This is a genomic window from Actinoallomurus acanthiterrae (assembly GCF_054775715.1).
Genome location: NZ_BAAHCO010000001.1, coordinates 6856011 through 6913681 on the forward strand (window position 1 = coordinate 6856011; position 57671 = coordinate 6913681).

A 57671-nucleotide genomic window follows, 5' to 3' on the forward strand; every position below is an offset into this window, starting at 1 on the left:
GCTCGTCCGGCTCGACCAGTGCCAGCAGCGCAGGCAGCAACTGCGGATCCTGTTCCTCCGCGCTCTTGCGTCCCCCGCCCACGCATCTGACACGACCGTCCGGCAGCGGATCCTCGCCGTCCTCGAGCTCGAACACTCCCTTGCGGACGGTCGTTTCGCTGACCCGGGCAATCGTCGCGACGGCGCGCACGCCGCCGTGCCCCAGCAGCCGGGCCTCGGCCGCCAACAGCAACCGCCGCTGACGCTCGTTCAGATGCGGCAACAGCACCTCGAACTTCCGCGCGAGCTGTTCGCGGACCTCGCTGGAGACGGCCATACCATCCCAACGAGCCCAAGATCACAAAGCAACGCCTTATTTCTTGACAGCTTCAATGCGTGCGGCAACGTTGCCAGGCCGCCCCGGGCAGCGTCGCGGCGATCGCCTCGACCAGGCCGCGGTGGGCATCGGAGATGACCAGCTGGACCCCGGACAGACCGCGGGCGACCAGACCCCGGCAGAACGCCAGCCAGCCGGCGCCGTCCTCGGCGGAGGTGACCTCGACCCCGAGGATCTCCCGGTGCCCATCGGCGTTGACGCCGGTGGCGACCAGGACATGGACGTTGACGGTGCGGCCGCCTTCGCGGACCTTTTGCGTGAGGGCGTCCATCCAGACGAAGGAGTACGGGCCGGCGTCCAACGCCCGGTTACGGAACGCGGTGACTTGGTCATCCAGGACCTTGGCCATCTGACTGACCTGGCTCTTGGAGATGTGCTTGATACCCAGCTGATCGACCAGCTTGTCGACCCGACGGGTCGAGACCCCCAGCACATAAGAGGTGGCGATGACCGAGACCAGGGCCTGTTCGGCACGGCGACGACGTTCCAGCAACCACTCGGGGAAGTACGAACCGCTGCGCAGCTTCGGGATCGCCAGTTCGATCGTGTGGCTGTTGCTTTATCTCCCGGCGGCCTGACCCCGAGGCCGGCTGGGACGCTCGGGAGGCGGATCCGGGCGAATGGGCAGCCTGGCGATCATAGACGTGGTCGCGGCGGCCGGGACGCGGATACGTCCGCTGGGGTGCTGACCAGGTCAGGTGGCGAGTGCTGCTGCGCGTCGGGCTGAGTCCAGGCGGCAGAGCTTGCCGAGGTTGAGGACCATGGCGGCGAAGGTGAGTTCGGCTTGGCAGGCGCGCAGGCCCCGGCGCGCGAAGCGACGTAGAGCGGTGCGGTCTTTAAGGTGACCGTTGACGGGCTCCACGGTGGCGCCTCGTCGTTTGTAGAGGGCCGCACCTTCTTCGGTGGCCAGGCGGTGGACCATGACGGTGGCCGGGTCGGCGTCCTCGGGTGGTGGGTCGTGGTGCTCGCCGGACTGGGGCAGCTCTCCGTTCTTGCCGGGCGCGATGAGCCGGTCAGGGCCGGGAGCGGTGAGGTTGTCCTGGGTCCAGTAGCCGGCATCGAACAGCAAGGCGCCGATCCAGTCGGCCCGGCAGGGGCAGTCCGTATCCGTGCAGCCCCACGGGTGACCGCCGTCGTCGCGTTCGGCGGACGCGTCGATGCAGCACCGGCCCAGGGACGGGCATTGCCGCGAACATCGTGCGCGGTGAATCAGCAGCGCTGCGGTGACGGCTGCTTGGACCATCGGCTGCAGCTGCCGCCGATCGTTGGCGTCCTGGACGAGGTGGGGGTTGAGGATCAAGCCGTCGTCGCTGACCGCGAGCTGGGCGTTATAGCCCTGGATCATGCCTCCGTTGCGGTCTTGCATCAGGCGGCTGTCGAGGTCGGTGACATTGCGCCGTGCGACCGGGCGCTCATCTTTGGTCTTGATTCCGCGCGGCCCGTGCCTGCCACCACCGGGCACCGGAGTCAGGTCGGGCTGTTCGCGTGCTGAAGGCTGCGAGGCCGTCTGCGCCCGGGCGGCCACCAGTTCCCGCTCGGCTCGCGCCACCCACCGCTTGGCGCGCGCGACCTGCTGGCCGCGATTCTCATCGAAACTGAACGGCCCGAGATTCGGCTTGGGTCCTTCGCCGGCCTCGAACCGCCGGATCCGCTCGCGCATCACCGCGATCTGTTCTCGTTTGGCGGCGACTTCCTTGGCCAGCCGGTTTTGGGCTGCCTGCAGCCGGGCTTCGGCGATCGCCACGGGGTCGGCTCCGACCGGACGAGACCCCACATCGTTGCGGCCGGAACGGGTGGCCTCCAGGAACGCGTGCTCCTTCGCTGCGGCGGCCTCATCGTCCAGGCCGCGTTCGGCTTCCTCCGCGATCACATCGGCCAGTGCCCGCTTGAGCCGCTCTTCCCGGTCACGCCGTCCCCGCAGCTGCTGGGGTGTCTCATCACCGCGTTCGCCCGGTCCGAACGCGGCGTCTTCGGCAGCGTCCTCCGTTGCGGCCCGCGTGAGGATCTCATCGACCTGCTGTTGCAACCACTGCCGACGGCACGTGGCCTTCTTCGATGCGTCCGCCGCGATCTTCGTCCCGTCCACCGCGATGGCGCCCAGCCGCCCCATGCCGGCCTTCGCGCAAATCATCAGTACCTGAGTGAACAGCGCCCGCACCGAGTCTTGATGCCGTTGCCTGAACCGGGCGATCACCGTGTGATCAGGCACCTGCAGCCCGCAGATCACCCGCATCGCTACATCCGTCCGGCACAGCCGCTCGATCTGCCGCGAGGAACGGATTCCAGCCGAGTACGCATAAATCAGCAGCGCCAGCAGCATCCGCGGATCGTAAGCACGGCGACCAGGACCGCCTTGGGCATACCGGGCCTCCAACTCCGCGACGTCCAGGTGCTCGACCACCTCGAGAAGCACCCACACCACATGATCGCCGGGAAGCCACTCACGCATATCCACCGGCAACAGAAACTGCTGATCCCGATCAACCCGCCGGAAACCTCTCGCCACCCGCCCATCCAACGATCACCCAGACCATCAGACCTGCCCCTCCAGGAGATCGTGCCTAAAAAGCAACAGCCACCGTGCCGGCCCGGGTGTCCCAGTCCCGCTCCCGATAGCCGTTGCGGCGGTTGACCCGCTCACCCGAGCGCTGCCCGTACTCGGCCCCGCAAAAGGCATCGGCCTCGGCGCTCATCAGCGCTTCGGCCATGGTCTTGACCATCTTGGCCAGCAGATCCGGTTCACACGCCCCGATCTGCTCGGCGAACCAGCCCGCAGGGTCCACACTGTTGTCCACGGCCATCGCGTTGGTCTCCTTCGATCTTGACTTCGCATCTCGAAGGATCACGCGATGGCCGTCTCAGTTCACGACGCCACGCCTCTGATCAGCGGAAACTCGTACACCACGTCCGTGGACGCAACCGGGGTTTCCTGTTCGGCAGGCGGGTGATGTCTGAGGCGTGCAGGATCGGGGCTTGTGGTGCCACGACTGCTCTATCTGATCTTCATCCGTCTTCTCAGCTGGCTTGCCCTGCTGGCGCGGTCGGGCGCCTTCAAGCAGGCGGAGAGTTTGGTCCTGCGGCATCACTTGGCGGTGCTGCGCCGTCAGGTCGCACGTCCGCGGCCGTTGTGGGCCGATAGGGCGATGATCGCAGCGCTGGCGCGGTTGCTGCCCCGGTGTCAGCGGATCGGTTTGTTCGTCACACCTGGCGCGGTGCTTCGCTGGCACGCCGATCTGGTGAAACGACGCTGGACCCACAAACGCACAACTACCCGGACGCCCGCCGACGCGCCCCACGATCCGCGAACTGGTATTGCGGATGGCTGTTTGACAACGCCAGATGGGGCTTGCGGAGGATCGCCGGGAAACTGGCCTGGTTGGGCCGCACGATCGCACCGTCGACGGTGTGGGCGATCTTGAAGAAGGCCGGTATCGACCCGGCACCGCGACGATCCGGCCCCACATGGCGCGAGTTCCTCAAAGGCCAGGCTGCGGGGATCTTGGCATGTGACTTCTTCAGCGTCGAGACGATCATGTTGGTCCGGTTGTATTGCTTCGCGGTCGTGGAGCACACGACTCGCAGGGTCCATGTCCTGGGTGTGACTGCCCATCCGACCGCTGCCTGGATCACTCAGCAGGCCAGCAACCTGTTACTTGACCTCGGCGATCGCGCGGACCGGTTCGCGTTCATGATTGGTGAGAGGAACATCAAGTTCCCGGTCGGCCTCGATGCGGTTTTCCAGGCGGAGGGCATCCGAATCATCAAGACACCGGCCCAGGCGCCTCGAGCGAACGCGACCATGGAACGCGGGGTGGGCAGCGTACGCCGCGAGATCCTCGACCGGATCCTGATCATCAACGCCGCGCACCCGCGGAAGGTGCTCACCGAATACGAGACCCACTTCAACGCCCACCGGCCCCATCTGCGTTTGAACCAGGCCAGCCCATTTCGGGTGCATCCCGACCCGGCCGATGCTGATATCGAGGCCATCCGACGTGATCGGCTCGGTGGTCTGCTCCATGAATATTCGCAGGTCGCATAGGGCGGCCGAGTTTTCGGCACAAACAACGTCCGGACACGGTGCTGCGCTGGCACCGCGACCTGATCAAAGGTGGGCTCGCTGCCCGGTCCAAGCCGAAGCGGCCGGGCCGGCCACCGGCGGTGCGTTCGATCCGTGTTCTGGTGCTGCGGATGGTCCGGGAGAATCCCGGGTGGGGGTACCGGCGTGTGCACGGTGAACTGCTCGTGCTTGGGGTGAAGGTGGCCGCCTCGACTGTGTGGGAGATTCTTATGGACGCTGGTATCGACCCCGCGCCCGTACGCGCCTCCACCACGCGGGCCGACTTTTCACAAGCGGAGGTCATGCTGGCGCGCGACTTCCTGGAGACCGTCTCCCTGTCGGGGACACGGATGCTCGTGCTGGCGGTGATCGAGCACCATTCGCGGCGGATCCGGGTACTGAGCGCCATCGCGCATCCGACCGCATCCTGGGTGACCCAAGCCGCCTAGAACAGGACGGCAGGCCGAGCGGACGCTATTTCCCGTTGCATTTTGGGATGTACACTCGCTTGACCGGCTTGAACCGGTAGCGCTCGTGACGCATCGCATCAATGATGTGCCCTATCTTGGTCATTGTCATGCCGTCTGCGGTTTCCCCGTCGGCTCCCGGCGTCATCGCCCCGTGGTTCGAGTAGATACGCCCGTGAGCCATGAGATACATCTGCGGGTTGAACAGTTGCCGGTATAGCTCATCGCATTGCAGGCCACGCTCACACAAGACGCCAAGTACCGCTTCAGCGCTCTGCATTTAGCATGCCTCTCAGTCTTTCACCTGTGCCCCTTCGCTCTGCGGACGGTTTTCTCGTCCTCCTTGGCAGGCCGTTACCTTTGCGACTAATACGGGCACTCAGTCACCTTAAGGCTTTCGCCCCTTAGGTGATCCCGCGTTCGTCCCTGATGTGCGTAATAGCGTGACTTAGGCGTCCCACTCATCTCCTTTAATGCCCTCGCTGGGCATCGCCCTGCGCTCCGGGGGTGTGCTGGCAGGACCTCCATACCTGCACAGGGCACAGCGCCGGTTTCGGGCGTCTTCCCGACGGACTAGCCTTTACGTCGACTGGAGATTAGGATTCAGGCAATCAAGCTTTCGCCATATCGCGCGGGTCCCCCAGCAGCTCACCTTCGACGCTTTCGCGGTGCCCGCTGGTTTTCTGGCATGCGCTTGTCCCCTTCACCTTTCGGATTCAGGTAAGCCATCAGACCCAGGAATATACCTTCGAATTCCTCCCGGCTAAACCGGGAATACATCAGGGCGCCTCGCGGCGCACATGTCCCACGCTTCGGCGGTGACGGTGATCCTGTCGTACGGGGCACCAGCCGAGTGTCCGGCGGCGCCGTCCCCGCAGACCACCTCGACGTTGCGGCAACCCGCCCGCGTCAGGGCGGCGCGGACACCAGCGTCAGGTCCTCGTCGATCTCGATGGTGACGACTCGGTCGCTCTCGTCGGCGACTTCGGAGCAGGGCGGCGTTGATGCCGGTGGCCGTACCGATCTCCAGGACACGGTGGCCAGGGCGGACGTCCAGGTTCTCCAGCTGAGTGGCGACCAGGTTCGGATGGGACGCGGAAGAGACCGCGGCGCCGTCGGGAGCGCGTTTGGTGACGACGACCTGCGGCGCGTAGGCGGTCGCCAGGTCGATGCCCTCAGTGGTACTTGCATGATACGAGTAAACGCTGCTAGCTTCATGCAAGTAACTTGTTGAGTGATCCAGAGATGGGACGGAGCATTGGCAACGTCGTTGTCGTCACTGACGCAGCGGGCTCAGAGCTGTGAATGAAGTGGCTGCTATGGGCGATGCTTACCGCGGGTGCGAGGAGTCCGATCTCCGGCTGGCCGCGGGGATCCGCTCGCTGTCGGCGGCGGCTTGCTCGGCCGTTCGTGGACGGACTGCGGGCGGGTCATGAGGTGGGGAGCACCTGTCCAGAGTCGGTCGCCGTCCCTCGCTGAAATCGACGCGGAGATCCGCGCTCTGCTGAAGCGATACGCCGAGGTGGCCGATCAATTGGCGCGGACCTGTCCTGGTTGCACTCTGTGTTCCGGAAAGAAGAAATGGTCACACTGACTGCGGAGAACTTCGACGGGCAGGTTACTCACGGCGACAGGTGGTCCTGGTATCTTTCAGGCGGCGGCAAGGTCGTACGGCAGATCCTGGGTGCCAAGGCCAAAGCGGACCCTGATGGCCGATCTGGATAGCTATATCTGAGCGCCCGCATGCGAAGGCGGGTACAAGTTAGGGACATCTAACGATGTGAGTGGAGGTGAATTGACATGTCCAAGCGCCCAAATTGGTGGCCTGGCTACTAGCCAGCAAAGGTGATTGCCGCGGGCTTCCCGAGTGACCCGCTCCCGTTGGCGACAGATGAGGTGGCGAAGGCTATTATCGCTACCTCATCTGTCATTAATCATGGGCAGAGTGTGGTGGCCTTTCAGAATTCTGGAGGCGCTCGGAAGCGTTCCTATAGAAGGAGTCTACGGCTTATGCCTCGACAGACAGCCTATGCGGGCGATTCGTCGGCCGCCCCTGGTCGGGGGCGCCAGCATTTCCATCATCCCAGACTCGCCCTTGCCATCATCGTCGCGTGCCAGCTGATGGTGGTACTCGATGGGAGCGCTGTCTTCGTCGCTCTCCCGCGAATAGGGCACAACCTTCATTTCTCGGCGACCGGCCTGTCATGGGTGACCAACGCCTATTCGCTCGCCTTTGGCGGCCTGCTCCTGCTGGGCGCCCGAATCGGCGATCTCCTCGGCCGCCGCCGGGCCTTCACCGGCGGCATCGCGTGGTTCACTCTCGCCTCTCTGCTCGGCGGGTGTGCGACCTCCGCCACCTGGCTGCTGGCGGCCCGCGTCGTCCAGGGGGCGGGCGCCGCCCTTGCCGCGCCCAGTGCGCTGGCCCTCGTCGCCACCAACTTCGCCGAAGGACATCAACGGAACCGCGCGATGAGCGTCTTCTCGGCCGTAGCATCAGCGGGATCCTCGATCGGCCTCCTCCTCGGCGGCGTCGTCACCGGTTGGGGCTCCTGGCGCTGGGTCTTCCTCATCAACGTTCCGATCGGCGCGATGCTCCTGCTGCTCGCGCCGGTGCATCTCCAAGAGACCGAGCGGAATCGGGGACGCCTCGACGCCTCCGGCGCTGTCACAGGCGTCACCGGGATGGTCGCCCTGGCATACGGTTTCATCCGCGCCGCCGACGCGGGCTGGGCCGATCGCGGCACGTCGGCGTCTTTCGCCGCTGGTGTTCTACTCCTCGCGGCATTCCTGGTGATCGAAGCACGGACGGATCACCCCATGGTGCCACCACGTCTGTTCGCCGACCGTGCCCGCGCCGGCGCCTACCTCAATATGCTGCTCTTGGCAGCAGCGACCTTCGGGATGCTCTTCTTCCTCGGCCAGTTCCTGCAAAACGTCCTCGGCTTCGGCCCGCTGACGGCGGGGGCGGCATTCCTGCCGATGTCCGGACTCCTGTTCGCCTTTGCGCGTCTCACACCCCGCCTGATCCCCCGATTCGGGATGCGGCGGCTCACGCTGACCGGCCTGCCGCTGATCGCGGCTGGCATGGTCTGGCTGACGCGCACGTCCCCTCATTGCGGATACGTCCTCGGCGCGCTGATGCCCATGACATTGTTCGGCCTAGGGGCGGGCCTGAGCTTCCTGCCGCTGACGCTCACCATCCTCTCCGGTGTGCAGCGAGAGGATTCAGGTGCCGCATCCGGGATACTCCAGACCACGCAGCAGGTCGGCGGAGCACTTGGGATGGCCGTACTCGTGTCCGTCTCCGGCACGGCTGGCCGCCACGGGAGCCTGACACGCGGAATGAACACGGCCTTCACCGTCGCGACCGTCTTCGTTCTGGTCGCCCTGCTGGTGAGCGTTACCTTCATCAGCCCCCGCACCGAGCCGGCTCAACAGCCGGGAGCGTGAGATCGCACAACTCGCACGCCCGCATAGCGCGCGAGTCGCACCCTGATCACACCGATCCCGCTCGAGGGACGAGACGACCGCGCGGGAGCGGTTCTCCGTCACCACCGCCGGGGTCAGAGTGCTGGGCAAGAGCCAGGTGGCCCCTCCCGAGTCGGCCCGCCCGCCGGCGACATCGTGTGGGTATCGGGTGTGCTGCCCGGCAGCACCCACCATCTGACGGCCGCCCGGATCTGGGGCATCGTCCGGGAGCGTCCGGGTTGATCGTGCTGGCCGACAAGGGATACCAGGGTTGCGGGCGATCCGCTGATCACTCCGTACAAGGGCAGGGACAAGCCCGCTTCGCAGAAGGATGCCAACCGGTCCCATGCGCGTCTGCGCGGTTCCGGCGAACGCGCCAACGCTCAGCTGAAAACCTGGCGCATCCTGCGAAAACTCCGCTGCTGCCCGCACAAGGCCGGTCGGCTCGCAAAGGCCATCCATCTCCTGCAAAAACGGGGTGTCGGTTAAGAGCGCTGTTCACCAGGTACACGCGATTACATCTGGCCCGTTCAGCAGGGTCGTCGGCGACTTTTTGGGTCTTCGGTGACCTTCTGGGGATCTTCCGTCGATCGCCAGACGTATCTGATCAGGTGCGGCCAGTATTGCCCCGGATTCATCGGGTTTGCGGTTGTGTGCGCTGGTGCCTGCCGCATGCGAGAGAGCCAGATGCCTCGTGGCGCGTGTGCTGAATGATGACGAGCTGATCGGGAACTGGACGCTGGTCGGTGATGAGCGGGCGCTGCTGTCTGGTCGTCGGGGAGCGACCAGGCTCGGGTTCGCGTTGCTGCTGCGGTTCTATGCGGTGCATGGCCGGTTTCCGACGGGCCGCGGTGAGATCCCAGACCAGGCTGTCGCCTACGTCGCACGGCTGGTGGACGTGTCCGCGTCTGAGTTGGCGTTGTACGAGTGGGATGGCCGGACGATCAAGGCGCACCGTGCACACGTCCGCGGGTATTTCGGGTTTCGTGAATGCTCGGTCCCCGATGCCGCCAAGGCGGCGGAATGGCTTGCCACGAACGTGTGTGAGAAGGAGCGGCGAGTCGACCGGGTGCGTGAGTATCTGCTGGCGAACCTAAGAGAGGAACGCCGACCTGGCGGATCATCGGGACGGCGCTTCGGCAGGCCGAGCAGACGCAGACCCTGCGGATCTCAAGCCGGGTCTCGGCCGAGTCGATCGCGCGGATGCTGGCATTGATCGCCCAGTCCGCTGATCCCGGAGAGGAGGAGGTGGGTCGGCGGCGGACGACGGCGCGCTGTTCGGTACGGCCGAGGCGGCCGGGGTGGATGTGTTTGCGACGATCCGGGAAGAGTCGGGCAAGGTGAGTGTGAAGACGATCGAGCGCGAGATGTTCAAGCTGAACGCGATCCGCGCCATTGGGCCTGACCGAGGACCTGTTCGCCGACGTCGCGCCGAGGGTGCTGGCGTCGTGGCGGGCACGGGTCGGCTCCGAGGCGCCGTCGCATCTGTGCACACACCCTTACGAGATCAAGGTGACGCTGCTGGCCGCCTACCTGTCCTGCCGGGGCCGGGAGATCACCGACACCCTCGTCGATCTGCTGATCTCGACGGTGCAGCGGATCAACGCCCGCGCCGACACCAAGGTCACCAATGATTTCCTGATGATGAAGTATGCCACCGCGATCCGCTTCGGCACCGCCTCCGATGAGGCGCTGCTGCGCCGGTTCACCTCCGAGACCACCCATCCGGCGTACGCCGGATGCTGGAGCTCGGGCGGGCTCAGCGGTCGATCTTCCTGGCCCGCTGGCTCCGAGACCGCGACCTGCAGCGGGAGACCGAGTCAGGGCTGAACGTGGTGGAGAACTACAACGGCGTCAACGACTACATCCGCTCCCTGTTGACTGCACTTCTGTCCTGCCCTTCACCGGGGCAGCAGGAGAGGAGAGCAGTCCTTGGACGAGGTACGTACGGCGCTGTCGGAGGGGCGGATCGACTTGCCGCGCACCGGCGAGGTTCGAACCGGGGATCGTCCGTCCCTGCCCTACGTGGTGATCGACGCCAACGGTGCCGAGGTCGAGGCGATCAGCAAGTACCTGCGAGATCTGGCGCTCGGCGACGCGAGCCCGCTGACCTGCCGGTCCTATGCGCATGATCTGTTGCGCTGGTGGAGGCTGCTGGATGTCGTGGCGGTGAGCTGGGAAGAGGCGACGAACGGTGAGGTGGCGCTTCTGGTCGGCTGGCTGCGTACGGCACGGAACCCGCAGCGGCGGCGTTCGTCGGGCGTACGGCCAGGCACGGTCAACCTGCGCACCGGCAAGGCGGCACTTCCCGAGGGGTACGCGCCCTCGACGATCAACCACACTCTGTCAGCCCTGGCCGGCTTCTATGCCTTCCACGCCCACTACGGGCGCGACCCGGCGGTGAACCCGGTGCCCGGCCAGCAGGGTCGGCGGGCGCTGCTGGCCCACCGCAGTCCCCTGGAACCGCACCGGCTCGCACCGCGTGCGCGGCTGCGTCAAAAGGTCGCCGACCAGGCTCCCCGCTCCATTCCCGACCAGTTGTGGGGCGAACTGTTCGACGCGATGACCTGCAACCGAGACCGGGCGTTGCTGTCCCTCTACGTCTCCAGCGGGGCCCGCGCCAGCGAGCTGCTGGAGCTGCGGCTGGAGCACGTGGACTGGGCGGGCAAGCGGATCTGGGTCGTCTCGAAGGGGTCCCGGCTGCTGCAGGAGGTCCTGGCGTCGCCGGAGGCCTTCGCCTACCTTGCTCTCTACCTCGACGAGCACGGGCTCCCCGACGCAGACCAGCCGGTCTGGCGGGCCTTGCACGGACGGCCACGGTCGTTGACCTACTCGGCGATGCGTGCGGTACTCAACCGGGCCAACGCCAAGCTCGGCACCAACTGGACCATCCACGACTGTCGTCACACCGCAGGGGCCAGAATGGCCGGCGACCCGGAGCTCAGCATCGTCGAGGTCCAGGCGGTGCTCCGGCACCGGCACTTGTCGACGACGGAACGCTACACACGGCCCCGCGTCGACGAGCTGAGCGACAAACTGCAGCAGCACTACGCCCGTCCGCAGGTCGAACGGCACTTCTCACCGGGCTACGACCCCGCCGACATCCAGGCGGTGTTCGGTGGCTGAGACCAAGATCTGGCGCACCAAGGCCCGGCCTGCCGCATCTGGCCAGGAGACCGAGCAGCAAGAGGAGGAGATCCCGGGACGGTGGGGCGGGATCCTGCGGGCCGCGCCGGCCAGGGCTACGACCTCGCCGTCGCCTCGCGGTGATCTGTCCCGGGCGACCCCGGAGGAGATCGCCGCGGTCTCGCAGTCCACCTGGGACGACTGGCGGACCCGCGAGTACCGGCGGGAGGCCGCGATCAAACGGCTGCTCTGCCACCTGGAGCAGTTCCCCGGCCAGACCTGGCAGCAACGGTGGGAGGCCAGCGGCCTGGACGCGCCCGGCGTCCTGGTCCGTGATCTGGAACGGCCCGAGGATCGCGGCCGGTCCACGATCACCGGCGGCCTGGAGGCACTCATGTGCTTGCGGGTGATCCGGCCGAGCCTGCCCGCGATGCGCTCCAACAAGTTCCTCGCCTACGCCAAGACCTTCCGCATCGCCCAGGACGACCCGTTGCTGGACCGCTTCTTCAAGCAGGTCGAGGCGGCCGAGGCCAGCAAGCTCTACCGGAACCGTGCCCTGTTCGACGTGTGCTGCGTGCTGACCACCCAGGGCATCGCCTTGGCGGACCTGACTCCGGAGGCGTTCTTGCACTACGCCAAGGAGTGCCGGGAACTGGCCGGGGTCGTCAACACCTCGACCACCCGCTTCACCGGGCACCTGGCCTGGGAGATCCTGCACGAGATGGAGCACTTCCCGCCGCAGACCCCGCGGACGCTGCGGACGGCGCTGCGGGCCGGACGACTCACCGTCGACCAGCTCGTCAACCGCTACCCGGTTGCCAACACCCAGATCGCCCAGCTGTTCGTCGACTATCTCACCCGCCGCCAGCCCGGCCTGGACTACAACTCCCTGGAGAGCCTGTCCCGGGAGCTGGTCAGCACCTTCTGGTGCACTGTGGAGAAGATCAACCCTGGTCAGGCCGATCTACGGCTTGTCGAGGAGACCTACCAGCAGTGGCGGGCCGAGCTGAAGTTCAAGCCGGACGGATCCCTGCGGCTCTCCCAGGACACCACCCTGATGGCGGTGCGGGCCTTCTACTACGACCTGCAGGCATGGGCCGCCGAGGAACCCGAGCAGTGGGCCCGCCGGGTTGCGCCCTGCCCGATCCGCGACCCGGAGACCCGAGGCAAAGCGGCCCGGCGCCGCCGCAGCTCCGAACGAGTCGCCGACCGGACCCGCCGTCGTCAGCCACTGCTCCCGGCACTGGTCGAGCACGTCGAGACCAAGTACGCCCGCCTCGCCGAACTCCTGGCCATCGGCCAAGACGCGCCTCCGGGCACGACGATGACCGTTGACGGACGCTCCTACCGGCGGGTCTTCACCGACTACGACCACCGCCGCGTCACCGACTACGGCCACGCCCACGTGCGGGTCCGCGACATGGACACCGGTGAGCTCATCAACGTCTCCCGCAAGGAACAGAAGGCGTTCTGGGAGTGGGCGATCGTGGAGACCCTGCGTCACAGCGGGGTTCGCGTCGAGGAGCTCCTGGAGCTCTCGCAGTTGAGCATCCGCCAGTGTCCGCGGCCCAACGGCGAGGTCGTCGCGCTCCTGGTGGTCGCACCCTCGAAGACTGACCGGGAGAGGGTCATCCCGATGTCGGCCGAGCTCTTCCACGTCATCGCGGCCATCATCCGCCAGCACACCCGCGACCGGCCGACGATCCCGCTGGTCACCCGCTTCGACCCGCACGACAAGCTGACCAGCGCGCCGCAGCCGTTCCTGTTCCAGCGTGTGGTCGGTTCACGCCTCGTTCAGCTCCACGACCGTGGTGCACATCCTCGGCCAGCTCTGCGCCGAACTGGCCGAACACCACCGCGAGTTCGCCGACGCCAAGTTCACCCCGCACGACTTCCGGCGTCTCCTGGCCACTGACCTGGTCAACAGCGGCCTGCCCATTCACATCGGCGCTGCGCTACTCGGACATCTCGATCTTGGAACCACCCGGGGCTACGTCGCGGTCTTCGAAGAAGACCTCATCCGCCACTATCAGGCCCACCTGGCCCGTCGTCGCACGCTGCGGCCCGACCATGAGTACCGGCCGGCCACCGACACCGAGTGGCGAGAGTTCGAGGAACACTTCGACAAGCGCAAGGTCGAACTCGGCAACTGCGGCCGCCCCTACGGAACCCCTTGCCCGCATGAGCACGCTTGCGTCAGATGTCCAGTCCTGCAGATCGACCCGAAGATGCTGCCCCGCCTCGACGAACTCGAGGAGGACCTGACCGCCCGCGCGCCCCGAGCGCTGGGCGAGGGCTGGCTCGGCGAGATCGAGGGCATCGACCTCACCCTCACCTTCCTCCGGCAGAAGCGCGAACGGGCCCAACGGCACCGCCGCACCACGGTCCTCCTCGGACTGCCGACCCGGCCCGGCGCATCAGAGGAACCGAACCCGTGACACTAACCGGGACACGACCGCAGCGACTTGCGAAGTGCAGAGAATTCGGCAAACGCGGCGAACTCGCCTCCAACCGGCGCGAGGAACAAGAACTCGGGATGCTGTGCCTGCACACATCTTGCAGAGCTGCCACCTTTGTACGGACGCCGGCCGAGGGGCGAAAGGGGCGGTCGCCGAGCGCCCCCTTTCCCGGCGTCACGACGTCTGGATCGGTGGTAGCCGGCAACGCCAGCGAAGGAGAACCGGCATGGGAAAGATCGTCATCAGCGAGAACATCTCGCTCGACGGAGTCATCCAGGACCCGACCGGCGATGAGGGGTTCAGCTTCGGCGGCTGGTTCGACCCGGCCACGGCGGAGGACGCCGAAGCGTGGGCCAAGGTCGAGTTCGAGGAGGCGCTGGGCGCCGAGGCGCTGCTGATGGGGCGGCGGACCTACGAGTTCTTCGTCGAGCGTGGGTGGGAATCCCGGAGTGGCGCGTGGGCGGACAGGTTGAGAAGCCTGCCGAAGTACGTCGTGTCCTCGACCCTCGAGGATCCCGCTTGGACCAACTCGACGGTCCTGAGGGGCGACGTCGTGAACGAGGTCTCGAAGCTCAGGAAAAAGGTGGACGGGGAGATCGTCGTCTACGCCAGCGGCCGGCTCGTGCCCACGCTGATGGAGCACGACCTCGTCGACGAGTTGCGGCTGATCACCCACCCGGTCGTCGTCGGGGGCGGCGAGCGCCTCTTCGGCGAGACCAGTGAGAAGAAGCCCATGCGCCTCGTCGGCACCCGCGCCGTCGGTGACGGCCTCGTCCTGCTCACCTACCAGCCCATTCGAGACGCCTAGGTCGGCAAAGCGACCGGAAAATCACACAGCTCATGCGGACACCCGCCGACATCACCGCCACTTCGAGAGGGCATCGCCCAATGACCATGACGACAGGTCAGCGCTGGGTGCTCGCGCTGACATCGATAGCATCGTTGATGATCTCGCTGGATGCGCTGGTTGTCACGACGGCCCTACACGCGATTGCGCTAAATCTGCATGCGTCAATTGCCGATCTGGAATGGACCGTAAACGGTTACACTCTGCCGTTTGCCGTGCTGCTCATGGCCGGCGCGGCCCTGGGCGAACGATACGGCCGCAGGCGAGTCCTGGTGGGCGGACTGGCCCTATTCGGGATCGCCTCCGCGGGTTGTGGGCTGGCACCGAGCCTCGGCTGGCTCATCGCGGCCCGCGCGATCCAGGGCGTCGGTGCCGCCGTGGTGGCGCCGGCAGCTTTGTCCGTGCTGTCGGTGGCGTTCGGACCCCAGCAGCGGCCGCGAGCGTTGGGATTGTTCGCATCGATCACCGGACTGGCCACGTTTGGGGGGCCGCTCGTCGGTGGAGCGATTGTGCAGTACCTGACATGGCAGTGGATCTTCTGGATCAACGTACCTATCGCTGCGGTGCTGATCCCTATGGTTGTGGTGCGGCTCGAGGAGAACCCTGGTTCCCCGCGCGGTCTGGACTATGTCGGGATCGGGTTGGTGAGCGCAGCAGCGTTCGGACTTGTTTGGGGTTTGATCAGGGGAAACGAATCCGGTTGGGCTAGCGCCGAGGTCGTAGCGGCGCTGTCCGGCGGCGCGATCGCGCTCGTCGTATTCGTTGGCTGGGAGTTGCGTGCCGACGCCCCGCTGATACCGATGCGTTTCTTCGCAACGCGCGCCTTCTACGCCGGCAATACTGCCGGGTTCCTCTTGTTCGCATCCGTCTTCAGCGGCGCGTTCTTCTTTGCCCAATTTCTGCAGGTCGTACTGCGGCACGGTGCGATGGCCACCGGATTGTTGCTGGCACCGTGGACAGCGACACTCTTCGTGGTCGCGCCGGTCGCGGGCAAGCAGGTAAACCGAATCGGCGGGCGGCCGCTGGTGGTGGCCGGCCTGCTGCTGCAGACGGTCGGATTCGGGTGGATCGCGCTGATCGCCGGGCCGGGGTTGACCTATCCGCCGCTGATTCTCCCACTCGTGATCTCCGGAGTCGGCATCGCGATGGTGATCCCATCGGCGCAGAGTGCTGTCATCGAGGCGGTGCCGATGGCGGCGATCGGTGCTGCTTCGGGTACGTTCAACACGGCCCGCCAGCTCGGCGGCGCCTTCGGAATCGCGATCACTACAGCGATTTTCACGACCCGGGGCGGACTCGGCTCCGCGAAGACATTCAGCGACGGCTTCGGGTCTGCCATCGCAACAGCGGCGGCACTGGCCTTCGCCGGAGCGGTCATCGCACTTCTCCTGCCCCGGCGACCGGCGCGAACCACTGGCCACACAGTGGCTGTGCCCGCCGCCCAGCAGGTATCCGCCCGGTAGGCGATGACCATGTGACCATCAGCGCCGGTTTTCGCAACTCGGACCGCACCGTAGCGGTCCGAGTTGCTGGCGCATTGCCATCGAAAGCTTGATTCCCCGCGAATGCCGAGGATCTTGTGCAGGAAACAATGCTGCGTTGGACATGCTCAAATGCTTTTGTCGGGAGCGGCGGGCGTGTAAGCGCTCGCGGCTGTTCCGTTAGGGGATCCCTCAACGGAACACCGGCCGACGGGAACGGAGCCCCAGGTCAGGGTCTTCCGTATAGGTGTTCCGCGAACCGTCCCGGTGAAGGGGGACTATACGGAACACCTGGAGGTGTGACTGTGAGACTCGGCGCGTCGGAATGCCCGCTGCAGCACCGATGAGCAAGATGTGATTATCCAGACCGAGTAGTTGCTTGCGCTCGGCACCACCCGCCGCATCGGGCCGCCCGTACCGGCGTTATCCACTGAGCGTCGCCAGGCCGTTGCCCCTGGCGGCGATGCCGCCAGGGGCAACGGCTTGCAAGAACTTTTCAAAGCCGTCCGTGCATTTCTTGGGGTGAGCGCCGAGGCTCAGGGGTCGCCTCAGCGAGCCGACGTCGTCTTTCCGCTGCCGCCGTCAATGAGACCCATGACCGGGGTTCGGCTCGCCGATCTTCCTGGTCAGAGCATCGCCAGCAGCATCGCCGCCATGCCGGCGCTCATGGCGGCGTCGCCGGCTGCGGGCCTGCCGTTCACGCGTCGACCGGGGCCGCAGGCCCATACGGACCACAGGACGGCGGCCAGCGCGAAGTAGGCCGCGAGCAGCACACTGACGGCCTTCACCGCGGCGGGCATGGAAGAATGGGACGAAGAATGGGACATGGCGGGCTGGGACATGGCGGGCATGGCAGCGCGGGCGAGCCCTTCGTGCGTCATGCGCATGTCCGCGGGCATGGCGGTAATCATCCAGATCATGGCGCCCGCCGTCAGCGCGTGATGCACCCCGGACAGTCTGCGTACCGCCAAAGGCACCATTTGGCCGGGACCCGCCAGCAGGAACCAGACCGCAGCACAGCCGAACAAGGCAGTCTGCAACCACACGGCCGACGCGGGCTCTGATCGCCAGGTCATGGCGATCAGAGCCGCGCTCATCAGGACGTGGAAGGCCTCGGAGATCCGGTCCGACGCCCGTGTCATGCCCACTCGCCTCAGGGCCAGCAGTGATTCCAGCCCGGCCACGGTGAAGACGGCGGTGAGCAGCCACCTGGCCATCAGCGATGTGACCATCACGCGCCTGCGTGGTCGGTGTCGTGATACGGGAACAGGCTCACCCTGGCGTCCCGCCCGGTGTTCCAGCACCAGAACCCACCGAGGTCAGCCCCGATGCCGTCATACGTACTCGTCATGGCGGCGAATCCAGGTCTGGATCGCATCACCCTCGTCACGCCCCTTCGGCACCCGGTCGAGAATCGGGTAGTAGCCCATCAGGAACTCGACCCCACGCCAATTGGTCGCATAGGTGTGGTAGACAACGCCGTCCTCGATCGTGAAGACGTTCACCGCCGGTGATTCCGACATGTATCCCTCGGCGTCCGTGCCGGTCGAGGTCGCCATGTGGGCAACGATCGGGTGTGCGCCCCGGCTCGACAACGCCTCGCTCACCTGCTCCTCGGTGTAGGAGACCCCGAGGTCGAAGTTGAAGTCGGTGTCCGCCGAGGAGACCCAGGGAAGGCTCCAGCCCATCCTCTGCTTGTATGCCCGAAGCTTCGCCAGCGGAGCCCGCGAAACCATCTGCAGGGTCACATCTCGGGCATGAAGGTGGGGCAGGAGACCGTTGAAGCCGTCGGCCATCGATGAGCAGGTCGGGCACCCCGCCTTGTAACTCGGCCCGAACATGAACTGGTAGAGCACGAGCTGTGAGCGGCCGTCGAAGAGCTCGGCCAGGGTCCGCGTCCCGTCGTCGGTGTCGAACCGGTACTCCTCCTCGATCGCGACCCAGGGCAGCTCACGGCGCTGGCGCGCCAGCTCGTCCACCATCCGCGTGTGCTCCTTCTCGCGCTGAAGCAACTCCGCACGAGCGGCCTGCCACTCCTCGCGGCCGACAACCTTATGATCCGTCATCGTGTCTTGTCTCCTCTTGTTATCTCGATGGCTCCGGCGTAGCCGGGGGTCGAGGTGATTCGAAACGGAATCCAGCGATAGCGAGGGATTCCCCTTAGATATATCGACTCGGCGACACCGACAGCATGCTGGAGACGTACCATTCACGGCCCTGAAGGCGATCGGAGCACCGGAGGATCTGTTCAAGTCAAGAACACTGGGCGATTCGTGGTCGGAGGGCTTGGCGAGGGCCCGGCACCGAAAAGCCTCTGAAAGCCTCTGGGCGATCGGCTGGATCACCCAGAGGCCGGGTTCGGGGGAACGCTCACCGAGCCGCGCGGTCAGAGCCGCCTGAGGTTCGACGCCCTGATCATTATCGTGCACTGGTGGTCGGTCTTGTCGAAGTCCATCCAGAAGACGACCGCGAGCTCGCCATTCGTTGGATAACCGATGGCGGCGATGTGGTACAGCTTCCCCTTGTGGTACTTACTGTCCTCGATCGCGTTGTGCCCGGTAAGACCGGGCCCGCCGGATAGACGCCACGCACTCCCGGCCAGCTGTCGTTTCGCCGTCCATGCCGTGGCCGCGCTGTTCTTGTGGTTGCCGTTGTGCCTCCACTCGAAGGCGTAACCCCATTCGACGATGTCCGCGATCTGTCCGACCTTGGTCGGCTTGCCGTCGGTCTTGATGTAGCCACTCGCCCACCGATTGCCGGTCTTGCCGTGCCAGACGCACCTGCCGGAGGCGTAGTACTTCGGCTTGGGCAATTTCGCGACGGCGGCGGCACCCAACGGGTGTCCGGAGGTCGTCGTCCCGGCCGACGCCGGGGCCGCGGCGGCGGCGAGGCCGGCCGCCGCCACGGCGGAGAAGACGGCGGCAGATCTCGTAATGCGCAACATACAGATCCCCTTAGTACTCACGATGGATGATCGGTCGTTTCCGATCACCACAACTCCCTGTGCCTGTTCGCAGGGGTTACTCACCCATGGTCACGGCGTGCGTCCCGGACACCGCGGCCATGCTTCCGGCGTATGCCGGACGGGGTTTCCCGGCGATCAGTATATATGAAACTCATATCATACGAGAAGAATATTGATAGCCGCTGGTACCTGTGAGTGAGTGGAGATGATCCGCGCCTCCGGTATCCCCACCACCTTCCTGCGGCGCCGAGGGCCTCATGACCAATGCCTTCGACCGGCTGCCCACCATCCACAAAAAGGGCTTCATCTTGGACTCGGTCAGCCCCGGACGCTACGCGCCGATCGACCCAGCCGACTCGCCGCCGGGCATGCGTCACCGTTCTCGAGCGGGCACCCACCAGCGCGACGGCGGTTGCACGCTCTGCGCCCCTGGTGTTGGTGTCGAAGATCTCGTCGAAGGAACTTTTCGTCGCTTGATCCAGCGCCTGGAACCTCTTGAGGCCGGCGTTGATGAACAACACGTCGATCCGCCCAAGCGCCTGCGTGACGGTGGAGAACATCGTGTCGATCTCTTCTGTCCGGGCAACGTCTGCGCGGACGGTAAGGATGTCCTCGCCGATCGGTGGTGGCGGCGTCGCGCAGTCGTTGTTCGTCCCGTCCGGCGATGGCGACATGGGCGCCTTCCTGGTGGAACCGTTTGGCGGTGGCCAGGCCGATCCCGCTGCTTCCGCCGGTCACAACGGCCACATGGTCGTCGAATCTGCCCATCGTCGGGGGGTTCCTCGTGTCCGAGGCCGGTGGCGCCACCAAACCTTCTACTTGCATAACGCTAGTAACCTAGAGGCAGTTGGTAGCATAATGCAAGTAGGGCAAGATGGTTGGTGCTCGGCCGGACCTACGATGGTCAAAACTGCCCGGTGCACGGGCCCTGGAGGGGGTCGGCGAATGCTGGAGCTTGTTGATCACCCGGGACACCATCTTCGGTGGGACCACGCGCTTTTCTGAATTCCAGCGCAACCTCGGCATCGCCCCCAACGTGCTGACCAGCCGACTGGAACGGTTCGTGGAGACCGGATTGATGCAGGCGCGGCACCCCTCTGGCGAGCACGGCCTGCGCGAGTACGTGCTCACCCCGAAGGGGCTGGATCTGCAGCCAGTGATCATCGCGCTCGCGACATGGGGTGACCGCTGGGGAGCACCCGACGGCCCGCCAGTGGTGTATGAGCACCAGGGCTGCGGTGGCCAGATCCATCAACGCTTGCAATGCCGAGGCTGCGATGCCATTCCCGCTCCGATCCAGGTTCAGACCCGGCCAGGCCCAGGTGTCAACGACGCTCGAATTCTGGCTCTGGCACGTATTTGATGATCTTGCCGACGGTGCCAGTGGCAGTTGGTGATCATGGTCGGTGTCGATCAGCGGATTGCTCACGATCTTGTTCCCGCACCTGGCCCGTCTGCGCATCACCCGGGTGTTTCAGACCGGACGGTCGGTGCGCATCCAGGCCAGTACCCATGACCCGCAGGCCGCCTGTCCGGCCTGCAGTGTTCACGCCCAGCGGGTGCATAGCCGGTATGAGCGGCGAGTGTCCGACACCGCTGTGTCGGGCCGTGAGTTGCTGATCCAGCTGGGCGTCCGGCGGTTCTTCTGCGACAACGCGGCGTGTCCGAAGAAGATCTTCAGCGAACAGGTGCCCGGCCTGACCGTCCGCTACGGGCGCCGCAGCATCGGCCTGGGGCAGACGTTGCGCGCGGTCGCGCTGGCGTTGGGCGGCCGGGCGGGAGCACGGCTGAGCCGGCGGCTGGCCGCCGCGGTGAGCCGGATGACGCTGCTGCGGCTCATCCGTGCGATGCCCGACCCGGCACCGGGCGGGCCGGTACGGGTGCTGGGCGTCGATGACTTCGCCCTGCGCCGCGGTCACGTCTACGGCACCGTGCTGATCGACATCACGACCAGCCGGCCGGTCGATGTGCTCCCGGACCGATCCGCCGACGCGTTGGCCGCCTGGCTGGCCACCCATCCCGGCGTCGAGGTGATCTGCCGGGACCGGGCGGGCAGCTACTCCGACGGCGCCGCCCGAGGCGCACCCGAAGCGATCCAGGTCGCCGACCGATTCCACCTGTGGAAGAACCTCGGCGAGGCCGTCGAACGCGTCGTCGCCAAGCACCGCACCTGCCTGAACGCCGCCACCATCACGCCCAGCGTGACGGTGCCGCCATCACCGGAACCTGAGCCCGCGGCACGGACGGGCCGGCTGGCCGAGCGCACCCGTGAGCGTCACGCAGCCGTCCATGCCCTGCTCGCCCAACGCCTCAGCCTGCACGACATCGCGGCCGAGCTTGCCTTGAGCCGCAACACCGTCCGGCGGTTCGCCCGCGCCACCTCGGCCGAGGAACTGCTGGTCAACGACGGCACCGGCCGTCGCGCCAAACTTCTGGACGCCCACGCGGACTATCTGCGCCAGCGGTGGAGCCAAGGGTGCAGCGACGCAGCCCGCCTGTGGGAAGAACTCCGCGAGCGCGGCTATCGCGGCAGCTACGCCAGCGTCCGCGACCACGTCCGCCCGTTCCGGACCGGCACCATCCCTCCCACACCGGCACCGGCGCCGCCGAAGGTCCGGCAGGTCACCGGCTGGATCATGCGCAACCCCGCCAACCTGGACGCCGAGGACACCGAGCGGCTCGACGCCATCCTGAAGTTCAGGCGTCTGGGCATCCCGTCCGCGATGGACAGGCTCGTGCAGGCCGCTCTTGTGCTGGTGCTGGAACCGATCTTCGAGGCGGATTTCAAGCCGGTGTCCTACGGCTTCCGCCCGAAGCGCCGGGCCCAGGACGCGATCGCCGAGATCCACGCTTTCGGCTCCCGGAACTATCACTGGGTGTTCGAGGCCGACATCACGGCGTGCTTCGACGAACTGTCACACTCGGCGATCCTTGATCGAGTGCGGCGGCGGGTCGGAGACAAACGGGTCCTGGCCCTGGTCAAGTCCTTCCTCAAGGCGGGCGTCATGCCCGAGGCGGGGCAGGTCACCGGGACGGCATCGGGCACACCGCAAGGGGGCATCGCCTCGCCGCTGCTCGCCAACATCGCCCTGTCGGTGCTGGATGAGTACTTCTGTGCCAAGGACGATCACGGCACCAGATGGCGGCGGGAGAAGCACCGCAAGGACGGCGGGGCCTACTACCGGATCATCCGCTATGCGGATGATTTCGCGATCATGGTATGCGGCTCCAAAGCCCACGCGGACGCGCTCTGGGAGGAGGTCACCGACGTGCTCGCCCCGCTGGGCCTGCGATTGTCGGAGTCCAAGACCCGCGTGGTCCACCTGGATGAGGGGTTCGACTTCCTTGGGTTCCGCATCCAGCGGCGCACCAAGGCAGGGACCAGCAAGAAGAACGTCTACACCTACCCATCAAAGAAGGCACTGCTTTCGATCATGGCGAAGGTGCGGGCACTCACGAACAGATCACGGCACCTGACGCTCGAAGCCCTGCTGCGCCAACTCAATCCGGTGCTGCGGGGATGGTGCACCTACTTCCGGCACGGGGTCTCCAAAGCAACCTTCCACTACCTCGACGCCTACGCATGGCGACGGGTCACGGCATGGCTGCGCAAACGACACCTCGGGATCACCTGGAAGGAGCTCTACCGGAAGTACCTGACCGGCAGGCCAGGCAACCGCCCGGCAGACAACGGGATCGTCATGTTCGACACCACCCAAGTCGAGGTCACTCGCTACCGATGGCGCGCGAACAACATCCCCACACCATGGACGGGCATCGCGGCGGCCACGGCCGCCACCTGACACGGGGAACCCGTGGAGCGCCGGATGCGCGGAGACGCGCTCGTCCGGTGCGGAGGGCGGGCCGGGGAAACGGGCCGGGAGAAATCCCGGAACCGCGCCCCGGCCCGACCCCTACATCATCGGCGGTCAGCAATCCGCGGCGATCGGCACCCTGGTCGAACGCGCCACCCGGTACCTCAAACTGATCCACCTGCCACACGGCTGGAAAGCACCCCAGGTCCGCAACGCGCTCATCCTGCAAACCGCCGGCATCCCCGCCGAGCTCCGTAAGACCCTCACCTGGGTCCTCGACGCCGACCTGGAAGCGGCTTTCGACCGGCTCAGCCACGATTACATACTCGCGTCGCTGGGAACCTTCCCCGCTCGGGGAATGGTCCGCCAGTGGCTGAAAGCGGGAGTGATCGAGGACGGCCGGTTCACCCCGACCGGGGACGGTGTCCCCCAAGGCGGGGTGGTCAGTCCCGTGCTTATGAACGTGGCATTGCACGGCATGGAAGCAGCAGCCGGGGTCAGATACTGGGAAGGCGACACCCTGCGCACCACCCCCAGCTCCCCGGTCCTGGTGAGATACGCCGACGACATGCTCGCCCTATGTCACACCCGGCAGCAGGCCGAGCAGGTCAAACAGCGGCTCGCCCGATGGCTGGAACCCAGGGGCCTGGTCTTCAACGAGGACAAGACCCGCATCACCCACCTCGACCAGGGGGCGGACTTCCTGGGATTCGAAATCCGGCGCTTTCGGGGGAAGCTGCTGACCAAGCCGAGCAAAGACGCGATGCGACGGATCCGGAGGCGATTGTCCGCCGAGGCCAAAGCCCTACGAGGGAGCAACGCCGACGCGATGATCGCCAGGCTCAATCCGATCATCTCCGGATGGGCCGCCTACTACCGGATCGGGGTCTCCAAACGCGCCTTCGGCGCGCTGGACGCCCACATGTGGAGACTGGTCTACAAATGGGCGAAGTTCACCCACCCGAACAAGTCGAAACGCTGGATCATCGCCCGGTACTTCGGCATGTTCAATCCCTCCAAACAGGACCGGTGGGTGTTCGGAAGCCCACAGACCGGCTTCTACCTCCGCAAATTCGCCTGGACGAAAATTATCCGGCACCGGATGGTGGCAGGCCGGGCATCCCCTGATGACCCGTCCCTGACCAGCTACTGGACCGAGCGGCGCCGCCGCACAAAGTCCCCGATGGGTTCGGCCACCTGGCGTCTTCTTCGCCAACAACATGGCCGATGCCCGCTCTGCTGGGGACTGCTGCTGCACGCCGACCACGAGCCACAAAGCCCACGCGAGTGGGAACAATGGCTCACGGCCACGCGCAGAGCGATCCGCAAACACGCGATCACCCCTGCCGCGGACCTCGGTGAGCCGGACGAGCACATCGGCCCGCGTCTCATACACACCCACTGCCGCCACCGAATCGGCGACGGCAAAATCCCGGCACTTCTGCCCGCCCACGAGCCTCCAGGGCTTGCTTGAGCCGGTTGCCCGGAAAGCGGGCACGGCCGGTACTGAGGGGGCCCCGGCGCGGCAACGCGCCGGGGCTACCCGACGAAGCCGAGTTCGCCGCCCTGCGCTACTTCGCCCTGTCCGGCACCGACCACCGCACCCACACCGAACAAGGCGACGCGATCGCCGGCTACATCCGCTGGCGCAACGCCCACGCCCAGCCCAAACGCGACTTCGCCCCCGAATCAACCATCCGCACCTGGACCGGTTACATGACCAACGTTGCATGACGCGGCACTAGATGATTGATGCCTTGAACATCTGGCTGCGTATCGCTGCCAGATTGACCGGGGCCGGGTCCTTCCAGTTGGTGCGGAGCCCCTGCTCACGGCAACGCTCGAGCACTGCGTCGACCCGTTGCATTCCCTCTGGGAAATTGAGTTCTCCCAGGTCGAGCACAACAATGCCGTCGAAGATGTCGCTGTCTGCCGCAAGAATCCCCTCGACGGCCTCGAGCGAGGCCACGTCGACCTCGGATCCGTACGGCGTGCCCGCGATGATCAACACTCGGTCGCGGGTCCGTTCCCAGTCCTCGTCCGTCTCCTCGAAGGTGGTGTCGTGGGCGTGGCTGCCGTGAGGGCCGGGGGCGTGTGTGCCGGCGTCCTCAGGGTCAGCGTCGCTGTCGGTTTCGATCTCGACTGCCCATGTCATCGCCAGCCTGTCTTCCCACTCATCGGCGTCGGGAAAGTCGGAGAAAAACGTCGTCCGATACCGGTGAGTCGACCAGGTGATGTTCTTTGCCTCGGTCTGGCCGAGCTCGGCGAGAAACCGGGTCATGCATTGCGGTGTTCCCTTGCTGAGCTGAGTCAGCCCCATCGTCGTCGCCTGAAACCTGCAGCGCAGGCGTCCGTCGCGCGAGTCCCAACGAGGAAGCCAGAGTTTGAAAGTGAGCGACCCGGTGTCGGGAACGCTGTCCGTGTGATCGGTCACGACGGATCTCCTGATCCTCGGAATCAGCTCACGTCAAGCTTGTGTCGCTGCAGGGCTAGGGTGGCCGAGGGCGTCGAGGATCGGCGTTGTCTACCCGACGTCGAGCTTGGAGCCCCTCGTGGACGTTGATCTGGACACCCTCGTGACAGCACTCTACGTGGAGACCGACGACTTGATCGACCGGCCACGCGGCAGCGGCCGCCGCCCGCTTTTGACCCCCGCAGAACTGGTCTGTCTAGCGGTGATGCAAGTGCTGCGCTACCCGTCCGAACGGCACTGGCTGAGGTATGCCCGCAAACACCTGCGGGCGCGGAGCGGTGCGAGCGGTAGTACGCCTCCAGCAGCGGCAGATAGTTGCAGCGCACGGCGGCGTCGCGGATGCCGTTCATCCGGGGCAGCAGCCTGCATTCCAGGGCGTCGATGAGCGCGCTCAGGTACGCCCGGTCGTCCTCGGCGTCCCCCTGGTAGGTGCCCTGGTGTTCCAGGACCGCGAGAGGTCGGCCGCCGGGCGGCTCGCACGGGGGCCCGTCGCTTATGGCGCGAACAGGACGCGGGATTCGAGATCGAGGTTCGTGGTCGGGGCGGCGGCCGGCGGGGTCAGGTTGAGGATCCAGTTGCCGAACCGGCGGATGACGTGGGTGATGTAGGGCGAGATGGTCGCTAGGTTGTCGGGGTCGACGGGACGGCCTTCGGCGGCGATGGCGTTGGCGGCGTCGGTGATGTCGCAGGCGGTGGAGTAGATCACGCAGTTGGCGAGCAGCTCGTTGAACTTGATGATCTTCTCTTGGCAGTCGGGGTCGTTGTGGCCGATGAGCTTGCCGCCGAACATGAGCCAGTCGGCGAAGCCGTGGAAGGCCTCGTTGCGGTTGGTGACCTGGGTGATCTGCTCGCGCAGGTCCGGGTCGGACAGGTAGCGCAGCAGCGTGATGGCGCGGACGGCGCGGCCGAGTTCGCGAAAAGCCCGGTAGAGGCGGTTCTTGCGGGAGTGGTTGCCCAGGCGGCGTAGCAGGGTGACCGAGGAAATGCGGTTCTGCCGGATGGAGATCGCCGTGCGCAGCAGGTCGGTCCAGTGCGTCTCGATCAGCCGCCAGTCGATCGCCTCGTCGCCGAACAGCGAGTCGATGTGCTGGTAGGTGGTGTCCGGGGTGGGCCGGTAGAAGATCAGGTCGTGCCAGTTGCGGATACGGGGCAGCAGGTCGAACCCCAGCAGCGCGGCGAGGCCGAAGACCGGCAGCGACTGGCCTTGGGTGTCGGCATGGATGGTGTCCGGCTGGATCTCCGAGGCGTTCTTCAACAAGCCCTCGATGATGTAGACCAACCCCGCACGGGATGAAGTGCCGGCTCTCCGCGTGCCGGCGGTAGCGTTCCCTGGTCGCGGCGCCCGCGCCCTCGAGTGACGATGACCGGCCCAGCGCCATCCGGCCGGGGCGGCGCGGAGGTAGGAGAGGACGCCCCTTCTACTAATCAGTCTTAGCGGGTCGGCCTGATGTTGTTCGGCAGACTCGTGGCTGACAGCCGCCAGCGGGTGAGCACTCATAGCTACTGGACCTTGAGTCCTGCGCAAAGATCGTGCCCCCGCTGGTCGGTCGGGGGAGTTGATCGCTGCTGGGATGTCGTGCCCGTCCGCCTGGGCGTGAGCACTGCTTGATTAGTTCGCCGATGGTTCTCCCGCAGGCTGACAAGAGCGAATGCGATCGAGGATCGGGGGCGATGTTGCGTCTGTTCATCGGGGACGACTGGGCCGAGCAGCACCACGACGTTGAGCTGATGGACGCCACCGGCCGTGTCCTGGCCAAGGCCCGCCTGCCCGAAGGGGTGGACGGGATGGCGCGGCTGCACGAGATGGTCGCCGCGCAGGTCGTCGACGCCCGCGAGGAGGTCGAGGTGGTCGTGGGAATCGAGACCGACCGCGGCCCCTGGGTGCGGGCGCTGGTGGCCGCCGGATATACCGTGATGGCGGTCAACCCGCTGCAGGCCGCACGATATCGCGAGCGGCTGAGCGTGTCGGGCGCCAAGAGCGACGCGGCCGATGCGCACATGCTGGCCGACATGGTCCGCACCGACTCCCACCAGCTGCGGCCGGTCGCCGGTGACAGCGACCAGGCCGAGGCGATCAAAGTGGTGACCCGGGCGCACAAGACGCTGATCTGGGAGCGGACCCGACACGCCCAGCGGTTGCGGCACACGCTGCGCGACTACTTCCCGGCCGCCCTGGTCGCCTTCGAGGACCTGGCCGCGCCCGACAGCCTGGAACTGCTGGCCAAGGCCGCCGATCCGCACTCGGCATCGAAGCTGACCATCGGCCAGATCACCGCCGCGCTCAAGCGCGCCCGCCGCCGCAACGTCGCCGACAGGGCCGCCGCCATCCAGGCCGCGCTGCGCACCGCGCACCTGGGACAACCCGGAGCGGTGACCGCGGCCTACGCCGCCACCGTCCGGTCCGCGGTCGCGATTCTGAAGGTGCTCGGCGACCAGATCAAGGCACTTCAGGGGCAGGTGGAGGAACATTTTGGTCGGCACCCGGCCGCTGAGATCCTTTTGTCCCAGCCCGGTCTGGGGACGGTCTTGGCCGCTCGGGTGCTTGCTGAGTTCGGCGACGACCCGCACCGCTACGCCTCAGCCAAAGCACGCAAGAACTACGCCGGCACCAGTCCCATCACCCGGGCCTCGGGCAAGAAGAAGGTCGTGCTCGCCCGCTACGTCCACAACGATCGACTCGTCGACGCCCTGGACTCCCAGGCATTCACCGCTCTGCAGACCTCACCCGGCGCCCGCGCCTACTACGACAGACTCCGAGCCCGCGACGTCTATCACCACGCCGCTCTGCGCCAGGTCGCCAACCGCCTCGTCGGTATCCTCCACGGCTGTCTGAGAACCAGCACCCTCTACAACGAAGCAACCGCCTGGTCACATCACATCAAGCCCCTCGCAGCTTGACACCCTAAGCACCTGGGATGTCTAAGCGGCTGGGAACACGGATACGAGCGAAACCCTCATCACCCGCTTCGCGGCAGGCAGGTTAAAAAATCCTGCTTAGAGCCCACGCAGATAGGTGCGGGTGGGGCACCCTGGGATTGGAACAGGCACAGGGCCTGGAGATCATGGAGTTGCGACGCTCTGTGATCATCGAGGAGACCTGTGCCTGCTTTGCCATCATGGCTTACCGAACCGCTGTGGGACCAATTCTCGGCACTGCTGCCGGTGCGGTCGGTCTACGATCCAGCCCACCGCCGCTGACGTCGCGGGCGAGGCCTGCGGTGTAGATGCGCGGGTCGGCCTCCACTTTGGCTCGCACCGAGTGGATCGTTGCGTGCGTCCACGCCCCGGCGCACCAAGGCGCCGCCGATGGTGCTCAGGAGTCAGCGCAGGCCGAAGCGCTCGGCCCACGAGATCACGGTGGCGGGCTCGGCGTTGGCGCCGCACAGCACCAGGCCCAGCCGAGCCCCGTCGCGAACCCGTTCGAGAACCTGTCGGGCGGCGGGGAGCAGGCAACCGGCCGCCGGCTCGGCCCAGACCTTCTCCAGGACGCCTGTCCGCGTACGACCTCATCTCCTGAGCCGGGTACGGCGTGATGTCCAGGGTTGTCGGCGCGTCGTGTACGTGTCGGTTGGAGTAGTTGATCACCCTTCGGTTCGTCAGCGACCAAGCAGACGAAGCCGAAGGGTGACCGCTGTCCATGATCCTGGATTCGAGGGATTGGATGAACATCCGAAGATTCCGTGCGCTGCATGCGTCGGGGGTGAGTATCGCGGCGATCGCCCGGGAGACCGGGCATGACTGGAAGACGGTCAAGAAGTATCTGGAGGCCGAGGAGTCGGCCCCGCCGGCGGCGCCGTCGCGTAAGGGCACCCAGCCGCGCAAGATCGACCGGTTCACCGGAGTGGTGGATTCCTGGTTGCGGGCCGATATCGGGTTGAAGGCGTCGGTGATCCACGAACGCCTCGCCGAGTATGGCTGGGACGGGAATTATCAGCGGGTCAAAATGTATTGTGCCGAGGCCCGGCCGCGGATCAGGGCCGAACTCGGGCTGAACCGCGATGACGTGGCCGGGCTGCACCGGCGGTTCGAAGTCACCGCGGGCGCTCAAGCGCAGGTGGATTGGGGTGATGAAGGCGCGGTCCTGGCGGCGGGCGGGATCAAGAAGGTCTACTCCTTCCATATGACGTTGTCGTATTCTCGCGATCCGTTCTGCTGTTTCACCAGTTCCCAGGATCTGGCGAGGTTCTGGGAATGCCACCGCCGCGCGTTCGCCCATTTCGGGGGCGTCCCGGCGGTGATCGTCTACGACCGGACCAAGACCGTCGTGCGCCAGCACGTCGCGCCGGGTAAGGCGGTCCCGCTGCACCCTGAGGCGGTCGCGTTCGCCGGGCACTACGGCTTCGACATCGATGTTTTGGCCGCGTACCGGCCGACGGGGAAGGGGCGGGTCGATATCGTCCGCGATCATGTGCTGGCCGGTCGGAGCTTCTCCTCTTTGGCCGAGTTGGACGCCGCGTTCACCGCCTGGGTGCCGATCCGCCGCGGCCAGGTGCACCGCACCCACGGTGAGGTGATCGGGGTCCGGGCCGCCCGTGACCACGCCGCGCTGGTGGCGTTGCCCGCTCAGCCCTACCTGGTCACCGACAAGCACCTGCGCCGGGTGGGCAAGGACTGCCTGGTCTCCTTCGAGGGCAGCCTGTATTCCGTGCCCGCCCGCAGGGTGCGGGCCGGGCAGCAGGTCGAGCTGCGCGTGAGTGGCACCGAGGTCATCATCTGTGACCCGGCCGCGGGCAGTTCGGCCACGGCGCTGCTGGTCGTTCACCCGCGTGCGACGACGCCGGGGAGCTGGGTGGTCGATGAGGCCCACTGGGACGGGCTCCCTGACGGGCACACGCGCTCCGTCACCACCGCAAGCCCACCAGGCCGCTCGCCGGCCGAGCCGGCAGCTGGCGAAGACGACGGCCTGGCCGCCCTGCTCAACCGCACCGCCGCGGCCCAGATCCGGGTCGGACGGCGCCCGCTGGCCGCTTACGACCTCGCCGCCGGCCTGCAGCCGCCGACCCGCAGCAACGGAGAGCTGAACTAAATGAGTGACCTGATCACCGAACGCATCCGCAAGCACGCCATCCGGCTCGGACTGCCTCACCTGGCCGCGAGCCTGGACCAGCTCATCACCCGCGCGGGCACCGACAAGATGGGCTACCTGGAATTCCTCGACCTGGTCCTGGAAGAAGAAGCCGGAGTCCGCGACGGGCGCCGTTTCCGTTCCGCCCTGCGGCTCTCCAAACTCCCGCACCACAAGGGACTGGATGAGTTCGACTTCGCGTTCCAGCCCGAGCTCGAGCCCCGCAAAATCAAGGACCTGGCCGCTCTCGCTTTCATCGAGAACAAGGCCAACGCCGCATTTCTGGGGCCGCCCGGGGTCGGTAAAACCCACCTGGCCGTCGCCTTGGCGGTCGCCGCATGCAGAGCCGGATACACCGTCTACTTCACCACCGTGGACGACATGGTCCGCCATCTGAAAGAAGCGGCGGCTATCGGACGCCTCGGCGCCGCGATGCGCCGATACATCAAACCCCACGTCCTCGTCATTGACGAAGTAGGGTATCTGCCGTTGGACCGCGACGAAGCCAACCTCGTATTCCAGACGATTTCCAAACGGTACGAGACCGGCTCCATTTTGCTCACGAGCAACAGATCGTTCAGCGAATGGGGATCGGTCTTCGGAGACGACGTCCTGGCCACCGCGATCCTCGATCGCCTTCTTCATCACTGCGAGGTGATCTCCATCAACGGGCCGAGTTACCGCCTCAAAAACCGGTTCACCACCATCGAAGGAGGCAGCAACGTGGCATGATCACACCCAGCCGACCTCTGGACGTCAGGTCGTACACGACTCGCCGTATGAGGTCGTACGCCGACAACGCCCTGCACGGCCTCCGCGTCCGACACCACCAGAACCTCGTTGACCAGCGCTGAAACGTGATCGTAGGTCAGCTGGGAGACGGCCGGCGCGCTCAGAGTGGACACGATGGACGACAACGCGACCGGCACTGGTCCATGGGCGGCGAGCGCCTCGGACATCGCCTCGGCCCTGCGGGTCTCCACTCCCCAGACCCGCACGCCCGGCCGCCGCGCCCGCAGCGCCGCTGCCACAACCGAGATCAGCGCACCGCCGCCGATGCTGACCAGCACATCGGTCAGCTCGCCGGCGTCCTCGGCCAGTTCCAGCCCGAGCGTGCCCTGCCCGGCGATGACTTCCGGATCGTCGAACGGGTGCATGTCCGTGCACGACCGTCAGCCCCTCGGCCCGGAGCCGCTCCATCAGCACGAACGCGGCGTCCATGGTGTCGGCCAGCCGCACCACGGCCCCGGCGGACGCGGCGATCTCGACGGCGCGCGCAGGGGCCGACCGCGGTATGACGACGGTCGCCTTGACATCGAGCGCGGCGGCCATCACCGCGACCGCGACCGCATGGTTGCCACCGCTCACCGCCACTACACCCGCCGCGCGTTCGGCCTCGCCGAGACCGAGCAGCTTGGCGGTCGCCCCGCGCGCCTTGAAGGACCCAGTGCGCTGCAACATCTCCAGCTTGACCGTGACCGGGGCGCCGAGCAGATCGGACAACCCAGGGCTCGGCACCGTCGGTGTGCGGACAACGTGCCCGGCGATCAGCTCGGCCGCCACCTCGATCTCTCCAACACCAACCATCACGGCCACCTTTCCGCATCGTCTCATCGATCTGCCTCGTCACTCCAGGAGGCGACCGCCACGCCAACCTATACAGCACCGATCGATACCGACATGGACGCCCCGGCCCTCGGCGGCGCCTATCCTCAGTCGATCGTGGCGATGGCTTCGTACCGATAGATGACCTGCGAGCCAGGTGGCCACCGCTTGGATGATGGCGGACGTTCAAAGGCAGGCTCTAACCACGGCCTGATCTCGCCGTCGAGCTAAGAGCCCGTGCGGGTTGGTGGGCTTCAGCGGCGACGTTGGGGGCGGGTGTCCCAGCGATGGGTGGTCCACGCACGACGGATCAGGCTACGGATGGTAATGATGGTGTCCGCCAGATCGAAGAGGGCTTCGACGACGATCGCGCGGCGTTCGTAGCAACGGGCGAGCCGGCCGAAGGCCGTTGTGCCAGGCGTTGGTCCGCTCGATATGCCAACGTCCGGTGGCCTGCACCGGCGCCTTCTCGCCCTTGTGGGCGATGACACCGTTCATGTCGCGTTCGCCGAGCAGCGCGCGGGTCTTACCAGAGTCATACCCGGCGTCCAGATGGACGATGATGGTCTCGGGCAGCGGGCCCAGATCCTCCAGCTTGTCCAGAGTCGGGCCCAGCAGTGGGGAGTCGTTGCGGTTGGCCGGGGCAAGCACCCGACCCAGCGGGATGCCGTACCCCTCGACCAACAGCGATCGTTTCATCCCCTGCTTGCGGCGATCCACCGGAGACGGCCCGGCCAGTTCGCCGCCACCGGGCGCCTTGGCGATGCAGCCGTCCACGGCAACGTCGTTCAGCAGCAGACCGACGATCCGGTCGTAGGCGTCCAGGGCGAGTTTCCTGAGCCGGGCGAATACCCCGGCGTTGATCCATTCGTCGCGGCGGTTGCGGATCGTGGTGGCCGAACAGGTCGAATCAGCGATGGCCTCATAGGAGCAGCCGAAGCGCAGAACCTGCAGCAGCTTGTCGAAGACGATCCGGTCGCTGATCCGGGGCCGGTGGCAGCCCAGCGGGTGGGCTGGATCGTAGACCGACCGCACCGGTAGCAGTGCCGAGAATTGGTCCCACAGCGGTTCGGTAAGCCATGATGGCAAAGCAGGCACAGGTCTCCTCGATGATCACAGAGCGTCGCAACTCCATGATCTCCAGGCCCTGTGCCTGTTCCAATCCCAGGGTGCCCCACCCGCACCTATCTGCGTGGGCTCTAAGCACGACCCGTCGGCGGCCTTCGAGGCGGACAGTATCTCGATGCCACGGCTCAGATGCCTGCGCAGCGCTTCCCGTAGCACTGGTCCGTCGCGACGCGTCGCGGCACTGAGGAGCTGATCGTGTTCGTACTGGGCGTCGCCAGGGTTGAAGTTGGCGAACAGCAGTCGAAGATGGCGTTCTGAGGCGACCCATAGTGTCTGGAGGATCCGTAGATCCCACTCTGAAGCGGCCGGCAGGACGAGTGCACGGTGGAATCGACCATGGACATCGAGGTCGCCCTCGGTGTCGTCGGACCCGAGATGGTCGAACAGGTCGCGGATGGTGCTGAGATCCTCGTCGGTGTAGAGCGGAGCGGACCGCTCGGCCAAGTCTCCTTCGATGAGGATCCGCAGCCGGTAGATGTCGCGAAGGTCCTGGATGTCGATCATCGCGACCATGGCTTTGCGCTGCGAGCGGAGTGAGACCAATCCTTCGTTCGCGAGCACGCGGAGCGCTTCCCGGACCGGGATGTGGCTGACGCCCATGTCCGCTGCCAGCTGAGTGGCGATGATCTCCTGGCCCGGCGCCAAGGCGCCGTGAACGATGGCTCGCCGTAGTTCGCTAAGGACCAGGTCCACCGCGCTGGCGCGCTTGACCGGTCGCGGACCGCCTCCGGTGGCACCAAGCCCCATGGATGCCGGGTTCACAGATGAACTCCCCTAAAGATCTTGGAACTTCATCGTAACACAGCTTGAATACGCTAGAAACTATAGCTTATCTTCTAGCCGTGACTCCTGAGAGTGACTTCGGGGAGGCCTGCGGCGTTGAGCGGACAAGCTCCGTGACAGATGTCCACACGCATCTCGTTACGTCGCCCTACCTCGACTACCTGCGACTTCACGGCGATCATCCGGCTGCGGCAGCGTCCCTGCCTTGGCTGGAGAACACCGAATTCGACTCCGATGCGTTGCTGTATGCGATGGATGCTGCGGGTGTCGACGTTTCCTGGGTCAGCTATCCGCCCCCCGGTGTGATCGAAGAACGTGAGGAACTGGCGCTGCGTCGTGCGCGGGAACTCAACGAGCGTCTCGCGCTCGCGACCACGAGACATTCCGACCGGCTCAGGCCGGTGTCACTGCTGCCGATGCCACATACGGAGGCGTGCCAGGAGGTGCTCGCCGGAATGCGGGACGACGCCGTAGCGGCCGTCGTTCATCTGCACGCGGCCAACCCCCCGCTTGACGCCGTCGAGGTCCGGCCGTTGCTGCGGGACCTGGCCGACCGTAGAACCCCTCTCATCGTGCATCCAGGAGTCGAGCCGCTTGGACCGCTGTTCGAGGGGTGGGGGCTAGGGTCCGCGTTGTCAGCGCCGGTCATCACAACTGCCACCGCCGTACGACTGATCGTCTCCGGTGCGCTGGATGAGGTTCCTCACCTGGAATTGATCCTCTGCCACCTCGGCGGAGTGCTGCCCCTGGTCTTGCAGCGGCTGGAGGACCAGGCCGTGTCCGAGGCCGCCCACGGCATTCGCCACTACCTGCGGCGACAGGTGCGTTTCGACAGCGTCGCCTTTGACGGTCACGCCCTCCGCTGCGCCGCCGCCGTCTTCGGCGTCGACCGCATCGTCCTCGGATCCGACACCCCTTTTCGCGGTCCCCAGCAACGAGCCGTCGAAGCCGTCCAGTCGGCATTCGGGCCGAACAGCCAGGACGTCTTGGCCCGCAACCTATACGCCGCGCCCACCGCCGCGGCAGATCACACCGAAGGAGCCCGACGATGAATCCTCCCTCGCGGACGGTGGCGAACCGGTGGTCGGCCCCTGACGCGCGCGTCGGTCAGATCGTCGACCCGGCCACCGGGCAGCCGCTGCGGACCGTGGCGGAATCCGACCCTGCCACTGTCGATGCCGCCGTCCGATCGGCGGATGCGGCATTGCGGTCCTGGCGTCATCGGCCCCCGCAGGAACGATCACGTCTTCTGCTTGAGGTGGCCGTGGCGATCCGCGAGGCGGCGGACGAGATCGCCGCGCTCGAATCGGAGGAGGTCGGTAAGCCATTCACCCAGGCCCGCCAGTTCGACCTGGAGATGTGCATCTCTTCGTTCGAATACTTCGCAGGCCTGCTGGCCGACCCGCCCGCACGGGCCCGGCACGACGGATCGATCATCTCCCTCACTACGCTTGACCCGTACGGCGTGGTCGCGGGGGTACTGCCGTTCAACTGGCCGCCGATCCACACAGCGGCCAAGACCGCACCGGCGCTGGCTGCGGGGAACGCCGTGGTGCTCAAACCCCCAGAGCAGGCTCCGTCTGCCGTGCTGCGGCTCGTCGAAATCATTAGCGGGCGGCTTCCCGACGACGTGGTGCACGCCGTCTGTGGTGGTCCCGGGGTCGGCTCCTCTCTGGTGGGGCATCCGCTGGTCCGGAAGGTCAGCTTCACCGGGTCCCCTGAGGGCGGGCGTGCGGTCGCGCGCGACGCTGCGGCCAACCTCACGCCCGCGCTGCTGGAACTCGGTGGAAAGAACGCCCTTATCGTGCTCGCGGACGCCGACCTGGACGCGGCGGTGGCAGGCGCCGTGGAAGGCTCCTTCTTCAATCAGGGGGAGGCCTGCACTGCTGCATCCCGCCTCGTCGTCGATCGCCGGATCCACGACGAGTTCGTGGAGCGGCTGGCGCGGGCGGTACGCCGTCTGATCGTTGGGCACCCCTCCTGCCCGGACGTCCATGTCGGGCCCCTGGTGAGCGCGCGACAGCAGCAGCGTGTCCTCGCTTACCTGGCGATCGCGCAGAGCGAGGGAGCGAAGGTCGCCGCCCAGGCGCCGCTCCCCGACGATCCGGCGCTCACGGCCGGGTTCTGGGTTCCACCGACCTTGCTGACCGGGGTCACCCCCGACATGCGTGTCGCTCAGGAGGAGATCTTCGGACCGGTGGCGTGCGTCATTCCCTTCGATTCAGCGGAAGAGGCCGTCGAGATTGCCAACGGCACGCCGTTCGCTCTTGTCGCGAGCGTCTATGGTCAAGATTCGGCAGAGACGTGGCGCGTCGCGCAGAACCTTGACGCGGGCATCGTCTTCATTAACAACTACCACCGGTCGATCCTCGGGACGCCGTTCGGTGGCAACCGCGAGTCCGGCTACGGCCGCGAGCACTCGCCGGAGACGCTGCTGGCTTTCGGGCGTAGTAAGAGCTATCGCTTCCCGAGTGGCCTGATGCCTGTTCCGCGCTGGTTCGCCGTCGACGATGTGACGGGCGGGGACAAGTGATGGCTGCTCCCCCGGCGCTGTCATTGAGCCACTGCACCGTCGCGTTCTCCGGCGTCAAGGCCTTGGACGACTTGACCGTCGAAATCCCGGCTGGCGGCGTGACCGCCGTCATCGGGCCCAACGGCGCAGGCAAGAGTTCGCTGCTGAATCTCGTCTGCCACTTGGTCACGGGGACCGGTACGGTGCGGCTGTCCGGCATTGACGTCACAGCGCTGCCTGCGCCCCGGCGCGCCCAGGCTGGTGTCGCCCGTACCTTCCAGACCCCGATCCTGTGCGACGACCTCGACATCGTCGACAATGTGTTGCTCGGGGCACCGTCGGGGGCCATGGCCCGCCGGCAGGCCTATACAGAGGCGAAGGCTCTGCTGGACCGGCTGGGTGTCGTCGCGCGGCATGGCATGAAGGTCGCGGTCCTCCCGCACGGTGAGCGCCGGTTGGTGGAGATCGCCCGTGCCCTGCTGCGCGGCGCGCGCGTGCTGCTGCTCGACGAGCCCGCGGCAGGGCTGGGGCACGCACGCGCCAACCGGCTCATGGAGGCGGTCGTCTCCGAAACCGAACGGACCGAAACGACGGTCGTTCTCGTCGAGCACGACATGGAGCTCGTGTCGGCCTGGGCCAGACACGTCATCGTGCTGGCTGAGGGCCGGCTGCTCGCCGAGGGAACGCCCGCCCATATCCGATCTCACCCCGAGGTGATCGACGCCTATCTGGGGAGCGCCCGATGAGCGCGGAGCTGCGACTGACCGGCGTGCGTGCCTGGTATGGCGGGGTACAAGCGCTTTGGGACGTGGACTTGCACATCCCGCCCGGGACCGTGGTGACGCTGCTGGGACCTAACGGCGCAGGCAAGACCACTCTCCTGCGCGCGATCAGCGGGACCGTGCGTCGCAAGGGCTCGATCCTGCTGGACGGCGAGCGGATCGACACTGCGCCCACCCATGTCATCGCCCGTGCCGGCGTCGGTGCCGTGCCGCAGGATCGAGGCACCATCCCGGGTCTCACCGTCGCCGAGAATCTGCGTGTCGGAGCGGTCGCTGCAGGCCGCCGGCGGTCAGGTGACGCGTTCGACCAGGTGATGGCGTTGTTTCCGGACTTGTCTGGGATGCTCGACCGGCCCGCTCAGCTGCTGTCGGGCGGCCAGCAGCAGATGCTCGCCATCGGACGTGCGCTTATGGGCCGGCCCCGTGTGCTGCTGCTTGACGAACCCAGCCAGGGACTCGCGCCGGTCGTCGTGGATGCGATCTTTACTGCGCTGGGGACCCTCGCCCAGAGCGGCCTCGGCCTGCTCATCGCCGAGCAGAACACCAAGGGCGGCTTCGCCCTCGCCCACGAGGTGATGGTCCTGGGCTCGGGCAGGGTCCGTATCCGCGGTACCGCTGCGGAACTGGCCGGCTCCCCCGAGATCCACAGCGCCTACCTCGGCGGTACCAGCGGAGATTCATCGTGAGCACACTGCTGCAGACCCTCGTGACCGGCGCGGTGTCGGGGCTGGTCATCGGCGGGCTCGCCCTCGCCCTGGCCGTGGTGTACCAGGGATCCGGCATTCTCAATTTCGCGCAGGGCCAGTTCGCCACTGTGTCCGCCTACATCAGCTGGCAGCTGATCAGCTGGGGTCTGCCGTTCTGGGCGGCGCTCCTCATCAGCGCGGCGGCGTCGTTCGTCCTCGGCGCGGCTGTTCAGCAGATCTTCATCCGACCGGTCCAGCGCTCTGACGAGCTGTCGATTCTGATCGTCACCGTAGGCCTGTTGCTGATCGCCGACTCGCTCGTCGGTTCCATCTGGGGGTTCCTGCCCAAGAGCATCGGCGGTCCGTTCGGCGACGCTGCCTATCGGCTCGGCGGCGCCGTCGTCACCGCGCAGATGCTCGCGCAGGTCACTGTGCTGGTCGTCGCGGTCGCAGCGGTGTCGCTGCTGTTCGGCCGGACCTCGATCGGGCTGCGGATGCGCGCCGCGGCGGCCGCCCCCGAGAGCGCCCAACTGTCCGGGATCGATCTCTCGCGCACGCTGGCCCTCGGCTGGGGTGTCGCGGCGGCCGTCGGTGCGGTGGCGGGTACGGTCAGCGCTCCGGTGACCGGGCTTTCTCCCGACGTCAACAGCTCCACTCTGCTGCTGGCGTTCGCTGCTGCAGCGTTCGGCGGCTTCCACAGCCGCGCGGGTGCGGTGGCCGGCGGAGTACTCGTGGGCGTAGCGACGGCCCTCGCCGGCGGATACCTGCCCGGGGTCGGCAACGACCTGCGTCTGCTGGTCCCCCTCGTCCTCATCGTTCTGGTGCTCCTCATCGCCCCCGACGGCGTCTTCGCGCGACGCAGAGCGGTGCGTGTCTGATGTCCGCGAATGTCACACCCCCCGTCGCGAACGGTGTCCGGTCGTCCGGCGGCCGCGATCCGTGGAGAGCGGGCCCTTTCGGTCTCCTACGCAGAGCCGTCGCGTGGACGGTGGGCGGCGTCGCGGCGGTCGCGCTCCCGCTGTTTCTCAGCGACTTCGAAACCTTCGAGTTCGGCCGGGTCGCCTGCGTTGCGATCGTCCTGCTCGCGCTCAACGTGCTCACCGGCCACGCCGGGCAGATCTCCGTCGGGCACGGCGCCCTCATGGGCGTCGGCGCCTACTCCACCGCGATCCTCGTCCAACGTGCCGGCCTGCCGTACTGGGCGGCGATCCCCGCAGCGGCCCTCCTCTGCGCGATGCTCGGGGTCGCCGTGGGCCTGCCGGCGCTGCGGATCCGCGGTATGTATCTGGGACTGGTCACCCTCTCCCTAGCCATCGGTCTCACCCCTCTGCTCAAGCGATTCAGCGGCCTGACCGGCGGTCCGCTCGGGATCACCCCGCGCCCACCCGTCCTGCTGGCCCCCGGGCTCACTCCCAGCCAGTCGACCTACCTTGTGTCGGCGTTGGTGCTGGTCGCCCTGCTGGTGGTCTACGGCTGGGTTCGCCGGTCCTTCCTCGGCCGCAGGTTCGCCGCCGTGCGGGCGAGCGAGGCCATGGCTGCTACCTGCGGCATCGGGATCGCCTCGGCCAAGACCCTGGCGTTTGCGGCGAGTTCGGCGATGGCCGGCGTCGCGGGCGGCCTCTACCTCACCGTCGTCGGGACGATCACGCCGGACAGCTTCACCGTCACCCTCTCGGTGACGCTGCTGGTCGCCGCGGTCGTCGGCGGCCTGCGGTCAGGCGCCGGCCCGATCGCAGGAGCGCTGTTCTTCGTCTTCGTTCCCCATGTGACCGCCGGCATGGGCGGCCAGGCGCCGCAGATCACCTACGCCCTCGTGCTGCTGGCCGCCATCTACTTCTTCCGTGACGGTCTCGCCGCCCTACCGGGACGGCTTCTGCCACAAAACCGCTCCCATCCCTCCGAGCACATCGAGGAGCACTGATGAGACCAATCCTTACGACCGCCTCCCGGACTCTTGCCCTGACCAGTGCCGTTCTGATGGTCGCCACCGCCTGCGGTGGTTCGGCCACAACTGCCAGCGGAAAGGGCATCTCAAAAGGTGAGATCCTGCTGGGTGGCACCTTTCCGATGACCGGTCCGCTGGCCTCCTACGGCGCGCTGGCCAAGGGTCTGAACGCCTACTTCCAGAAGATCAACACCGACGGTGGCATCGCCGGTCGAAAGCTCCGGCTGATCACCCTCGACGATGCCTACGATCCGTCGCGGGCCGCCGCCAACGTGCGGGAATTGGTCCAGCAGAAGAAGGTCTTCGCCGTCATCGATTTCGGCGGCGCTCCCGTCGTCGCGCGTGACTACCTGCAGCAGGTGAAGGTCCCACAGTTCAGCTTCGCGGGACTGACCGCGCTCAGCGATGTCCGTGCCTACTCCTTCACGCGCAGTTGGTGGCCCGACCTGGGGCAGGAGAGCCGCATCGTCGCCCGCTACGTGGCCGCACACCAGGCGCAGGCGAGCAAGGCCCATATCGGCACAATCACGATCAACAACGACGCTGGCCACGACTACCAGACCGGGATCAAGGCGTCCGCCACCGCCGGCGTCACGGCCCTGGGCACCGCCGTCACCTATGAGCCGACCGACACCGATGTCTCATCGCAGGTCAACTCCGTGCGGGGCCAGGACGCGCTGGCCACCCTGGTCACGGGCGCCGCCGAGATCTCCATGATCAAATATGTGGCACAGACCGGCTGGACCAAACCGCTGTTCCTCTATTCCGGCGCAAGCTCGATCGCCTCGTTCCTCAAACCGGCTGGATCGGCCGCAAAGGGCGTTTATTCGGCACTATGGCTCAAAGACCCCGCCGACCCCCAGTGGGCAGCTGATCCGGGGCTGCGTACCTACCGATCCACCATCGCCAGCTACGGCGGCGCCGCCCGCTCCGACGACATCATCGTCGCGAACGGCTACGGCCTCGGTGAGGCGTTCGTGGCAGCGCTCAGGTCCGCCAGGCAACTGACACCGGCCGGGCTGCTCAACGCCTGGGACAACCTGCCACCCACCACGCTCGACGTCCTGCAGCCCGGCATCACCATCAAGGGCGATCCCAAGACCGGCCGCCCAGTGCACTCCTTCCAGATCGCCCGTTTCGATGGAGCCAGTTGGAAGCCCCAGGGGAACACCGTCGAGGCCGGCTCCGGGGCGGGGTCGTGAAGCCCGCCGACGCCACCAGCGCGGCCGCTCAGGCCCGAATCGAACGCGGCACGCAGCAGATGCGGACACTCGGGCTGACCAACACCCCCGACCTGATCGTACGGCTGCACCGGGAACACCCAGCGCTGGCCGACCAAATCGTCGCGTTCATCTTTGGCGACCTCTACTCGCGCACGGCGCTCACCGCATCGCAGCGCCAACTCGTCACGCTGGGCTGCCTCACCGCACTGGGCGACACCGGCAGGCAGCTCCAGGCCCATGCCGACCTCGCTCTGTCGGTCGGCCTCACGTCTGACGAGATCCGGGAGGCCATCCTCCACGCCGGGGCCTATGCCGGATTCCCCCGGGCCATCTCGGCGAGCCTGGCCGTGACCTCCGTCCTGGACCGGCCTCGCACCTCAAACCGGCGGGGAGAACCACAATGAGGATCGGCAGCGCGCTGCGCCGGGCATCGGCAGTGTTCCCCCATCGGGTGGCCACGACCTTCGCTGCTCGGACTCGCACATGGGAGGAGTTCGGCGACCGCGTCGCGCGGCTCGGATCCGCCCTGTGCGGACTCGGCGTTGAACCAGGGGATCGGATAGCGATCCTGGCCTACAACAGCGACCGCTATCTGGAGGCGATGTACGCCGCTCCGTGGATCGGGTCGATCATCGTACCGATCAACACCCGGCTCGCCGCGCCCGAGATCCTGCACTGGCTAACCGATTCCGGGGCCCGGACCTGGCTCGTCGGGCCCGAATTCATCGACCTCGCGGAGACGCTGAGACTCGAGCTTCCCCAGGTGCGCGACCTCATCGCCTTGGAGGCTCCGATGCCGGAGGGGTGGTCGTCGTACGAGGGACTCATCACCGGGGCCGCCCCGATCCCCGAATCTGAGGGACCCGACACCGCTCCGGCGGCGATCTTCTACACGGGCGGGACCACCGGCCGGTCGAAGGGTGTCACGCTGAGCCACCGCAACCTGCTGGCGGGGGCGTTGCAGACCCTGGCTCATGTCCACTGGGATCACACCGCCAACTACCTCCACGCCGCGCCTATGTTCCATATGGCCGACGGCCTGGGCACGTACGCGGCGCTGCTGGCCGCGGCCCGGCAGACCATCGTCGACCGGTTCACGCCCGCCGGCGTGCTCGACGCGATCGAACATCATCAGGTCACCTGCACCGTGGTGGTCCCGACGATGATCGACCTGCTGGTCAGCGATCCGTCGGCCATCGGCCGCGACCTGTCGAGCTTCACCTCGCTGGTGTACGGCGGCTCACCGATGCCCGAGGCGGTGATGGGCCGGGCGCTCAAGGTCCTGCCTCAGACCGGTTTGTTCCAGCTGTACGGCCAGTCCGAGGCGAGCCCCACCCTGACCGTCCTCGGGCCCGAGCACCATTCCTTCGACGGTCCCACCGCCGGCCGCACGCGCTCGGCAGGACGTGCGACCATCGGCTGCGAGATCGCGATCGCTGCCCCAGACGACAGCCACCTGCCGCCCGGCGAGGTCGGGGAGATCATCGCCCGAGGCGACAACGTCATGCTCGGATACTGGAACCAACCGGAGGTGACGGCCCACACACTGCGCAGCGGCTGGCTGCACACCGGGGACGCCGGCTACCTCGATAAAGACGGATTCCTGTTCGTCGTCGACCGAGTCAAAGACATGATCGTCACCGGTGGCGAGAACGTCTACTCCGCCGAGGTCGAGAACGCACTCATGGCCAACCCGGCCATCGCCCAGGCCGCAGTGATCGGCATCCCCGCACCCCCCTGGGGCGAACAGGTACACGCCGTAGTCCACCTGCACGCGGACTCCTCGGCGACGGCCAAAGAGATCATCGACCACTGCCGAAGCCTCATCGCCGGCTACAAGTGCCCCAAGAGCGTGGAGATCCACCCCGAGCCGCTGCCGCAGAGCGGCGCCGGCAAATACCTCAAGACCGTCCTGCGCGCACCGTACTGGCGCGACGCCGAGCGCAACATCAACTGATCCCAATCCCCCAGTCCCCCGATCCCTTGATCCCCCGATCCCCCAAGGGAGGACTCCACGCATGGACATCACGCAACGCAACCTTGTGACCGCGCGTCGTTGGCTGCTCGACGTCTTCAACAATCACGATCTCGACGCCGTCCCCCAGATCATCTCTCCCGATTACGTCAACGTCGGCACGACCGACCGCAAGGGCCACGAGGCGGGCGCCGACGTCATCCGCCAGGCGGACTCCTGGTCACCCGACCGGAAGATCGAGGTCAAATACGCCATCGCTCAGAACGACCTCGTGATGGCACTGTTCCGCCTCTCCGGCACGCACACCGGACCATTCCAGGGAGTCGAGCCCTCCGGTCGCGCCTACTCCGTCTGGTTGTCGGACATCTTCCGCTTCGACCAGGCTGGCCTGATGACCGAAGGCTGGGTGATCGGCAAAGGCGATCTGCGCGCCGCGCTGGCCGTACTCGGCGATCGGGTGGGCCGATGAGAGCACATGAGGTCGCCGTCGTCACCGGATTTCGCACGCCTTTCGCCAGAGCGGAGGGCGCCTACGCCCACGTACACCCTGCGGACCTGCTGGGAACGGTGCTGAGAGCCGTCGTCACCGGCATCGACGCCCGCCAGGTGGACCAGGTGCTGATCGGATGCACCCAGCAGGGCGGAGACCAGTCCTACAACATCGGCCGCAACGGCTGGCTTGCCGCCGGGCTGCCCGTCGAGGTGCCCGCGACCACGATCGACACGGTCTGCGGATCCTCCCAGCAGACCGTCAACCTGGCTGCCGCGCTAGTCGCCTCCGGTCAGGCCGACATCGTGGTCGCGGGCGGCGTCGAGTCACTGTCCCGGACCCCCATGTTCTCGACGTGGGGGGATGGCGATCCCTTCTCGCCCCACCAACGGCAGTTGTACGACATGCCCCATCAAGGCGTCGCGGCCGAACGCATGGCCCGCAAGTACGGCGTCAGCAGGAAGCAATCGGATGAGATCGGATGGCGCAGCCACCTGCGTGCGGCGGCCGCGTGGGACCAGGGCCGCTTCGACGGGGAGATCATTTATGTCGAACGCGATGGCGAACCCCCGCTGTTTCGCGACAACGGCGTCCGTGCTGACGCCGACCTCGATCGTATGTCGAGGCTGCGGCCCGTCTACGACGCCGACGGCATCGTTACGGCCGGTTCGGCGAGCCAGATCTCCGACGGTGCCGCCGCGGTATTGATCGCCTCCAACCATGCCTGCGAGCGGCTCGGCCTACGGCCCCTGGCATGGATCCGCGGTAGCGTCACCGTCGGCGTCGATCCCGACCTGATGCTCGAGGGACCCATCGTGGCCACCGAACGCCTCCTCGACCGCTCCGGCCTGACGCCCGACGACATCGACCGCTTCGAACTGCATGAGGCGTACGCGACCGTCATCGGTGCCTGGCTGAACACGATCCAGGCCGATCCCGAACGCGTCAACCCCGATGGCGGTGCCATCGCCATCGGCCATCCCTTCGGGGCCTCCGGCGCCCGCCAAATGATCAGGCTCGCACGGCACCTCGGCGGTGGGACCGCCTACGGCCTTCAGGCGATGTGCTGCGGCGGCGGAATCGGTACCGGGACCCTCCTTCAGGGAGCCGGACGATGACTGACCGCATCACTCCGCACACCGCCACGATGGCCGCGATGGTCGTGCCGGAGGCCGGAGCCGTGCCCGTCCCGGCCCGGTTGCCGGTGCCTACACCCGGCCCCGACGAGGTCACCGTCGATGTCGTCGCCTGCGGTGCCGGTCTCACGCTGGAGATGAGTCGCGCTGGCGCCCTCGGAGGCGGATTCCCCCGTGTCCTCGGCCACGAGTTCAGCGGCCACGTACGCGAGGTCGGCGACAGTGTCACCGAATGGCGTCCCGGCGACCGAGTCACCGGCAGTTTCTACCTGACCTGCGGTGGATGCCGGTTCTGCCGCGCAGGCCGTGAGACCCTCTGCACCGAATTCGGCGGCTACCTCGGCGCCGCCATCGACGGTGCGTTCGCCGAGGTCGTCCGGCTTCCGGCCCGAAACCTCGTAGCGGTACCCAGCACGGTGAACCTAGCCAGCGCGGGCATCGTCGCCGACGCCATCGCCACCCCATTGCACGTGGTGAACCAGCGGCTCCGGGTATCTGGTGGCGACTGGATCACGGTCATCGGAGCCGGCGGCGGACTGGGCGTCCATACCGCTGCCGTCGCACGTGCCGTCGGCGCCCGTGTTTTGGCCGTCGAGACCCACCCCGCCAAACGCCAGGCTCTCAAAGACTCAGGACTGGCCGACCTCATCGTCGACGGTTTCGACCCCGGCTGGCCGGACAGCTGCGGAAAGCTCTGCGGAGGCCAGGTCAGCGCCGTCATCGACTGCGTCGGCACTACCAGAACGCTCGCGGCCGCGACCCGCGTGCTGAGCCCCGGAGGCACCCTTGTCGTTCTCGGCGTACGCGGAACCGACGGACTCGCCATTCCCGCCCTCGATCTCATTCTGCGGGAGCTGACCGTCACCGGCACACGGTACGCCACACGCAACGAGATAGCCCAAGCCCTTGAAATGGTCGGGGCAGGCCAGGTCGCACCGGTGATCGGAGCGCGATTCACCCTCGACGACCTGCCAAAAGCCTTCGACCTGATCCAGTCGGGAGAGGGGTTCGGACGCATCATCATCGACGTCGCTCCAGCCGGAGAGCCCGAGCAGTGAGGGATCCGGCCTCCTGAGTCAGGAGGTACTGCCGGACCATCTCCCGCGTCCACAACGCGAAATCGCCCTGCAACTGCCGCGGATCATTCCCCACGATCAACGCGTACAGCCGGGCGATCTGCCGGCCGTCCAGCTTGGAAGGCCGCCCCGGCACCGATTTGGCCTTGAGCGCCTCCATACCGCCCTCCCGGTACTTCGCCAGCCACCCGAAGCGCCGATAGGTCTCGATATCGCCGCAGGATCCCCACGACACGGCCCACGAGAGGTTATTCTGAGCTCCAAATATGCCGCGCCATGTCGAATTTCGAGGGCATCGACGAGATCGAGCACACCACTGACGGAAATTCGTGTCGTATATCACATACCACAGATACGATGGTTTCACCGCGACTTAGCGTCCTGGCGATGACGCAGCATCGCTATTGAAACACCACCGAGAAGCGATACGAGTCCGAGCCCACACAAGGCCGCTGTACTGGACACCTCGGTGGTCACCAGCGCCCCCAGGGCAGGGCAGGCAAGATACGAAAGTACGGTGAGCCGCGAGTCGATAGCAATGCCGGTTTGCCGTTGCCCTTCCGGCGCAAGAGATGTGATCGCCAGCCTGACCGGGGTGGAGCCACGCCGTATCCGGCTGCGCGGATCAGACGCTACTGAGTAGTAGCATCCGGTTCCTGTAGAGGCTTGACGCAGAGAGGTATCGTCGGAGTCACGGTCCCGGTGTGTGGTGGGTCCGGCGTCTATGGCGTCCCGCCATGGGCTTCGCCGCCCTCGATCGCAGGCGTACGCGCCATGACCAAGACGAGCCGACTGTCGGGCAGTGTTCCCGATGACGTGACGACTTTCGTAGGCCGCCAAGGCGCGACCGCCGAGGTCAAGCGGTTGCTGTCCGTCTCACGCCTGGTGACGCTAACCGGTCCTGGTGGGGTAGGCAAGTCGCGGCTGGCGCTTCGGATAGCCCGGGACCTGCGGCGGGCCTTCCCCGATGGCGTATGGGTGGTCGAGCTGGCCAAGGTGCTTGATCCGTCGTTGGTCGATCACACGGTCGCGGCAGCACTGGAGCTGCGGGAGCGGCCGGACGGTGACCTGCGGGCCGTGCTGGTGGACTACTTGACGGACAAGCAGCTGTTGTTGGTCTTGGACAACTGTGAGCATCTGCTGGACGCGTGCCAGGGATTGGTGAACGCCGTGTTGCCCCGGGCGCCATGGACTCACGTGCTGACCACAAGCCGCGCTCCGCTCAGCATCATGGCCGAACATATTTACGCTGTCCAGCCGATGTCGGTGCCGGAGGAGGATTTCCACGCGAAGGTCGGCGACCGGTATGAAGCATTGGCGCTGTTCGAGGAGCGCGCAACGGCCGTACTTCCGGATTTCACGCTCAATGAGGCGAACGAGCGGACCGTGGCGACGCTGTGTCAGCGTCTGGACGGCCTTCCGCTGGCGATCGAGCTCGCCGCCGTGCGCATGCGGGTGCTGTCGGTAGAGCAGATCCTGGCCCGACTGGAAGATCGTTTCGAGGTTCTGAAGTCCGGTGACCGAAGCGCGATTCCCCGGCATCAGACGTTGCAGGCGGCGATCGATTGGAGCTTTGATCTTTGCTCACCGCAGGAACGCCTGCTATGGGCCCGGACGGTGGTGTTCGCCGGCGACTTCGACCTGGAGGCCGCGGAGAGCGTATGTTCCGGCAAAGGTCTTCCGGCGGCCGATGTCTTTCCTGCGCTAGCGGGGTTGGTGGAAAAGTCCATCTTGGTGCGGGGAGAGGCTGGCGCGCGGGCCCGATACCAGATGTTGGACACGGTGCGGGCGTACGGCATGGAACGTCTGGCAGACGGTGATGACGCGCGGCCCCTCGCCGACCTGAGACGTAGTCATCGGGATTACTATTTGCAGCTCGCCGAGGAGGCGGACGCAGCCTGGTTCGGTCCCAGCCAGGTCGAGTGGTCAACTCGGCTGAAGTCCGAGCGCACTAATCTATGGACAGCGCTGGACTATTGCCTGACCGAACCCGGGGAGGCGCGGACCGCACTGCGGCTGGCGGGCGCAATGTGGTGTTCGTGGGTTGGCCTGGGGTTCATTCCAGGCGGAAGGTATTGGCTGGACCGGGCGCTGACCCTGGACACCGAACCTAGCCGCGAACGAGCCAAGGCACTTTGGGTGAACGGTTGGCTGGCGATCCTACGCGGCGACTACGCAGCAGCTCTGGATCTGACGGAGGAGTGCCGCCGGGTTGCGGCGCAGTGCGACGAGAGCGCATTGGCCTACGCTCTAGAATTCGCTGGCCTCGCACATGCAACAAAAGGCGACTTCACGATCGCCATGCCTATGTTGAGTGAAGCGCTGTCGCGGCATCAGGCCAACGGTGAGCCGGGGCCCCTCGCCATAGCCTTTTTCTATGCATCCGCAGCGAATCTCTATCGGGGCGACCTCGATCGCACTGTCGTCCTCGTTGAGGAATGCCTACGGCTATGCACAGCCCATGGTGAACACTGGGTCGCGGCTCGCACACGCTGGATCCTCGCCATCGTGGCGAAATTTCAGGGGAACACACGCCTCGCACGTAAGTACGTGGATGAATCCCTGCGCTTTCTTCGGACGGTCGGGGATGACGTTATAGTCGTATTCTGCATCGAACTTCTAGCCTGGATCGCGGCGGCTGAGGGGGATGCTGACCGATCCGCTCAGCTGCTCGGCGCGAGCCGAAGGCTCTGGCAGCCCTTGGGTAGCTATCTGCGCGGATCCGGCCTCTATTTGAGCTGGCATGACGAATGCGAGTCGCAGATTCGTGTCACCCTCGGAGATCGCAAGTTCGAGTCCGCATTCCGGCAGGGCACCAGGCTCACGGCGGACGAGGCCATAGCCTACGCGTTGGATGAACCGGCACTGCCTGCCGGTTCACGCGCCGGGTCCACATTGGGACCGGTGTTGACGAATCGCGAACGCGAGGTCGCCGGACTGGTCGCCGAGGGATTGTCCAACCGAGACATTGCGGCACGGTTGGTCGTCGCCCAGCGAACCGCTGAAGGCCACGTCGAGCGGATCCTGAGGAAACTGGGCTTCAGTTCACGTGCTCAGCTTGCGGCGTGGGTGGTCGAACAGAAGAAACATTGAACCGCCCGGCCGCGGTAGCATCGCGTGCGCTGGTGCGGCAGACGATCGCCGATATCGATCGGTCGGGCATCCAGCAGTCCTCTTCTGCCCTGAAGTACACCGAATCGGCCGATCCGGACCGGGCGGCATAGGAGGCGATGGATGCGGCCTCGGCACCGGCGCAGCCGGTGCTTTCGCGCCGGAGCCGCGCATTCGTGCCTTCGGACTAGGATTTGGCCAGTTCTGCTTCTGCGAATGCGCCCTACTTGCGATCGAGCGCCTTGGCCGCACCACCGCGCCAACTGTCGGCCATGGGATCGGGAAGATGTCATCCTCTTGCTTCTCCACCCCGCCGTCGAAGATCGCTCGCGGGATCGAGTCCGCAGACGCCTGCCGTTCGATGACGGAAGGATCGCTCAGGTCGTCATACAGCGCTACGCAACGGATCGAGGTCGGGTCGCCCAGGGCATCGCAGCCCTGGGCTCCTACAGAACCGTGCGTAACAGTCGCCCGTCATCGTGGCCCGAGTTGAGCTTGGACGAACAGCGCGTCCATGCCTGATTCGATCATGTGCGTAGCGTTTGACCTGTCCTGCGATCGTCATACCGGTATGGCTCCCTCTCTCGGGTCGTGACTCCCGGATCGTCCGGACTGTCTACGAAGTAGACCCGGCGAGGCCGAAAAATCGGGCGCTCGTCGACCGCCCAGTTCGTGGCTCGGCCGGTGTCAGTACTGAAGATAGACCAGGAGAACGACAGACCGTGACGCGGGAGTGGAGCGGTGAGAACCGACCTGATTGCCAGGGCGCGGGCCGGGGACAGCGACGCGTTCCGCGAGCTGCCCGAGCCGTACCGTCAAGAGCTGCACGTTCACTGCTCAGGCCGGTCCTGGCAACCGGAGCCAACCCGCGGCATCGGGCGGGCACTGGTGGAGCAGGTGTTGAGCACAGGCGCGAAGCGAGTGTACGCCGGTACGCGCCGGCCCCGGGCCCACCCGAATGAGCGGGTCACGCCACTGACCTTCGACGTTACCGACAAGGCGCAAATTCACACAGCTGTGGAGCCAGTTAAGTCTCTCGATCTCCTCATTAAGACATCGCATGGCGCGACACCCCAGGGCACCGACCCACCGCGGCGGCGACGGCGAGCGACCACCACGATCAAGGAATCGCTGCGTGCGCCGGGCATCCGGCTTCCCCTGCTCAACCACCAGGTCAGCGCGCACGCCGACCTTAAGGACGTCGACCTATACTGCCTCGACCTCATCAGCCACCACGGGCCGCTCAGCTCGAGCGCCGTCCCTGCCCTGCCCGGCTTGCACCCCGCCACTAGACCAGCATCCTCGACCGGCTCCAACGTGGGCCCGGGCCACACGCCAATGCGATCCGAACGCCCGTGATCGCCGCGCGTCGCCGTGAACCCCGTACGCGATCGCGACCCCGAGCTGTTCCGGCTGTACTCGGAGATGAGCACCTGCGTCGACCATATCTGCGCCGACGACACCGACGCCGAACTCGAAATACTCGCTGATATCCTCCGCCGCACCGCGGAGGCCGGACAAGAGGCAACAGAAGAGCCGGTCAACGACATGATCGGCGAAAATCGTTAATGCTCTCGGGGGCTCGCGTGGGACTGGGAGACACGGGCCGTGTTGGAATCGTTCGGGCTGGACGCGCTCGCCGAGGAAACCTACAAACTTCTCCTGCGCCGGCCGAATCTGGACGTTGAGGGAATCGCCGCCGAGCTCTCGGTTTCGGCCGCGCGGGTCCGGCAGGCCCTTGATCAGCTGGCGGATCTCGCGCTGCTCCGACCGTCCCTGGAGATTTCCGGGCGTCTCCGTCCGGTGAGCCCCGACCTGGGCCTGCAGGTTCTGCTCCAGCAACGGCAGGCCGACCTGCTCCGCCAGCAACAGCAGTTCGCCGAGAGCCAGGCCGCGATCACTCAGATGATCGCTCGGTACTCGGACGCGGCGTTCGCCACCTCACAGACGAACGCCGACCAGCTGATCGGAATGGACGCCGTGCAGGGCCGGATCGAGCAACTCGCCCTGCGCGCGCGAACCGAGGTGGCGAGCATGATGCCCGGTGGCGCGCAGGATCCCTCGCTCATCGAGGAGGCCAAACTCATTGACCAGCAGGTGCTCGGCCAGGGGGTATCGATTCGCACGATCGGGCTCGACAGTGTCCGTAATGATCCGGACAGCCTGGCCTATGCCAAGTGGCTGGTCGAGCGGGGTGCGCAGGTGCGCACTACTCCCGTCCTCCCGGTGCGGATGCTGGTCTATGACGGCGAGGTGGCACTGCTGCCACTTGACCCCGCCAATACGGCGGCTGGCGCCATGCAGGTCAGCAATCCGGGCAGCCTCGCGGTGATCACCGCCTTTTTCGAGCAGGTGTGGGTCAGTGCCACATTGGTCGGCTCCGCGCCCGCCAAGGATGGCCACGGCCTCTCACCGCAGGAACGCGAGCTGCTGACTCTTCTGGCCGACGGCATGACTGATGAGGGCGCCGCCCGCCAGCTCGGCGTGTCCCAGCGCACCGTTCGCCGTCTCATGGCGGATCTCATGAACCGGCTGGGCGCCCGCAGTCGTTTCGAGGCAGGTCTGCGCGCGGCCGAACGGGGCTGGCTCTGACGCGTCCGAGCCTGGAGATTGTGATCTTGCCGTTTTAGGCCAGGCCGTTTGGTGCCAGAGCGAATGCCTTCCGCTCGCAAGTTCGGGCGAGCAAACTCCTCATTGCCGGGCGATCGAGGCCTGACCGGAGGAAAGAAAACCCCAAAGGCGTGTGAGAATGCACCGCCCACCTCCGTAGATCCGCACAGAGAGGTGTACTGAACATGTCTGCTGCCCTGAACCCGACCGGTCGGATATCGGGCTCATTCTTCCCCATCACCGTCCCCTCCCTGCCGCACGACGGTGGGAACATTTGGGGCTAGTCGAAGACGAATCATGTACGTGATCATCGCTCATCTGCCGCCACCCGATTCTCTGGCCCAGGCGCCGACGAGCGCGGAGGTCCTCGACGACCTGCTCGCGAGCTATGCGGCGTCGGCCGGAGTCCGGCTGGAGCATTTTCGCGTCTACGCCAATGGGTCATCGTTCTCCGTCGTCCTTTTCCTTATGGCGGAGAACCTTGAACTAGCGGAGCTCGACGCAATTTCCCTGATTCGGTTGGTACTCGGGGACAGTCGTCGCTCCGCGGATTGAGCAGCGTTCTCGAAAGAGGCCAGAAACAGGATCATGTCTGGATTTTTCGCACCCAAACGGGCTGGTCATACATGCAAGGGAGCTGAAATGAACCATTCGAGCGGAACCGTCGTCTCTGCTGGAATAAAGATCACGCGGTGCCCCGGAGAAGGGATCGGGAAACGGGTGCTCGTACTCGGCCGTCAGCCCAAGTCCATCAATGCCCTGCAACGGCGCGGCGCGGAGGTGACCTGTGTCGTGCCGGGCGATGGCCGTCGGTCATCGGTCGTGGCGGCCTCGGCGTTCCCGTCGGCCCGGGAGATCTGCGTGACCACCCCATCGAACCTGGAGGACGTGGTCGGCGGCCTGGAACGAGAGGGGATCGACCTGGGTGACTTCGACGTCGTGTGCAGTCAGCACGAGTTCTCACTCGCCGCGGCGTCCGCGCTGGGCGGAGAAGCCCGGTGCCATCTGCCCATGGCCACGGTGATCAGACTCCGTGACAAGGCCGTCCAGAAGGCGGCCGTCCGCGAGGCCGGCATCCCGGCGGCCGATTTCGAAGTGGTCACCGATCTCGGCAGGCTCACGTCGGCCGTGGTACCGGGCCGCGTCCTGAAGCCGCTCGCTTCCTCGTCGTCGAGGAACGTTTTCGTCATCGCCGATCCCGAGTCGGCGAAGGCGGCGATCGAGGAGATCCGGTACCGGCGCTCGACCGACCCATGGCTGGTCGAGGAGTTCGTGGACGGAGCCGAACACCAGATCGACGGGGTGGTGAGGGACGGAGAGATCAGGTTCCTCGCCGTGTCCAGATATCTCCAGAATCTGATCGAAGTACGGAGCGGCGGGCTGAACGCCTCGGTCGTCCTCGATCCGGCCGATGAGAAGGATCTCTACGCGCGTGCCCGAGGGCTCGCCGATGAGGCTCTCCGGGCTCTGCGCCATCGGGACGGCATCTTTCACATGGAGGTCTTCCAGCAACCTGGCGGGCTTGTCTTCGGCGAGTGCGCGGGTCGTATCTCGGGAGGCATGACGGATGTCCTGCTGGCCGAGAAGTTCGGGGTCGACCTGCACGACGAGTGGGCCCTCTCGGTCCTGCGCGAGCCATCGACCATCGCCTCGGAGAAGTCCGAGGCGATGGTCGGCGACATCTACCTGACCACGCCTCCCGGCCGCCTGATCGAACTCCCTGGGGAGGACGAGATCAACGCGCGCCCAGGGGTCGTTCATGCCCGCGTCACGGCGGTCCCCGGCGAGGAGATGCCGCACGAGCCCGACGCGTCCAGCGTATGCGCGGCCCAGGCCGTCGTGCGGGGGAAGGACGCGGCCGAGGTCGAACGCCGCCTGTGGGATCTCGCTCAATGGTTCAGGACGGCGACGGTCATCGACGCCGGGCGGTCGCCCCAGCCGGCCCGATGGACTCCCACGGGGAGGCCGAGGGTCATCGTCCTCGGGGGGAGGCCGGATGTGATCCGGAAAGCCACAGCGCTCGGCCTGGACGTCGTTAACATCCAGAAGCCCAGTGCCTTCGATCCGGCCGTCCTGAAGCACGTCTCCCAGGTGCACCTGGTGGACTATCAGGACGTCCGGGCTGTGGACATGCTGGTCGAAGCTCTGCACAGGACGGCTCCCATCACACGAGTGTTCACACAGAATGAGGCTGCGCAGGTCGTGTCCGGTCATCTCACGAGCCGGTTCGGTCTGCCCGGCAATGGTGAGGAGGTCGTCAGGACCCTTCACGATAAACGGGCGATGCGTGCACTGCTGAACGAGCATGGCGTCGGGCCGGTGGCCGTCCAGGCCGTCACGACCAAGGAGGCGCTGCGCGACTTCACCGTCAGGCACGGTGCCGCCGTGGTTAAGCCGACGATGGGCTCGGGCAGTCTCGGCGTCCGCAAGATCTTCTGTGGGGAGGACGTCGACGAGGTCTGGTCCTGGATTCGTTCCTCTGGCGTGCGGGAGTTCTTCGCCGAGCAGCTGCTCACCGGGACCGAGGTGAGCGTGGAAACCTTCTCGGCGCGGGGACGCCACACGGTTCTCGCCGTCACTGGCAAGGACACCGGCGACGGAGTCGTCGAACTGGGGCACGTCGTTCCGGCGCCGCTAAGCAGCGCCGACATCGCGCGGGTCGGTGAGTTCACCGAACAGGTACTGGACGCCGTCGGCCTGGTCGACGGTCTCGCCCACACCGAGGTGATGCTCACCGCGGACGGACCGCGCGTGATCGAGTCCCATTGCCGCCGTGGCGGCGACCAGATCAATGAACTCGTCAGGATGGTCTACGGCGTGGACATGGAAACGCTGGCCTTCCGGCTGGCGCTGACCGCGGAGCCGCTGGGGGGGCACACCAGGGCTGACGGCGGCGCGGCCATCCGATTCCTGGTCGCCGATCCGGGACAGGTGATCAAGATCGAGGGGATCGAGCGGGCGGCCGCCATGGAGGGCGTGGTCGAAGTGCGGGTCCAGGCCGCCCTGGGAGACGTGGTGAACCCGTTGCGCTGGTCCGAGGACAGGTGCGGGTATGTCTTGGTGCACGCCTGCGACGGTCCGACCGCGGAGCGGATCGCCAATGAGGCCGCGAACCTGATCCGTATCCGAACCGTGCCGATGCCGGACACGCCGGAGGACACCCTGGCGGCGCTGCTCGCCGAGGTGGACGAGATACTGGATCCGTTCGCCGCTCAACACGCCGGCCACGGCGGGAGCCGTGAGAGAGTCGCTCACGCCGGCAGCGTCGAGTCCCGTGCCTGAGGTGATGCGAGAGCGCTCGGCACGGCCGCTCGGGCGGACTGTGCGGGTCCGGCTGCTCATCGGGTTCGTCCAGCGCTTTCTCAACGCAATGCTCCTGCCGTTCATGGCGATCTACCTGGACCATCGGTTCGGGCAGGGGCCCGCCGCGACGATGGTGCTGGCCGGAGTGCTGGTCGGCATCCTGGCGGGCCTGTACGGGGGGCACCTGTCGGAGAGGCTGGGCCGGCGACCTGTTCTGCTGCTCAGCGAGTCCGGGGCCGCGACGGCCTTCGCCGCGATGGCCACCGCCGCGGTGCCGTCGTGGGAGTCGCCGACCGCCGTATACGCGTTCTTCGTGCTGGCCAATGCACTGGGCAACCTCGGTCTCCCTGCGCACGACGCGGTGATCACCGACGTGACCCACGCCGACGATCGCAAGCGCGTCTACACGCTCAACTACTGGACGATCAATCTGGCGCTCGTCGGCGGTTCCCTCGCCGGGGCGTCCTTCTTCTCCGATCATCTGCCGTACATGCTGGCCATGGCCGCGGTCCTCAGCCTTGTGGTGGCCGTGCTGACCTTCGCCCTGGTCAGGGAGACTCGCCCTGGGCAAGGGAAGGAGCGGTGGCACGGCTCGGGTCGCCGCGTGCGGCCGGGCATCGCCCGCATCCTGACCGACTATGGACCGGTCATCCGCGACGGCGCTTTGATCAAGTTCGTGCTGGCCGCGACCATGCTGATGGCACTCGAAGTGCAGCTCACCATCTACATCGCGGTCAGGCTGGCACGTTCCATGCCCGACCAGAAGCTGTTGCCGTTCGGCTGGTGTGAGGTGCGGGTCGACGGGCTCGAGATGGTCGGCGTCCTTCGCGGCGAGAACACCTTGATGATCGTCTTCCTCGGGCTCTTCGCCGAACGACTGTTCAAGCGGCTTGGTGAAGGCCCGCGGCTGTACGGTGGGATCGTCGCGTTCACAGCCGGGTACGTGGTGCTCGGCGTCGGTTCAGACGTGTCGTTGCTGCTGTTCGGCATGCTGATCGCGACCCTCGGGGAGCTGCTGTACGTGGGAGTCGAGCAGTCACGGCTCGCCGATTCCATCCCGGAGGAGTCCAGAGCGCGTCATATCGCGGTTTACAACCTGCACGTCAGGGCGGCGCTGGTCGTGGGGACCCTCACCTGGTCCGCAGCCAATCTGCTCCCCGGGTGGTTCATCCCTGCCCTCTATGCCTTCCTCGGCCTGGGAGCCGCGCTCCTCTACGGCTCGATCCCGGTCCGGCGCCGAAAGGCGAAGCCCGTTGCGCTAGTGGGAAGGCAACGACGAGACTCTGCCAACGTGCTCGCCGCCCCGGCTCCCGACCTGCCGTAAGCCGGGGCTCGCGGAACTCAGCTCAGCTCGGCGTTCAGGGGAACGCGGGCGAGGAGAGGCCCTCGCCCGCGTCCGGGACGGCGAAGAACGCACCGGCGTGGGCGCCGCCCCGGGGGGGGTGCGCCCGTGGCGGCCGTGGTGATGTAGAAGTCGCGCAGGCCCGGGCCGCCGAACACGCAGGCGGTGGTCTGGCGGGCGGGCAACTCGACGACCGATCAAGGAACGCCATCGGCACGTCGGGGACGGAATCCGCGATAGACGGCAGCGAGTCGGCTGTGGGTGCCGACACCGGCATGATCATCCGTCATGGGAGAAGCCGCCGGGTAGGGTGCTCCGTTCGGCGTGACCGAGGACGGTCGGGTGAACGATGGCTCGCTCAGCGTATGCGGATGGCAGCGAGCGGGAGCACTTGTCGATCTGTTCGCACCCGAGAACGGGGTGACCCGTAGTGGGCTGGTGCGGCCGGCCGCCAACTATGCGGCTTGGCCGAACGCTGTGAAGGGGCTGCGCCACAGCGAGACCATAACGCCGCTGGCCGCCAGGCTCGGACAGCAGCCGAAGCTCTCCTACGGCAAGGGTGACGAGGCCGCGCTCGGCAAGAAACTCGCCTCCGGGCACGGAACATCCTGGTTTGCTGGGAGCACAGCGCGATCCCGCACATCGTCTCCGCCATGGGCACGATGAACGTCGCACCACCTGCCAAGTGGGCCGACAACCGTTTCGACGTGGTCTGGGTGTTCACCAGACACGGCCACGGCTGGCGTTTCAGCCAGATTCCCCAGCTGTTGCTCGACGGCGATACAAAGTCCCCTGTCGCCTGAGGGGTACCGCCTGCCGAATCTCGGTCATGGTCAGAGGGGAGCGGGACGGCGTCGTGGCCGTTGAGGCCGCGATGCCAATCACCCGCGGGTGGAAGATCGGCTTCCATGCCGGGGGGCCGGCCATCCACATCGAGCACGGAGGAGACGACGCGCCCCTTTTCGTGAACCGCGTCTGAGCTTGTCGTTTCAAAGGAAAGTCCAGACCGTGTTCGACACCGGGTTCGAGAAGTTTGCGCTGCTCCTGGTGCTGGCATTGATCATTTTCGACCCCCGACCAACTCCCGCGCGTTACCCGCCAGGCCGCGCAGACACTGCGCCAGCTACGCCGTCTGGCCACTGACGCCACAAATGACATCAAGGCGGGGCTCGGGCCTGAGTACGCCGACCTTGACATCGCCGATCTCCACCCGCGCCGTTCGTCTAGAAGCATCTGCTCGACGATCTCGCCGGTGATCGTCACCCGTTCGTCGACGAACCGCTTCTCCCCTACGGAGAGCGCCCGCCCTACGACACCGACGCCACCTGAGGCGGACGCCTCCCGGTCCAGCTCACCTGCTTG

52 protein-coding genes and 8 pseudogenes (1 of these 60 only partly in view) are annotated in these 57671 nt (G+C 66.4%); 41 read left to right on the plus strand and 19 right to left on the minus strand.

Going from position 1 to position 57671, the window contains the following annotated elements; all coding sequences use genetic code 11:
• The 4 genes and pseudogenes from ACYVF7_RS32170 to ACYVF7_RS32185 form a co-directional block, all read right to left on the minus strand.
• Positions 1–316, minus strand: the 5' end (the start) of a protein-coding gene (locus tag ACYVF7_RS32170) for an ISAzo13 family transposase (protein WP_460348114.1). Its footprint begins 1781 nt before the window's first position; only the first 316 of its 2097 coding nucleotides appear in the window; its start codon is at positions 314–316; the stop codon falls past the left edge of the window.
• A 55-nt stretch (positions 317–371) separates the two neighbouring features.
• Positions 372–923: pseudogene (locus ACYVF7_RS32175) on the minus strand (IS256 family transposase); the annotation flags it as partial.
• 147 nt (positions 924–1070) lie between these two features.
• Complete coding sequence (locus tag ACYVF7_RS32180) at positions 1071–2882, minus strand: transposase (protein WP_460348116.1); 1812 nt, start codon at positions 2880–2882, stop codon at positions 1071–1073.
• Positions 2883–2943: 61 nt separating this feature from the next.
• Positions 2944–3177, minus strand: a pseudogene (locus tag ACYVF7_RS32185) (transposase); the annotation flags it as partial.
• Between the two features lie 575 nt (positions 3178–3752).
• Here ACYVF7_RS32185 and ACYVF7_RS32190 point away from each other — a divergent pair.
• Positions 3753–4418: an integrase core domain-containing protein gene (locus tag ACYVF7_RS32190; protein WP_460348118.1), complete on the plus strand. Its 666-nt coding sequence runs from the start codon at positions 3753–3755 to the stop codon at positions 4416–4418.
• 38 nt (positions 4419–4456) lie between these two features.
• Positions 4457–4885: a helix-turn-helix domain-containing protein gene (locus ACYVF7_RS32195; RefSeq protein ID WP_460348120.1), complete on the plus strand. Its 429-nt coding sequence runs from the start codon at positions 4457–4459 to the stop codon at positions 4883–4885.
• 25 nt (positions 4886–4910) lie between these two features.
• Here the strand turns inward: ACYVF7_RS32195 and ACYVF7_RS32200 are convergent, their stop codons facing one another.
• The gene (locus tag ACYVF7_RS32200; protein ID WP_460348122.1) at positions 4911–5183 is read right to left on the minus strand and encodes a hypothetical protein; all 273 of its coding nucleotides are present in this window, start codon (positions 5181–5183) and stop codon (positions 4911–4913) included.
• A 483-nt stretch (positions 5184–5666) separates the two neighbouring features.
• Positions 5667–6125, minus strand: a complete 459-nt coding sequence (locus tag ACYVF7_RS32205) for a hypothetical protein (protein WP_460348124.1) — start codon at positions 6123–6125, stop codon at positions 5667–5669.
• A 659-nt stretch (positions 6126–6784) separates the two neighbouring features.
• Here ACYVF7_RS32205 and ACYVF7_RS32210 point away from each other — a divergent pair.
• From ACYVF7_RS32210 to ACYVF7_RS32255, 10 genes and pseudogenes are all read left to right on the plus strand, one after another.
• A complete protein-coding gene (locus ACYVF7_RS32210; RefSeq protein WP_460348126.1) occupies positions 6785–8353 on the plus strand; it encodes an MFS transporter in 1569 nt (522 codons plus the stop codon).
• Positions 8354–8512: 159 nt separating this feature from the next.
• A pseudogene (locus tag ACYVF7_RS32215) lies at positions 8513–8860 on the plus strand (transposase family protein); the annotation flags it as partial.
• A gap of 214 nt (positions 8861–9074) precedes the next feature.
• A complete protein-coding gene (locus ACYVF7_RS32220) occupies positions 9075–9587 on the plus strand; it encodes a DUF4158 domain-containing protein (protein ID WP_460358214.1) in 513 nt (170 codons plus the stop codon).
• A gap of 179 nt (positions 9588–9766) precedes the next feature.
• Positions 9767–10201, plus strand: a complete 435-nt coding sequence (locus ACYVF7_RS32225) for a hypothetical protein (protein WP_460348128.1) — start codon at positions 9767–9769, stop codon at positions 10199–10201.
• A complete protein-coding gene (locus ACYVF7_RS32230) occupies positions 10111–10503 on the plus strand; it encodes a Tn3 family transposase (protein ID WP_460348130.1) in 393 nt (130 codons plus the stop codon). Before ACYVF7_RS32225 ends, ACYVF7_RS32230 begins: the two co-directional genes overlap by 91 nt.
• The gene (locus ACYVF7_RS32235; protein ID WP_460358217.1) at positions 10400–11497 is read left to right on the plus strand and encodes a tyrosine-type recombinase/integrase; all 1098 of its coding nucleotides are present in this window, start codon (positions 10400–10402) and stop codon (positions 11495–11497) included. Before ACYVF7_RS32230 ends, ACYVF7_RS32235 begins: the two co-directional genes overlap by 104 nt.
• Positions 11490–13412: a hypothetical protein gene (locus tag ACYVF7_RS32240; RefSeq protein ID WP_460348131.1), complete on the plus strand. Its 1923-nt coding sequence runs from the start codon at positions 11490–11492 to the stop codon at positions 13410–13412. The genes ACYVF7_RS32235 and ACYVF7_RS32240 overlap by 8 nt, the downstream gene beginning before the upstream one ends.
• Positions 13306–13935, plus strand: a complete 630-nt coding sequence (locus ACYVF7_RS32245; protein ID WP_460348134.1) for a tyrosine-type recombinase/integrase — start codon at positions 13306–13308, stop codon at positions 13933–13935. The genes ACYVF7_RS32240 and ACYVF7_RS32245 overlap by 107 nt, the downstream gene beginning before the upstream one ends.
• Positions 13936–14182: 247 nt before the next feature.
• On the plus strand, positions 14183–14764 hold the full coding sequence (locus ACYVF7_RS32250; protein ID WP_460348136.1) for a dihydrofolate reductase family protein: 582 nt from the start codon (positions 14183–14185) through the stop codon (positions 14762–14764).
• Between the two features lie 80 nt (positions 14765–14844).
• Positions 14845–16266 carry a DHA2 family efflux MFS transporter permease subunit gene (locus tag ACYVF7_RS32255; protein ID WP_460348138.1) on the plus strand — a complete coding sequence of 474 codons (1422 nt, stop codon included), beginning with the start codon at positions 14845–14847 and terminating at the stop codon, positions 16264–16266.
• A 644-nt stretch (positions 16267–16910) separates the two neighbouring features.
• Here ACYVF7_RS32255 and ACYVF7_RS32260 read toward each other — a convergent pair.
• The 5 genes and pseudogenes from ACYVF7_RS32260 to ACYVF7_RS32280 form a co-directional block, all read right to left on the minus strand.
• Complete coding sequence (locus ACYVF7_RS32260; RefSeq protein WP_460348140.1) at positions 16911–17588, minus strand: DUF5134 domain-containing protein; 678 nt, start codon at positions 17586–17588, stop codon at positions 16911–16913.
• A 30-nt stretch (positions 17589–17618) separates the two neighbouring features.
• The gene (locus ACYVF7_RS32265) at positions 17619–18350 is read right to left on the minus strand and encodes a DUF899 domain-containing protein (protein ID WP_460348143.1); all 732 of its coding nucleotides are present in this window, start codon (positions 18348–18350) and stop codon (positions 17619–17621) included.
• Between the two features lie 320 nt (positions 18351–18670).
• Positions 18671–19228, minus strand: coding sequence for a hypothetical protein (locus tag ACYVF7_RS32270; RefSeq protein WP_460348145.1), 558 nt, complete (start codon positions 19226–19228; stop codon positions 18671–18673).
• Positions 19229–19308: 80 nt separating this feature from the next.
• Positions 19309–19923 carry an SDR family NAD(P)-dependent oxidoreductase gene (locus ACYVF7_RS32275; protein ID WP_460348147.1) on the minus strand — a complete coding sequence of 205 codons (615 nt, stop codon included), beginning with the start codon at positions 19921–19923 and terminating at the stop codon, positions 19309–19311.
• Positions 19924–19930: 7 nt separating this feature from the next.
• A pseudogene (locus ACYVF7_RS32280) lies at positions 19931–20074 on the minus strand (hypothetical protein); the annotation flags it as partial.
• 49 nt (positions 20075–20123) lie between these two features.
• On the opposite strand from ACYVF7_RS32280, the gene ACYVF7_RS32285 reads away from it, so the two are divergent.
• The 4 genes from ACYVF7_RS32285 (at position 20124) to ACYVF7_RS32300 (ending at position 24798) form a co-directional block, all read left to right on the plus strand.
• The gene (locus ACYVF7_RS32285) at positions 20124–20612 is read left to right on the plus strand and encodes a winged helix-turn-helix transcriptional regulator (RefSeq protein ID WP_460348149.1); all 489 of its coding nucleotides are present in this window, start codon (positions 20124–20126) and stop codon (positions 20610–20612) included.
• A 127-nt stretch (positions 20613–20739) separates the two neighbouring features.
• On the plus strand, positions 20740–23052 hold the full coding sequence (gene ltrA, locus ACYVF7_RS32290) for a group II intron reverse transcriptase/maturase (protein WP_460358219.1): 2313 nt from the start codon (positions 20740–20742) through the stop codon (positions 23050–23052).
• Positions 23053–23302: 250 nt separating this feature from the next.
• A complete protein-coding gene (locus ACYVF7_RS32295; RefSeq protein ID WP_460358222.1) occupies positions 23303–24538 on the plus strand; it encodes a reverse transcriptase domain-containing protein in 1236 nt (411 codons plus the stop codon).
• 5 nt (positions 24539–24543) lie between these two features.
• Positions 24544–24798, plus strand: a complete 255-nt coding sequence (locus ACYVF7_RS32300; protein WP_460348151.1) for a hypothetical protein — start codon at positions 24544–24546, stop codon at positions 24796–24798.
• Positions 24799–24805: 7 nt separating this feature from the next.
• Here ACYVF7_RS32300 and ACYVF7_RS32305 read toward each other — a convergent pair whose 3' ends face one another.
• On the minus strand, positions 24806–25498 hold the full coding sequence (locus ACYVF7_RS32305) for a hypothetical protein (protein ID WP_460348153.1): 693 nt from the start codon (positions 25496–25498) through the stop codon (positions 24806–24808).
• Positions 25499–25616: 118 nt separating this feature from the next.
• Here ACYVF7_RS32305 and ACYVF7_RS32310 point away from each other — a divergent pair.
• Positions 25617–25802: pseudogene (locus ACYVF7_RS32310) on the plus strand (IS982 family transposase); the annotation flags it as partial.
• A 228-nt stretch (positions 25803–26030) separates the two neighbouring features.
• On the opposite strand, the gene ACYVF7_RS32315 reads toward ACYVF7_RS32310, so the two are convergent.
• Positions 26031–26816, minus strand: coding sequence for a Tn3 family transposase (locus tag ACYVF7_RS32315; protein WP_460348155.1), 786 nt, complete (start codon positions 26814–26816; stop codon positions 26031–26033).
• A 392-nt stretch (positions 26817–27208) separates the two neighbouring features.
• On the opposite strand from ACYVF7_RS32315, the gene ACYVF7_RS32320 reads away from it, so the two are divergent.
• From ACYVF7_RS32320 to istB, 4 genes and pseudogenes are all read left to right on the plus strand, one after another.
• Complete coding sequence (locus ACYVF7_RS32320) at positions 27209–28435, plus strand: IS110 family RNA-guided transposase (protein WP_460348157.1); 1227 nt, start codon at positions 27209–27211, stop codon at positions 28433–28435.
• 201 nt (positions 28436–28636) lie between these two features.
• Positions 28637–28726: pseudogene (locus ACYVF7_RS32325) on the plus strand (IS5/IS1182 family transposase); the annotation flags it as partial.
• 472 nt (positions 28727–29198) lie between these two features.
• The gene (istA, locus tag ACYVF7_RS32330) at positions 29199–30563 is read left to right on the plus strand and encodes an IS21 family transposase (RefSeq protein WP_460348159.1); all 1365 of its coding nucleotides are present in this window, start codon (positions 29199–29201) and stop codon (positions 30561–30563) included.
• The gene (gene istB / locus ACYVF7_RS32335; RefSeq protein ID WP_460348161.1) at positions 30564–31334 is read left to right on the plus strand and encodes an IS21-like element helper ATPase IstB; all 771 of its coding nucleotides are present in this window, start codon (positions 30564–30566) and stop codon (positions 31332–31334) included.
• Here the strand turns inward: istB and ACYVF7_RS32340 are convergent.
• The 4 genes and pseudogenes from ACYVF7_RS32340 to ACYVF7_RS32355 all read right to left on the minus strand — a co-directional run bounded on the left by ACYVF7_RS32340 (position 31280) and on the right by ACYVF7_RS32355 (position 34097).
• On the minus strand, positions 31280–31759 hold the full coding sequence (locus ACYVF7_RS32340) for a pyridoxal-phosphate dependent enzyme (protein WP_460348163.1): 480 nt from the start codon (positions 31757–31759) through the stop codon (positions 31280–31282). The two genes, istB and ACYVF7_RS32340, sit on opposite strands and share 55 nt — an antisense overlap.
• Positions 31760–31796: 37 nt before the next feature.
• A pseudogene (locus tag ACYVF7_RS32345) lies at positions 31797–32216 on the minus strand (pyridoxal-phosphate dependent enzyme); the annotation flags it as partial.
• Between the two features lie 245 nt (positions 32217–32461).
• Positions 32462–33305 (minus strand): annotated as a pseudogene (locus ACYVF7_RS32350) (IS5 family transposase).
• Between the two features lie 15 nt (positions 33306–33320).
• Positions 33321–34097 (minus strand): GntR family transcriptional regulator, encoded by a 777-nt coding sequence (locus tag ACYVF7_RS32355; protein ID WP_460348165.1) that lies wholly within the window; start codon positions 34095–34097, stop codon positions 33321–33323.
• Between the two features lie 134 nt (positions 34098–34231).
• Here ACYVF7_RS32355 and ACYVF7_RS32360 point away from each other — a divergent pair, with 134 nt between their 5' ends.
• The 12 genes from ACYVF7_RS32360 (at position 34232) to ACYVF7_RS32415 (ending at position 45925) form a co-directional block, all read left to right on the plus strand.
• Entirely contained in the window at positions 34232–35170 is a 939-nt protein-coding gene (locus ACYVF7_RS32360) for an amidohydrolase family protein (protein ID WP_460348168.1), read from the plus strand.
• Positions 35167–36651, plus strand: a complete 1485-nt coding sequence (locus tag ACYVF7_RS32365) for an aldehyde dehydrogenase family protein (RefSeq protein WP_460348171.1) — start codon at positions 35167–35169, stop codon at positions 36649–36651. The genes ACYVF7_RS32360 and ACYVF7_RS32365 overlap by 4 nt, the downstream gene beginning before the upstream one ends.
• On the plus strand, positions 36651–37376 hold the full coding sequence (locus ACYVF7_RS32370; RefSeq protein WP_460348173.1) for an ABC transporter ATP-binding protein: 726 nt from the start codon (positions 36651–36653) through the stop codon (positions 37374–37376). Before ACYVF7_RS32365 ends, ACYVF7_RS32370 begins: the two co-directional genes overlap by 1 nt.
• The gene (locus ACYVF7_RS32375; RefSeq protein ID WP_460348176.1) at positions 37373–38098 is read left to right on the plus strand and encodes an ABC transporter ATP-binding protein; all 726 of its coding nucleotides are present in this window, start codon (positions 37373–37375) and stop codon (positions 38096–38098) included. Before ACYVF7_RS32370 ends, ACYVF7_RS32375 begins: the two co-directional genes overlap by 4 nt.
• Positions 38095–38976, plus strand: a complete 882-nt coding sequence (locus ACYVF7_RS32380) for a branched-chain amino acid ABC transporter permease (protein WP_460348179.1) — start codon at positions 38095–38097, stop codon at positions 38974–38976. The genes ACYVF7_RS32375 and ACYVF7_RS32380 overlap by 4 nt, the downstream gene beginning before the upstream one ends.
• 110 nt (positions 38977–39086) lie before the next feature.
• Positions 39087–40019, plus strand: a complete 933-nt coding sequence (locus ACYVF7_RS32385) for a branched-chain amino acid ABC transporter permease (protein ID WP_460348182.1) — start codon at positions 39087–39089, stop codon at positions 40017–40019.
• Positions 40020–40075: 56 nt separating this feature from the next.
• Positions 40076–41245, plus strand: coding sequence for an ABC transporter substrate-binding protein (locus tag ACYVF7_RS32390; RefSeq protein ID WP_460348185.1), 1170 nt, complete (start codon positions 40076–40078; stop codon positions 41243–41245).
• The gene (locus tag ACYVF7_RS32395) at positions 41242–41670 is read left to right on the plus strand and encodes a carboxymuconolactone decarboxylase family protein (RefSeq protein WP_460348188.1); all 429 of its coding nucleotides are present in this window, start codon (positions 41242–41244) and stop codon (positions 41668–41670) included. The genes ACYVF7_RS32390 and ACYVF7_RS32395 overlap by 4 nt, the downstream gene beginning before the upstream one ends.
• Complete coding sequence (locus tag ACYVF7_RS32400; RefSeq protein ID WP_460348190.1) at positions 41667–43223, plus strand: long-chain-fatty-acid--CoA ligase; 1557 nt, start codon at positions 41667–41669, stop codon at positions 43221–43223. The genes ACYVF7_RS32395 and ACYVF7_RS32400 overlap by 4 nt, the downstream gene beginning before the upstream one ends.
• Before the next feature lie 61 nt (positions 43224–43284).
• On the plus strand, positions 43285–43710 hold the full coding sequence (locus tag ACYVF7_RS32405) for an ester cyclase (RefSeq protein ID WP_460348192.1): 426 nt from the start codon (positions 43285–43287) through the stop codon (positions 43708–43710).
• Positions 43707–44849: a thiolase family protein gene (locus ACYVF7_RS32410; protein WP_460348195.1), complete on the plus strand. Its 1143-nt coding sequence runs from the start codon at positions 43707–43709 to the stop codon at positions 44847–44849. Before ACYVF7_RS32405 ends, ACYVF7_RS32410 begins: the two co-directional genes overlap by 4 nt.
• Positions 44846–45925 (plus strand): alcohol dehydrogenase catalytic domain-containing protein, encoded by a 1080-nt coding sequence (locus ACYVF7_RS32415; RefSeq protein WP_460348198.1) that lies wholly within the window; start codon positions 44846–44848, stop codon positions 45923–45925. The genes ACYVF7_RS32410 and ACYVF7_RS32415 overlap by 4 nt, the downstream gene beginning before the upstream one ends.
• Here the strand turns inward: ACYVF7_RS32415 and ACYVF7_RS32420 are convergent.
• On the minus strand, positions 45888–46178 hold the full coding sequence (locus ACYVF7_RS32420; protein WP_460348200.1) for a helix-turn-helix domain-containing protein: 291 nt from the start codon (positions 46176–46178) through the stop codon (positions 45888–45890). The two genes, ACYVF7_RS32415 and ACYVF7_RS32420, sit on opposite strands and share 38 nt — an antisense overlap.
• Before the next feature lie 539 nt (positions 46179–46717).
• Here ACYVF7_RS32420 and ACYVF7_RS32425 point away from each other — a divergent pair.
• The 7 genes from ACYVF7_RS32425 (at position 46718) to ACYVF7_RS32455 (ending at position 56291) form a co-directional block, all read left to right on the plus strand.
• Positions 46718–49036: an ATP-binding protein gene (locus ACYVF7_RS32425; RefSeq protein WP_460348202.1), complete on the plus strand. Its 2319-nt coding sequence runs from the start codon at positions 46718–46720 to the stop codon at positions 49034–49036.
• A gap of 759 nt (positions 49037–49795) precedes the next feature.
• Complete coding sequence (locus ACYVF7_RS32430) at positions 49796–50413, plus strand: hypothetical protein (RefSeq protein WP_460348205.1); 618 nt, start codon at positions 49796–49798, stop codon at positions 50411–50413.
• A gap of 15 nt (positions 50414–50428) precedes the next feature.
• Complete coding sequence (locus tag ACYVF7_RS32435) at positions 50429–50623, plus strand: hypothetical protein (RefSeq protein ID WP_460348208.1); 195 nt, start codon at positions 50429–50431, stop codon at positions 50621–50623.
• A gap of 39 nt (positions 50624–50662) precedes the next feature.
• On the plus strand, positions 50663–51646 hold the full coding sequence (locus tag ACYVF7_RS32440; protein ID WP_460348211.1) for a LuxR C-terminal-related transcriptional regulator: 984 nt from the start codon (positions 50663–50665) through the stop codon (positions 51644–51646).
• A 315-nt stretch (positions 51647–51961) separates the two neighbouring features.
• Positions 51962–52219 carry a hypothetical protein gene (locus ACYVF7_RS32445; RefSeq protein WP_460348214.1) on the plus strand — a complete coding sequence of 86 codons (258 nt, stop codon included), beginning with the start codon at positions 51962–51964 and terminating at the stop codon, positions 52217–52219.
• Between the two features lie 87 nt (positions 52220–52306).
• Positions 52307–54946 carry an ATP-grasp domain-containing protein gene (locus tag ACYVF7_RS32450; protein ID WP_460348217.1) on the plus strand — a complete coding sequence of 880 codons (2640 nt, stop codon included), beginning with the start codon at positions 52307–52309 and terminating at the stop codon, positions 54944–54946.
• Complete coding sequence (locus ACYVF7_RS32455; protein WP_460348220.1) at positions 54939–56291, plus strand: MFS transporter; 1353 nt, start codon at positions 54939–54941, stop codon at positions 56289–56291. Before ACYVF7_RS32450 ends, ACYVF7_RS32455 begins: the two co-directional genes overlap by 8 nt.
• Positions 56292–56308: 17 nt before the next feature.
• Here ACYVF7_RS32455 and ACYVF7_RS32460 read toward each other — a convergent pair whose 3' ends face one another.
• Positions 56309–56494 (minus strand): hypothetical protein, encoded by a 186-nt coding sequence (locus ACYVF7_RS32460; RefSeq protein ID WP_460348222.1) that lies wholly within the window; start codon positions 56492–56494, stop codon positions 56309–56311.
• A 468-nt stretch (positions 56495–56962) separates the two neighbouring features.
• On the opposite strand from ACYVF7_RS32460, the gene ACYVF7_RS32465 reads away from it, so the two are divergent.
• Positions 56963–57112: a hypothetical protein gene (locus ACYVF7_RS32465; protein ID WP_460348225.1), complete on the plus strand. Its 150-nt coding sequence runs from the start codon at positions 56963–56965 to the stop codon at positions 57110–57112.
• Positions 57113–57671: the final 559 nt, after the last annotated feature.

Coding starts and splice junctions, on each gene's coding strand:
- ACYVF7_RS32270 (WP_460348145.1), bottom strand. CDS start 19,228: ATGTTGCGCATTACGAGATCTGCCGCCGTCTTCTCCGCCGTGGCGGCG.
- ACYVF7_RS32375 (WP_460348176.1), top strand. CDS start 37,373: ATGAGCGCGGAGCTGCGACTGACCGGCGTGCGTGCCTGGTATGGCGGG.
- ACYVF7_RS32415 (WP_460348198.1), top strand. CDS start 44,846: ATGACTGACCGCATCACTCCGCACACCGCCACGATGGCCGCGATGGTC.
- ACYVF7_RS32450 (WP_460348217.1), top strand. CDS start 52,307: ATGAACCATTCGAGCGGAACCGTCGTCTCTGCTGGAATAAAGATCACG.
- ACYVF7_RS32285 (WP_460348149.1), top strand. CDS start 20,124: ATGGTTGGTGCTCGGCCGGACCTACGATGGTCAAAACTGCCCGGTGCA.
- istA (WP_460348159.1), top strand. CDS start 29,199: ATGAACATCCGAAGATTCCGTGCGCTGCATGCGTCGGGGGTGAGTATC.
- ACYVF7_RS32465 (WP_460348225.1), top strand. CDS start 56,963: ATGGGCACGATGAACGTCGCACCACCTGCCAAGTGGGCCGACAACCGT.
- ACYVF7_RS32425 (WP_460348202.1), top strand. CDS start 46,718: ATGACCAAGACGAGCCGACTGTCGGGCAGTGTTCCCGATGACGTGACG.
- ACYVF7_RS32370 (WP_460348173.1), top strand. CDS start 36,651: ATGGCTGCTCCCCCGGCGCTGTCATTGAGCCACTGCACCGTCGCGTTC.
- ACYVF7_RS32410 (WP_460348195.1), top strand. CDS start 43,707: ATGAGAGCACATGAGGTCGCCGTCGTCACCGGATTTCGCACGCCTTTC.
- ACYVF7_RS32200 (WP_460348122.1), bottom strand. CDS start 5,183: ATGCAGAGCGCTGAAGCGGTACTTGGCGTCTTGTGTGAGCGTGGCCTG.
- istB (WP_460348161.1), top strand. CDS start 30,564: ATGAGTGACCTGATCACCGAACGCATCCGCAAGCACGCCATCCGGCTC.
- ACYVF7_RS32405 (WP_460348192.1), top strand. CDS start 43,285: ATGGACATCACGCAACGCAACCTTGTGACCGCGCGTCGTTGGCTGCTC.
- ACYVF7_RS32400 (WP_460348190.1), top strand. CDS start 41,667: ATGAGGATCGGCAGCGCGCTGCGCCGGGCATCGGCAGTGTTCCCCCAT.
- ACYVF7_RS32255 (WP_460348138.1), top strand. CDS start 14,845: ATGACCATGACGACAGGTCAGCGCTGGGTGCTCGCGCTGACATCGATA.
- ACYVF7_RS32265 (WP_460348143.1), bottom strand. CDS start 18,350: ATGACGGATCATAAGGTTGTCGGCCGCGAGGAGTGGCAGGCCGCTCGT.
- ACYVF7_RS32390 (WP_460348185.1), top strand. CDS start 40,076: ATGGTCGCCACCGCCTGCGGTGGTTCGGCCACAACTGCCAGCGGAAAG.
- ACYVF7_RS32445 (WP_460348214.1), top strand. CDS start 51,962: ATGTACGTGATCATCGCTCATCTGCCGCCACCCGATTCTCTGGCCCAG.
- ACYVF7_RS32230 (WP_460348130.1), top strand. CDS start 10,111: ATGCTGGAGCTCGGGCGGGCTCAGCGGTCGATCTTCCTGGCCCGCTGG.
- ACYVF7_RS32365 (WP_460348171.1), top strand. CDS start 35,167: ATGAATCCTCCCTCGCGGACGGTGGCGAACCGGTGGTCGGCCCCTGAC.
- ACYVF7_RS32250 (WP_460348136.1), top strand. CDS start 14,183: ATGGGAAAGATCGTCATCAGCGAGAACATCTCGCTCGACGGAGTCATC.
- ACYVF7_RS32275 (WP_460348147.1), bottom strand. CDS start 19,923: ATGTCGCCATCGCCGGACGGGACGAACAACGACTGCGCGACGCCGCCA.
- ACYVF7_RS32320 (WP_460348157.1), top strand. CDS start 27,209: ATGTTGCGTCTGTTCATCGGGGACGACTGGGCCGAGCAGCACCACGAC.
- ACYVF7_RS32340 (WP_460348163.1), bottom strand. CDS start 31,759: ATGCACCCGTTCGACGATCCGGAAGTCATCGCCGGGCAGGGCACGCTC.